Below are 49,652 nucleotides of genomic sequence, written 5' to 3'. Positions count from 1 at the left end.
CGGTCAGTTTTTGTTGGCTAGGAAAAGCAACGATAAGTCGAGAAGCCCCCACTTCAAGCCACCTGTAAGGGTGGTAAGTGGTGGGAGTAGTTCACTGGGCAATCCAGCATATGAACGATTTGCTTTGTGGCAGCTGAATGAAATGGAAAAACAGAACGTAACACTTCATCTATCGAAGAAAGAAATTTCCGAATTGCTCCAACAGCTGAAACAGTACGACCTCAGTCAGCAGCCTGAAAAACTGAACAGACGACCACTGTTGTTTTGGCATGGCAAAATGGATCAAGTAGTGCCATATGAGTCAGCCTATCATTTTTATCAGCAAAATAGGAAAAACTATGAAGGATCAGCGGAAAAGTTTGAATTTATTACCGATGAGCATGCAGGACACAATGTCACCAACGCTGGGGTCGAGGCTTCGGCAGAGTGGTTTGCTAAGCATCTCTAGACCTTCTGCTTTTATTAGGAATGAAACATTGTTATGATAGAAACAAGCAAAGTATTAATAAAGGAGTGTTCACCAATGGATGAAGAATTAAAAGATAGCATTATGGGTGCGCTTGAGATGGTCGTAGACCCTGAACTTGGTGTTGATATCGTGAATTTAGGGCTGGTATATGATGTCGACTTGAATGAAGAAGGACTTGCTACTGTAACAATGACCTTGACCTCCATGGGCTGTCCGCTAGCTGGTACAATCGTTGAGCAAGTAAAATTAGCCCTTGCCGACCTTCCGGAAATCAAAGATACCGAAGTAAACATTGTTTTCAATCCGCCATGGTCAAAAAATATGATGACGCGGTATGCAAAAATTGCCCTCGGTGTTAGGGATTAATAAAACTTCCAAAACAGCAGAAAATTCTCCTGCTGTTTTTTTTATAGAATTTAAAGCACAGGACACAAAAATGTCATAGAAAAAGCGCGTTTGGCGATGTTGTATGTGAGTTAGTTCACTTTAACATGTTGGAAACACTTATATACTTTTGATATGGAGAAGTACTTAAGGAGGTGCCAATATGTTGGAAAGAGATTTTAACCACGACCCATTCATTGTGATTTGGGAACTTACACGAGCTTGTCAGTTAAAGTGCCTGCACTGTCGCGCAGAGGCACAATATAGCAGAGATCCTCGTGAACTGTCATTCGAAGAGGGAAAAGCGCTAATTGACCAAATTTACGAAATGAATAATCCGATGCTTGTTTTTACAGGCGGAGATCCCTTAATGAGGGAGGACGTATTTGCGATCGCGGAATACGCAGTGAAAAAGGGTGTCCGCGTATCGATGACACCAAGTGCGACACCGAATGTAACGAAGGAAGCGATTGAAAAGGCGAAAGCAGTCGGCTTATCTCGATGGGCGTTCAGCATCGACGGTCCAACAGCTGAGATTCACGATCACTTCAGAGGTACAGCGGGGTCCTTTGACTTAACGATGGAAAGAATCAAGTATTTGCACGAGCTCGAAATTCCGATTCAGATCAATACCGTTATTTCACGATATAATATAGATTATTTAGAGGAAATGGCAAAAATGGTTGAGGGTCTGGATTGTGTCCTGTGGAGTGTGTTTTTCCTTGTCCCGACAGGACGCGGCCAGGAAAAGGATATGATCTCCCCGGTAGAGCATGAAAAAGTGTTCCAGTGGCTCTATGATGTGAGCAAACGAGTGAAGTTTGACATAAAAACAACGGCAGCTCAGCATTACCGTCGGGTTGTTATCCAGCAAAAAATGCGTGAGGCAAAGAATCATACGGATGAAATTGATTACTTGACGGCGCTGACAAGTGAAGGTTTGACGGGATCGATGGATGGTCTTGGCCGCGCTCCTAAAGGGGTCAACGATGGAAATGGGTTTGTATTCATATCCCATATTGGAGACGTATATCCGAGTGGATTGCTGCCTGTTAAAGCAGGGAATGTCCGGGAACAGCCCCTTGCTGAAATTTACAGGGAATCCCCTATATTCAAGTCACTGCGAAACCCAGATGAATACAAAGGAAAATGCGGTGTTTGCGAGTTTAGGTTTGTTTGCGGAGGTTCTCGTTCGCGCGCCTATGCCATGACGGGTGACTACTTGGAAAGCGAGCCGTTCTGCGTCTATATTCCAAAAGCGCTGAGAAAACAAAAACAGGAAAGCTAACAAGCGCAGGAGAGAATTTTGCAGCAAAAACGGCAGCTCACATCAAACGAGCTGCCGAAAACGTAAAAGCGAGTGAAGCTATCACTCGCTTTTCTTAAAAGTATAAAATTCACTTTGAGAATTGTCTAGCTCCTGCGCTTGTCGGGGCTGACCAAGGCGCTTGTGCTTTTCCTATCAATCAATCGAACAGAAAACTGCTGGACAATTTTCACAGCCAATTTCCTGGCGTAAGTACTCTAAATCATGTATCAGGATTTTCCCGTTTTTAATGGAGATGATTCCTTCCCGTTTTAACTCATTTAGAATCCTGTTTGTACTCTCGCGGGAAGTGCCGCAGAAATTGGCCAATTCCTGATTTGTTAAAGGAAGATCAATCAAAATGCCTGTTTCTCTTTGTTCACCGTAGCTATTCGTCATTCTGATCAATGTGGAGAACAGTGCACCTTTTTTCCCGTTAAGGACTAAATCACGGAATTTTGTCTGCGTTTTGCGGAAATGGTCGCTCATCCATTTCATAAATTCAAATGCGAGCGTTGGATTTTGGAAAATCTCCTTCTCAATCACATCTTTGCGAATTGCAGAAATGGTTGCATCCTCCAGAATCAATGCGCTAAGCAGATACTTTGGCGCTTCGGTAAATAGGGTTAATTCACCGCAAAGATCATTTTTCCCGCAAATTCGTAATGCGAGTTCACGGCCATCCTTGGTAATTTTGCTAATCTGCACCTTGCCGCCAAGAACCAAATAAAGCTCCTCTGCCTCCATGCCTTCTTGGAACAAGTACGTGCCCTTGGTAATCTTGAATGTTCGGTCTGCAAATTGGAGCAATTCTTTAATTTCAATTGAATGAGTTAGTTTCGTTGTGTTTGGCATGGTCATCACCCTTTTTCAATAGTTATCATCCGTGGCACTTTGTTCTGGTGATAATAATAACACCTAGATAGTGTTAACTAAATGACGTTTCAGTAAATGTCAAAATCTCGTCACAATCATCCGTTGATCCGTTCACATTTTTGCAACAAAGTCCTTTATGTATAGTATATCGATTAAAAAAGCCAACTGCTTCTGAGTTTGGCTGCAACTGTGTCAGTTCAATGAACAAAGTTACAGGGGAGGAAATAGCTTCGACTATGTGACCATGTCTTGCCTGCAATATGACAACATAATGACATTTCACCATAAAAACACTATCCGGGCTGTTTTTATGGTGTAATATAAACATAAGTGAAAATCAACAGTTTTAAATAAAGGACTTTTCATGTTACAGTGAGAATAGTAACAGTTACCGATATTTTTAGCTGGTAAAATGTCCATAATCATAACTTCTATAATTGGAGTTGACACAAATGGGAAAAACCATAATAAAAGACAAATTAAATAGACCGCTGCGTGATTTACGTATTTCTGTCATTGATCGTTGTAATTTCCGTTGCCAGTATTGCATGCCTGCTGAGATTTTTGGACCTGACTTTGCATTTTTGCCTAAGAGTGAGCTATTGTCCTATGAAGAAATCGAACGTTTGGCAAAATTGTTCATTGAGCTGGGAGTGGAAAAAATTCGGCTCACAGGCGGCGAACCTTTGATGCGCAAAGACTTGCCAATCCTTGTCAAGAAGCTTCATCAGTTAGAAGGACTGAAAGATATCGCGTTGACAACTAATGGTGTCATGCTCCCTAAATATGCCGAAGAGCTTTTTGAAGCAGGCTTAATGCGTGTGAATATTAGTTTGGATAGCTTAAAGGATGAATTATTCGGCAAAATAAATGGCCGAAATGTTGGGGTAGGACCAGTAATCAAGGGAATTGAAGCAGCGAAAAAGGCCGGATTAGGCGTAAAAATCAACATGGTTGTTAAGAAAGGCCTGAATGATTCCGAGATTCTTCCGATGGCAGAATTCTGCAAAAAGGAAGGACTGGAGCTCCGTTATATTGAGTACATGGACGTAGGCAGTACAAACGGCTGGAAGATGGATGACGTCATCACCAAAAAGCAAATTTATGACATGCTGAGTCAGCATCATGAACTAGAGCCGGTTGATCCCGATTACTATGGGGAGGTCGCCAAAAAATACCGTTACAAAGGAACTGCTATCAATGTTGGCTTCATCTCTTCCGTTTCAGAGTCGTTCTGCTCCAGCTGTACAAGATCCCGTTTATCGGCAAATGGCCAGATTTTCACCTGCCTTTTCAATGGCAATGGTCATGATATCCGTGACTTCATGCGTGCCGGTGCAACAGATGACGAACTCCGTGAACGAGTGACAGCAATTTGGAATCATCGCACCGATCGTTATTCAGATGAACGCACAGCTGAAACAGCAGGAAAAAGAAAAAAGAAGATTGAGATGTCCTATATAGGCGGCTAAAGACTCCATTTTGGAGTCTTTTTCTGCTTCAACGTATTTTTTTAGAATAAGAAAGTACAAATTTAACTTCGAGAGTTGTCAAGCTCCAGCGCCTAGCCCCTCGAGACATTTCGGTCCGCCCGATGAAGTCAAAGAGCGACTTCTTCGGGCGGACCTCCGAGGCACAGGACGTGCTAGACCCGCTAGCCACAGGACGTGGCGTTTTAGGCGGGCAACGCTTGTTGGGGCTGATCAAGGCGCTTGCGCTTTTCTTTGGGAATAAGCATTTTGGGCATACTATGTTTCCAACCGAAAGGGTTATGGGTATATAGGAATCTACAATAAATAAATGGTGGAGACTGCCGAATGCTAAAGAGAAGAATGGATTTTTTATTTGTAGTTATTTTAATAGTGTGCGTTTATATAGTCTTTTTTACTGGATACAGCCAGACAATGAAAATAATGGCGATTGTGGGATATTCTTTGATCCTGTTTATTAGTATCTTTTCGCTGATGCTGGAGAACCGGTCGGCACCACACACATTGATGTGGATGTATGTGCTGCTGGTATTTCCAGTCGCCGGGTATTTCTTTTATTTATTTTCTGGACAGCTGTATTTAAAAGGGTATTTATACAAAAGCAAGCGTATTAGAGACCGTGATCAATGGGAAAAGCTGATGAGGAGGGAAGAGTCAAGGGACCTTTCTTTCTTAACCGAAAATCAGCTTTGCTTTGCAAAATATGCAAAGAATGCAACTATGACCCCGATTACGACAGCATCAAGAGTGAAAATTCTTAAAAATGGGGACGAAACTTTTTCTGAATTGAAACAGAAATTACGTGAAGCGGAAAAATTTATTCATATGGAATACTATATTTTTCGTTCTGACCGGCTCGGAAAGGAAATCATCGACATCCTGATAACAAAAGCGAAGCACGGTGTTGAGGTGTTATTCCTGTTCGATGCTGCCGGCAGCATGAAAATTGACGCGGCTGACATTAAAAACATGCAGCATGCAGGCATTCAAGCTGCCCCGTTCTCTCCGTTAAAATACGGTTTTTTCAATCAGAAATTCAATTTCCGAAACCATCGGAAAATTGTTATCATTGATGGTGAAATTGGATTTGTTGGCGGTTTGAATGTAGGCGTAGAATACCTTGGTGAAGACGAGAAGATCGGTTTTTGGCGTGATACTCATATGATGCTGACCGGAGAGGCTGTCTATACTCTGCACAATGTCTTTCTGCTTGATTGGGAATATGTTAATCGTGAAAAGATTCTTGCGCACCAGGTTGCTGAGAAAAAGCTGCATGAAAGCGATGAACTGGATGGGGCAGTCCAGGTGGTTCCAAGCGGTCCGGACACACAGCAAGGCATCATGAGTGATTTTTACTATACGATGATGTCCTGTGCAACGAAGTCGATCTGGATTGCGACTCCCTATTTTGTTCCTGATGAAGCGATACGGACGGCATTAAGAGTCGCAGCAGCGAAAGGGATCGAAGTGAGGATCATAGTGCCAGAAATCAACGATAGCTTTCTGACTCAGTATGCCAGCCGTTCCTACTTCTCGGAACTGCTGCGGAATGGCGCTGAAATTTACTTGTATAAAAAGGGGTTCTTGCACCAGAAGGTCATCATTGTCGACGGAAATATTGCATCGATTGGAACGGCCAATATGGATATGAGGAGCTTCCATCTTAATTTTGAAGTAAATGTTTTCCTGTTTGGGTCAAGTTCGATCCGAGATCTGGTGGCACACTATGAACAGGACCTTGAAGATTCAGCGAAACTCAGCCCAGTCCAATACTATAAGCGGGGGCTAAGGGAAAGAACGAAGGAATCTTTCGCCAGGCTGTTTTCAGGGGTATTGTAGCTGGACAAATCCATAATATGGAAAATAGTATTGTGATTAAAGGGTTTTTCGTACACTTCACAAAAAGTCTACATATTTTTTGAAAGTTTTATGAGAAAATACGATGAGATTTGTTATCTATTCATTTTTCCATTACTCTTATACTCAAAAGAGTAATCTATCAAGTTAAGCGTGCAATAGGAGCTGATTATATGTTGGAACGAAGGAACCCTATCCCGATCGGAGAGGCAGTCAAAAGAGTCATGGAGCACAAGCAGAGTGGCTCAACTGAATATGTATCAATCAATGAAAGCTATGGACGGTATTTATCAGAGGATCTGAAAGCGACGAGTGACGTCCCACATTTTGACCGGGCGCCATACGATGGCTATGCAATCAGGTCAGTCGATTCAGAGGAAGCATCCCAAAATCAGCCAGTAGAATTTGAAGTGGTAGACCATATTGGGGCAGGAATGCTAACCGATAAGGAACTTGGACCCTTCCAGGCTGTTAGGATCATGACTGGGGCACAGATGCCAGTTGGCGCTGATGCGGTGGTCATGCTGGAACTATCGAAAGAAGTAGACCGAGACGGAAAAAAATATATGGAGACGAAACGAAAGCATCATAAAGGAGATAATGTTTCCTATCGTGGGGAAGATGCGCAGGAAGGGGAAGTGCTTGTCAAAAAAGGCACTTTCATCAATCCCGGAATCCAGGCGATGCTGGCAACGTTTGGCTACGCTCATGTCCCTGTTGCAAAAAAGCCGGTAATTGGCTTGTATGCAACCGGCACGGAACTGCTTGATGTCCATGAGCCGCTTGAACCGGGAAAAATCCGCAACAGCAATTCCTATATGATTTCCGCGCAGATCCTTAGGGCGGGAGCTGAAGTTAAATATTTTGGACAGCTGCCTGATGATTTTGACACCTGCTTTGATGCAGTAAGCAAAGCGATGGAGGAAGTGGATTTATTCATCACAACCGGGGGAGTTTCCGTTGGGGATTACGATTATCTGCCGGAGATTTATGCAAAACTTGGAGCAGAAGTCCTGTTCAATAAAGTAGCAATGCGTCCGGGCAGCGTGACCACCGTTGCTCAGCTGGATGGAAAGCTGCTGTTTGGCCTGTCTGGAAACCCTTCTGCTTGTTATGTTGGATTTGAGCTATTTGCGCGGCCAATTATTAGGACAATGCTGTTCACCGATAAGCCGCATCTAAGAAAGGAAAAGGCGATTCTAGATGCCAATTTCCCTAAGGCAAATCCGTTTACTAGGTTTGTCAGAAGCGCTCTGGCCATTGAAAACGGCAAGCTGTCCGTAACACCAAGTGGCCTTGATAAATCTAATATCATTATGAGTTTAGCGGGTGCGAATTCCCTGATGATTCTTCCAGGAGGATCAAGAGGTTTCGAAACGGGAACTGAAGTCGAAGTTCTGCTCCTTGAAGACCATGCTGGCAGTGACTGGCCTTGGTAAAACCAATGCTGTTCCAGATAGTAGGATATCAGAATAGCGGAAAGACGACCTTGAGCCTTACCCTTATAAAGCGATTAACAGCAGCCGGCCTGAAGGTTGCAACAGTGAAACACCATGGTCACGGAGGCAAGCCTGATATAGCAAAAGAAAAGGATTCCGAACGCCATATCGGCGCAGGAGCTGTTGTCTCAATTGTCGAAGGTGGGGGCAGGCTCGTTGTTCATGCGGAAAAAGAACAATGGTCACTGGCTGAAGAAATAAACGTAGTATCCAGTTTTCAGGCAGATGTCATCCTGATAGAGGGTTACAAAAGGGAGCCCTATCCAAAAGCTGTTATTCTTAGGAACGAAGCAGATATAGAGTTAGTAAAAGACCTTGCCAATATTCAAGTGGTTTTTTATCGTGACCCGATTGTGGTCAACTTATTGAAAGATTGTCCTTGTCCAGTTTTTCAAATGGAAGATGACAGAGGAATCGTTTGGGTTCTTGAGTACCTTCTCGATCAAGTTTAATCGGAACGACGATTTTGCGCGCAAAGATCCGATTCTTTTTTGACAATTCGGTGTCAGTTGGAATTGTCACTGCCAAAAATGTGATGTGTTTCACTTGTCGAATCTCCCGACTGGTTTAAAGTTAAGGTAGGAACCAAAAGGGAGTGTTCATTCATGAAATTATTTATACCGAAACAGCATGGAGCCTGGGCGATGTTGTTCATCCCTTTCTGGCTTGGAGCAGCGGCAAGTGAAATCGTCTGGCAGCATATCCCGTTTTTTATTGGCTGGCTGCTGCTATATTTGGGAACCTATCCGCTTTTATTGATGTTCAAAAAAAAGAAAATCCCGTTTTATCGCAAATGGGCCATGATTTATATTATTCCAGCTTTGATATTCTTAATGGTTCCGTTATTCACAACCCCATCGATCGTGTTCTTTGGGTTAGCAATGATTCCCTTCTTCACCCTTAACGCCTATTTCTCTGCTAAAAATAATGACAGGGCTTTATTGAATGATCTCAGTGCAATTATTGTTTTTTCCATCGCAGGCCTGGCTAGCAATTACCTGCCTAGTGCAGAAATGAATCCGCACGGGATTCTTGTGTTTGCGTCAAGTATTTTATTTTTTACAGGAAGTACTTTCTATGTGAAAACAATGTTCCGGGAAAAGAAAAACAGTTCGTACAAGTGGATTTCTTGGATTTATCATCTTCTCGTTCCGCTTTTATGGCTGGGAGTAGGAGAAGCAATTGTCGCTGTTGCGTCAGTACCAAGCCTGATCAGAGCCGTTGCACTTTACGGAAGACCGCTTAGCGCCATGAAGGTGGGAATTTACGAAATTGTAAATGCAGCAATGTTTGTCCTCATCATGCTTTTGGCAATTTCATAAAACAAGCAAAAGCCGCCAGAACTCTGGCGGCTTTTGTTATAATATCAGAATTTATCTGTTTAGCCTTTTTTGTAATTGCGGGAAAATTGGGCGTGGATCCCAATATTCTTAAACGAATCTTTTTTGTTGATAGACTCCGAAGGCGAAAAACGTCTCGAGGAGTTAGCGGCAAACAGCTTGCCTAAGCGTTGGGCTATGTGCAAATGCTGGACAAATTTATTTTGACAGGTTTGAGGGTATAGAGCGGAAAGTTGTCAAGAAACCCCCGTTATTTTGACAGGTTTGGGTGCTTTGAGCGAAAAGTTGTCAAGAAAACTCCGTTATTTTGACAGGTTTGGGTGTGTTGAGCGGAAAGTTGTCAAGAAACCCCTGTTATTTTGACAGGTTTGGCGTGAAATTACTTATTTGGATAGTGATTGGCTCGGTTGCGATCGGAATAGGTTTGAGCGGAGCGAGGGGAGGCTCGCCAGTCTCCTCGCGGAAATCGAGTGTCTGGAGTAGAAATCGATTATCAGCCAAACCAAAAAAGGACCGGGCGGTTTCTGCCCGGTTTTTCTTATTCAATATTGCATATTTCGCTTGGGCAGTTTTCGCAGTCAATTTCTCGTCTCAGCATATGGAGTTTGTGTACGGTTATAAATCCTTTGTCGATGGAGATGATTTCTTGTTTTCTAAGCTCACTCAGTAATCGGTTCACGACTTCCCGTGATGTACCGCAGAAGTTGGCTAATTCCTGGTTTGTCAAGGATACATCTATTTTCGTGCCGTCGGCTGTTTCCACACCATAGCTGTTCACCAAACGGATCAAGGTAGAATACAATGCACCTTTCTTTCCGTGTAGAACGAGATCCCTGAATCTTGTTTGCGATTTGCGATGTTGCAGCGACAGCCATTTCACGAGTTCCAGAGCCAATTTGCTATCCTTTGCAATTTCGTCCTCAAGCAGGTCCTTTGGAATGACCGCTACACTCCCGCTTTCGAAAGCCCTGGCATTTAAAATATGCTGCGATGTCGGACTGAATAACGTCAATTCTCCGACCAACTCACCCGCAGAGCACATTCTAATGGTCAGTTCACGTCCATCAGAAACCATCTTGCTAATTTGAAATTTTCCGCTCTGAATAATATACAGCTCGTTTGCAGTATTTCCCTCTTCAAAAAGAAGACTGCCTTTATTAATCTTTTTGATTCTATGAACTTTTTCAAACAAATTATTCATATTTGGTGACAAGATTGTAGCCGTCAACATAGCGATTCCCACCTTTTTAGAAATCTATACACCCGTCCGTATCTAATATTAATATTATTATATTGTAAAGCATATAAAATCATCAATGTAATTGTGAAAAGTTCACATATTGTTAATAATTTAGTTGCTTTTTTTTCGTTTCATTTTTATAATAAAAGGAACTTCACTAATAATTATAAGTTTAATTGATTATTTATGCATAAGTTGAAAGGAGGAAACCAATGAAGGCAGCTATTATTGGAACGTCAGGTTATGGTGGCGGAGAGCTGATTCGTATACTCAATAATCATCCATTTTTCAGCATTCATTCCGTACATACAGCAAGGGAGGAAAGGCCGATATCTTTCGAGTATCCCCATTTAACAAATATTTTTGAACAAGTCCTTACAAGCATCGATCCTGAAAAAATTGTCGCCGAATCAGATGTTGTCTTCCTGGCAACACCATCGAAGGTTTCCGGAGAACTTGTCGAAAGCTTTTTTCATAAAGATATAAAAGTCATCGATCTGTCCGGAGACTTGAGATTAAAAGAATCCGATTCTTATAGGAAATGGTATAAACATGAGCCAGTAGCTGAGTCAGTTCTGACCGAGGCAGTGTATGGACTTAGTGAATGGAACAGAGAGAAAATTGCCGATGCAAGCATTCTCGCTAATCCAGGCTGCTATCCAACTGCAGCGCTTCTCGGTCTCGCGCCGGTTATCAAGGAAAAAGTGATCGATCCCAAAAGTGTGATCATTGATGCTAAATCGGGCGTATCAGGGGCAGGAAGATCTCCATCATTAGGCACTTTGTATGCTGAGTTAAACGAAAATTTCAAAATTTACAAAGTAAATGAGCATCAACATACCCCGGAAATTGAACAGCAATTAAGTCTTTGGAATGGGGCAGAGATGAAGATAACCTTCAGCACCCATCTGATTCCAGTTACGAGAGGAATCATGACAACCATGTATGTCAACCTAAAAAAAGAGATCGATACGGTGAAATTGCTGGATTTATATGAGGAAACCTATTCCCGACACCCCTTTGTAAGAGTTAGGAAGAAAGGGATTTTTCCGGCGGTGAAAGAAGTAAAAGGCTCGAATTACTGTGATATTGGCTTGCATGCGGACAGCAGGACGGGGCGGCTGACAATTGTATCAGTCATTGATAATTTGATGAAAGGCGCGGCAGGGCAAGCCGTACAAAACGCCAATATTATGTTTGGATTAGATGAAACGGCGGGTCTTAATCTGATGCCGTTGTATCCATAAAGGAGGATTCACAATGTACCAAGCTACAACAGACAAGAAATGGATCAAAGATATACCGGACGGCGGGATTTTGACTCCAAAAGGATTCAAATGCAGCGGTGTCCATGCGGGATTACGCTATAACAAGCTGGATCTAGGGCTGATTGTTAGTGAGACACCAGCAAGCTGTGCTGCCGTCTACACTACAAGCCATTTTCAGGCGGCTCCTCTTGTCGTTACTCAAGAAAGCATTGCGCGCGAAGGAGTTCTCCAGGCAGTCATTGTCAACAGTGCATGTGCAAATGCCTGCACAGGTGATCAGGGATATCGTGATGCACTAAAAATGCGGGAGCTGACAGCGGCAAAGTTTGGGCTGCCAGAACATTATGTAGCCGTTGCCTCCACGGGAGTCATTGGTGAATTTTTGCAAATGGAAAAAATAGAAGCTGGAATCGCAAAGCTTGCTATCGGAAACGATCAAGAGGATGAAACAAACTTTCAAACGGCGATTCTGACAACTGATCTAGTCACGAAACACGCTTGTTATTCAGCTGAGATTGATGGTAGGACCGTGTCGGTCGGCGGGGTAGCAAAAGGGTCTGGTATGATTCATCCGAATATGGCGACGATGCTTGGATTTTTAACAACAGATGCCAATATATCAAGTGAAGCACTGGCCAATGCGCTAAAAGAAGTAACCAATACAACTTTTAACCAAATCACAGTCGACGGCGATACCTCAACAAACGATATGGTTCTTGTCATGGCAAATGGTGAGGCCGGGAATCGACCACTGCATCCTGAGCATCCGGAATGGCCAGTGTTTATTGAGCTTTTAACAGAAAGCTGTGCCAGCCTTGCAAAACAAATCGCCAGAGATGGAGAAGGAGCGACAAAGTTGATTGAAATTTCCGTATCCGGTGCATTGTCTGATGAAGAGGCTAGAATGATTGGCAAGCAAATAGCCGGGTCCAATCTTGTCAAGACAGCGATTTACGGAGCGGATGCTAACTGGGGTAGGATCATTGGCGCAATTGGCCAAAGTGAGGCAAGCGTAAACGCGAATAATGTAGATATTGCGTTTGGTGATATCACCATGCTGAAGAAAAGTACACCGATGGCTTTCGACGAAGAAAATGCAAGGGAGTACTTAATGAATGACAAAGTCGAAATCTTTGTGAATCTAAATCTTGGGGATGGCCAAGGAATGGCATGGGGTTGTGACCTTTCGTATGATTATGTGAAAATTAACGCTAGCTATCGGACTTAAAAAGGGGAGGATTCTTTGAAAACGATAGTCATGAAATGTGGCGGAAGTGTGCTGGAGGAACTTGATGACCCATTTTTTATCAGTCTTAAAGAGTTGATGAATGACGGATATTTTCCGGTCATCGTTCACGGGGGAGGCCCGGCGATCAATTCCATGCTTGAGTTTTATAACATGACTCAAAACTTCAAGAATGGGCTTAGGGTAACATGTGAAAAGACAATGGAAATCGTCGAAATGGTCCTGTCTGGCCAAACAAATAGGCAGCTGTGCGGCATATTGACGAAGCAGGGATTCAATGTTCTTGGCATGAATGGGAGCGACGGCTTGTGTCTGGAGGCCGATTATATCGATAAACATGAATTAGGTTTTGTAGGCAAGGTCACCAACGTAAATACGGACTTGATCATGATGGTAGTTGAGTCGGGTTATATTCCGGTAATTACTCCGATTGGAATTGCCGAGGATGGAAGCAAGCTGAATATCAATGGTGATTACGCCGCTGCATCGATCGCAAAAGCTTTGCATGCCGAGCGCTGTGCATTTGTGACCAATGTTGATGGCATCATAATTGACGGAAAACTTGTCTCGGAATTAACCGCTCTTGAAATAGAAAACTATCTATCTGATGGCAGCATCTATGGCGGAATGGTACCGAAGGTAAATTCTGCACTAGCAGCAACAGCTGCCGGGGTAGAAAAAGCGATGATTATTTCTGGCAAAAAGCCATTCTATAAAAATAACTGCTGGCATGGAACTGTAGTTGCCGCAAAGGAAGGGATGTTAAAATGAGTCATTTATTCCCCACTTACCAGAGATGGGAAATTGAGCCTGAGCATGCGAGTGGTTCCATTATTCATGGAAAGGATGGACGTTCATATTTGGATTTTACTTCTGGAATCGGTGTTTGTAATCTTGGGCATCGCCCAGAGGCTGTAGAACGTGCAATTAAAGAACAGCTCGGATTATTCTGGCATGTATCGAATCTGTTTCCGCAAAGTATTCAAGAGGAAGCGGCAGAGAAACTTGCGAAAGCTGCTGAATTGGATTATGTGTTTTTTGCTAACAGCGGTGCAGAGGCCAATGAAGCCGCTATAAAACTAGCGAGAAAAGCCACTGGCAAAAAGAAAATCATTACGTTCCTGCAATCCTTTCATGGACGTACATTTGCTGGCATGGCGGCGACTGGGCAGGAAAAAATCAAGCAGGGATACGGGAGGATGCTCGAAACCTTTGTTCACCTACCATTCAATGATCTAGAAGCGTTAAAAAATGAATTAGACGATGATACAGCAGCCGTAATGATTGAAATTGTTCAGGGGGAAGGCGGAATTCATGTCGTTCATAAAGAGTTTATCGAAAATACCGAAAAACTCTGCGCAGAAAATGGAGTACTGCTTATTGTCGATGAAATCCAAACGGGAATTGGGCGTACAGGAAAGCCGTTTGCCTTTCAGCATTTTGGGATATCGCCTGATATTATTACAGTTGCAAAAGGGCTTGGTAATGGATTGCCGATTGGGGCAGCCATCGGCAAAGCGCAACTTGCAGAACATTTTGGCCCGGGAAGCCATGGATCCACATTCGGCGGAAATCCGATTAGTACTGCTGCAGCTTGCGCTGTGATGGATATTATATTTAAGAGTGAATTTCTTGAAGAAGTAACTGCCAAAGGAGATGCTTTATTTCAGCTGCTTGATCAAGAGCTTGGCAGTTTGGAAGTGGTAAAAGAAATAAGGGGCATCGGCTTGATGGTAGGAATCGAATTGACTGTTGCAGCCCAGGACTATTTAACGAAGCTGAGGGAATCGGGATTGATTGCGCTGCCAGCTGGAGAAAAAGTGATCAGACTTCTTCCACCACTAAATGTAACGCACGAGGATCTGCAAAAAGCAGTATTTAAACTAAAGGAAATCTTGATAAATCAAACGATAACAGCGTAAGAGCTGTGTATTTTTTTAAAAATAAATGAATAAAAATTGATATTAATAAATAAAAATTCAACTGGAGAGGTGACAAATGGAAGGATATTTGCATCTGGCAGACGGAAAGAAATTTCAGGGATCCTTGCTTGGCTCGCTACCTGAGGATGGGATCGTCGGGGAAATCGTCTTTTTTACAGGAATGACAGGATACCAGGAGGTACTGACCGATCCATCCTATAAAAATCAAATTATTGTGTTCACTTATCCTTTGATTGGAAATTACGGGATAAATGATCAGGATTTCGAAAGCAAGAAGCCGCATGTAGCAGCGGTGATTGTCAGTGAAGCTGCGAAAGAAGCATATCATTATGAGGCACAGCACTCTTTTACCGAGTATCTTGAGAAATGGAATATTCCTATCCTGGAGCATATTGACACCCGTGAGCTTGTAAAAGGGATTCGACAGAATGGAACGATGCCGGCAGTTGTCACAGCCAGTCCGGAAAATGCAGTATGCTGCGACACAATCAGCAGTCTGAAAGTGAAAGAGGTTTCTGTCCCATCCCCTGTAACCATTGGCAGGGGGAGCAATCATATTGTTTTGGTTGATTATGGCTTTAAAAAGTCGATTGCCGAATATCTTGTTAACCAAAAATGCCTTGTTACAATCGTTCCCTACAATTATAGTGCATACCAAATTTCAGCACTAAAGCCTGATGGGGTGCTTTTATCCAATGGACCAGGAGACCCGAAAGAGTTAATGGATCAGCTGCCGGAGATCCGGAAGGTGGCTGAATATTATCCGGTGTTAGGAATTTGCCTCGGCCATCAGCTTGCTGCCCTCGCTTTTGGCGGGGATACGAAGAAAATGCTGTTTGGGCACCGCGGAGCAAACCAGCCTGTATTCGATGTCACTGGAAACCGAGTCTTCATGTCCTCACAAAATCACAGTTATGCGGTCGATCAAAATAGCATTGAGCATACTGGTTTAAAAATACGCTTCCTTAATAAAAATGACCAGTCCATCGAGGGGCTTTACCATGAGAAACTGCCGCTGATGACTGTTCAATTTCATCCAGAAGCAAGTCCTGGACCTGAAGACAGCATTTTCATATTCGAGGAATTCATCAATACAGTCCAATACAGAAAGCGGAGAGAAATTAGCTATGCCTAAGGATACAAGTATAAAATCCATATTGGTCATTGGATCGGGACCGATTATCATTGGTCAGGCTGCAGAATTTGATTACGCAGGGACGCAAGCTTGCATTGCCTTGAAAGAAGAAGGCTACCGCGTCATCCTTGTCAACAATAACCCAGCCACCGTCATGACGGATCATGTGTTTGCAGATGCAGTCTATTTTGAACCAATGACAGTGGAGAGTGTAGAAAATATCATCAAAAAAGAAAGGCCAGATGGCATTCTCGGGACACTTGGCGGCCAGGCAGGATTAAATCTGATATTCCAGCTGAGTGAAGAAGGAATCCTTGATGAATACTGTGTGAACGTACTTGGCACTTCCGTGTCGAGCATCAAACAAGGGGAGGACAGAGAAGCATTCCGAAGCTTGATGCATAAGCTTGGTGAACCCGTGCCAGAAAGCAAAATTGTTCAAAAGGTAGAAGATGCGGCTGATTTTGCAGAAAGAATCGGTTTTCCACTAATTGTCCGTCCAGCCTACACACTTGGCGGAACCGGAGGAGGAATTGCCAAAAACATGGCTGAATTGCTTTCGCTCGTGTCAGGTGGATTGAATGAAAGTCCGATCAATCAATGTCTGGTAGAAAGAAGCATTGCCGGCTTCAAGGAAATTGAATACGAAATGATGCGTGACTCTGCTGGAACTTGTATCGCCATTTGCAATATGGAAAATATCGATCCGGTCGGAATCCATACTGGTGACTCCATCGTTGTTGCACCTTCGCAAACACTGACGGACACGGAGTATCACATGCTCAGGACTTCCGCCATAAAAATTATTTCTGCTCTAGGAATTGTCGGCGGCTGTAATATCCAGTTTGCTCTTGATCCAGTAAGCAAGGGATACTTTTTGATTGAAGTGAATCCGAGGGTCAGCCGGTCTTCCGCACTCGCTTCAAAAGCAACGGGTTATCCGATTGCCAGAATGGCAGCAAAACTGGCAGTTGGATATAATTTGGCAGAGCTCAAAAATCCGGTAACGGGCAATACATTTGCCAGTTATGAGCCAGCGCTCGATTATGTAGTAGTAAAAATCCCGAAATGGCCGTTCGAGCAATTCCCGAAAATTGACCGCAGTCTAGGGACACAGATGAAAGCGACAGGCGAAGCGATGGCAATGGATAGAAGCTTCGAACGTGCATTCATCAAAGCCGTCCGCTCCCTTAACCTTAATACTCAGGACTTGAAGCTGCCTGTCCTCACGGATTATTCCGTTGAGGAGCTGTATAGCTTAGTCGACAATCAGACAGATCAACGGATTTTTGCATTGCTGGAACTGCTCCGCAACGGGGAGAAAATAGAATCTCTTCATGAAAAAACCAAAATCGATTTGTTCTTCCTGGCAAAGTTCCAATCATTAATGGAGCTGGAGAAGACAATTGCGATGTACGATATCGAAAGCATTCAGGCATCAGCCCTTCGGAATTTTAAAGAAAAAGGATTTAGCGATGCCTTTCTTGCAAAACAATGGAATGTATCGGAGTCACAGGTAAGAAAGCTCCGTAAACACCAAGGTATCATTCCAGCTTACAAGATGGTCGATACATGTGCTGCTGAATTTGAATCGACATCCAATTACTTTTACTCCAGCTACCTAGGAGAAAATGAAGCTGTGGTCTCGCGAGGAAAGCGCAAAGTACTCGTGATCGGAAGCGGACCGATCAGCATCGGCCAGGGAATTGAGTTTGACTATTGCTCCGTTCACGGCGTCTTCGCCCTAAAGGAAGAAGATGTTGTAACGATTATGATAAATAACAATCCGGAAACAGTCAGTACTGATTTTGCTATTTCCGACAGACTGTATTTCGAACCATTAACAATGGAAGATATTTTGAATGTAATAGAGCTAGAAGAAATAGAGGAAGTCATTGTCCAGCTAGGCGGGCAAACAGCTTTAAATCTAGCCAAGGGATTAGAAGAAGCGGGAATTCAGCTGCTGGGAACTACTTCCGAAACCATTGATGTGTTTGAAGACAGAGATGAATTCTACAAGCTGTTGAATAAGTTGGCGATTCCACATGTTAATGGGGAGACAGCTGCAAACGAACAAGAATTGCGAAAGGCAGCAGCACGCCTTGGATACCCTGTACTGATTAGACCATCGTATGTGATTGGCGGACTGAATATGGTCATTGTACGTAACAATCAGGAGTTAAGGGAAGTTCTCGAAGCGGGAACGATCCCATATCCAATCCTTGTTGATCAGTATATGGAAGCTAGAGAGGCAGAACTTGATCTCGTCGCAGATGGGGAGCATATCTTGATTCCAGCAATCATCGAACATATAGAGAAGACAGGTGTCCATTCAGGCGATAGTTTTTGCATGATTCCAGCCCAAAGCTTTTCCAAACAGACAAAGCAACGGATGGCAGATTATGCCAAGAGAATTGTGAGCAATTTGAAATACAAGGGATTAATGAACATCCAATTCATTGTTAAGGATGATGAAGTATATTTACTGGAAGTCAACCCGCGCTCAAGCAGAACGATGCCAATCGTTAGCAAGGTCGCTGGAGTGGATTTAGTGAACAAAGCGACAAAAATATTGCTCGGGAAATACTTTTTGTCGAAGGATGAACTCAAACTAGATACGGATGCACCATTCATCTGGGTGAAACATCCAGTATTCTCAAACTTTGCATTAAAAGGCTTGGATAGCAAAACGGGTCCGCAAATGATTTCGACGGGGGAAGGAATAAGTGTAGGAACCACATTCCAAGAAGCCATCAATAAAAGTTTTCATTCGCTTAATGGAAAAAGTGTTCATGGTGCGATTGCGATTGCCGATCAAAGCGTATTAGCCGAAATGGAAAAGGAGTTCCCTGCGATTCCGTTTGTAGGCACCGATCATTTGAAGGTAGATCCCTTTATTGCTGCCTTATATTGTCCTGGGAACAGCAAAGAAGATATTGATCTAAGGGAGTGGGCGGTAAAGAACAGGAAGATCATCTTGACACAAAAGGAAACATTGTATGCTTTACTAAAAAGCCTATCCGTGCAAACCTGGAATGTAAAATCACTGGGAGAATGGCTGGCTGAATATAAGGGAGTGGTGGCAAAATGACAATGGTACAACAGCATGATATCAATCTAAAAAGCCGGGATTTACTAACACTTGCACATCTAGAAAAGGATGAAATTTTGGGATTGCTGGACAAGGCGATTATCCGCAAAGAGAAGACGCTAAAAAAACAATTTGATCAGCCCTTAAAAGGGAAAATCCTTGGAATGATTTTTGATAAATCTTCGACTCGAACCAGGGTCTCTTTTGAAGTGGGTATGATCCAGCTTGGAGGAAGTGCACTGTATTTAAATGGCAAGGATCTTCAACTGGGCAGGGGCGAATCGCTAAGCGATACAGCCCAAGTACTATCGCAATACCTGGATGCCATCATGATCAGGACATTTTCTCATAAATCGGTGGAGGAGCTGGCATATCATGCCGATATACCGGTGATTAATGGGTTGACCGATTTAGATCACCCGTGTCAGGCGCTGGCCGATTTGATGACAATCTATGAAAAGAAAGGAAAGCTAGAAGGATTAAAGCTGGCATATATCGGCGATGGCAACAATGTTGCTCATTCTCTAATGATTGCCTGTACAAAAGTGGGTATCGACATATCGCTTGCATGTCCTTCTGGTTATTTTCCGGATTCGCAAATTACATCCCTTTGTGAAAACTTTGCAGAAAAGAGTGGTGCAAAACTTGTCCTAACAACATCACCAACAGAAGCTGTTGCTCAAGCAGATGCAATCTATACAGATGTATGGACCAGCATGGGACAGGAAGAAGAAAACGAAAAAAGAAAAAAAGATTTTCAAAATTTTCAGGTGAATGCTGAATTGCTGACATCAGCAAAAGAAGATTACCTGTTCCTCCATTGCCTTCCTGCACATCGAGGAGAAGAAGTAGCCGCAGAAGTCATCGACGGGAAACACTCCGTAGTCTTCGAACAGGCTGGAAATCGCCTTCATGCCCAAAAAGCTTTACTAGTTGAAATATTAAAGGACTAGATCAAAAGCGCAAGCCTTTAGATGGTAAAAAAAGGATAAAATAAACATTCATACTTCGGTTTTGGTAAGCAATAATATACAAGACAGAATACTAATGAAGGGGGATGGAAAATGGGACAGAGTCATCAGTTCCGTGCTGGACAAAAGGCACCCAATAATGGTATTTATATTGAAACCGGTGAAACAGGAAGCAATATTAACAACCCGCAAAAAATTAAGCTGAAAACCGGGGATCGTTTTCCGGAAAACTCAAACGATGATCGTCACTGGACATACTTGCCGAAATTTAAATAAGCTGCAGGAAAGCCATCCCTCGTGGATGGCTTTACTTTATGGGGAATTTTATTATAATGGAGTTAAAGGTCAAAAAAGGTCAAACGAGTGATGGAATAGAATGATGAAAAACGAACAGGGAAAAACCGCTAGTGAGATTCAAAAAAAGTTAGGGGGATTCAGACAGTGACTTCGACTTATGAAGTTTTAAAGAAATATGGGCGTGACCTTGTTGAGGAAGTACGTTCAGGCAAAGTGGACCCGGTAATCGGCCGGGATAGTGAAATACGCAATGTAATTCGTATCCTGTCCAGGAAAACCAAAAACAATCCAGTTCTGATCGGGGAACCTGGCGTCGGCAAGACTGCGATAGTAGAAGGACTGGCGCAAAGGATCGTCCGTAGAGATGTTCCTGAGGGCTTGAAGAATAAGACGATATTCGCATTGGATATGAGTGCGTTGATTGCTGGCGCGAAGTTCCGAGGCGAATTCGAAGAGAGATTGAAAGCCGTTTTGAATGAAGTGAAAAAGAGTGAAGGGAAAATCCTGCTGTTCATCGATGAACTTCATACAATCGTCGGTGCTGGGAAGACAGAAGGCGCAATGGATGCCGGAAATATGCTAAAGCCTATGCTGGCACGCGGCGAGCTTCACTGCATCGGTGCGACAACCCTCGATGAGCATCGTAAATACATTGAAAAAGATCCTGCATTGGAACGAAGATTCCAGCAGGTACTCGTAAAAGAACCGGACGTTGAGGATACGGTATCAATTTTACGGGGATTAAAGGAAAGATTTGAAATTCACCATGGTGTAAACATCCATGACCGTGCACTGGTTGCCGCTGCCACCTTATCCGATCGTTATATTACGGACAGATTCTTGCCGGACAAGGCACTTGACCTTGTTGATGAAGCATGCGCGCTAATTCGTACAGAAATTGATTCGATGCCTTCGGAGCTTGATGAGGTAACCAGAAGGGTCATGCAACTGGAAATTGAGGAAGCTGCATTAAACAAGGAAAAAGATGATGCCAGCCGGGCACGCCTTGAAATTCTTCGTAAGGAACTCGCAAACTTAAGGGAAAAAGCGAATGGAATGAAGGCAAGATGGCAGCAGGAAAAAGAGGAAATTCAAAACGGGAAAAACGTGAAATGCTTGAAAAACGGCGCCGTGAACTGGAAAAGGCGGAAAATGATTATGATTTGAACAAGGCGGCTGAATTAAGGCATGGCCGTATCCCTTCACTGGAAAAAGAGCTGAAAGAGCTTGAATTGGAAGTCAGCAAGAAAGGTGACAGGCTTCTCCGAGAGGAAGTAACCGAAGAAGAAATTGCTGATATCGTTTCACGATGGACGGGGATCCCCGTCATGAAACTCGTTGAGGGAGAACGGGAGAAGCTCCTTAAACTTGAAAGCATTCTGCATGAACGAGTTGTCGGGCAGGACGAAGCGGTATCTCTTGTTGCCGATGCAGTTCTACGGGCAAGAGCGGGCATCAAGGATCCAAACAGGCCTATTGGCTCTTTCATTTTCCTCGGACCTACCGGAGTTGGGAAAACGGAGTTGGCTAAGACGCTGGCACAGTCCTTGTTTGATAGTGAGGAGCATATGATTCGAATCGATATGTCCGAGTATATGGAAAAGTATTCTGTATCAAGGTTGATCGGCGCTCCACCAGGATATGTCGGGTATGAAGAGGGAGGACAGCTAACAGAGGCAGTAAGAAGGAATCCGTATTCTGTCATCCTTCTCGATGAAGTGGAAAAGGCGCATCCTGAAGTATTCAATATTCTTCTGCAAATGCTGGATGATGGCAGGGTAACTGATTCTCAGGGGAGAACAGTCGATTTTAAAAATACTGTCATCATCATGACATCGAATATTGGTTCTCAGAATTTGCTTGAGCGACAGGATGGAGCTGAAGACATCTCATTAGAAACAAGGGACCTCGTCATGTCCCAGTTGCGTAGCCATTTCCGTCCTGAATTCCTGAATCGCGTCGATGAAATCATTTTGTTCAAGCCACTAGCATTGAATGAAATCAAAATGATCGTCGAAAAATTGGTTTCGACGCTGCAAGAAAGGTTGGCAGATCAGCAAATCCAGCTAAATATCACCGAAGAAGCGAAAGCGTTTTTAGCTGAACATGGTTTCGATCCAGTATACGGTGCAAGACCATTAAAGCGATTCATCCAAAGAAGCGTGGAAACAAAGCTTGCGAAAGAAATAATTACAGGTACGATTAAAGAGAAAAGCCTGGTGGAGATTGGAATTAAAAACGGGGAAATTAACTTACAGATTGAATAAAAAAACGAAAAAAGTCATCCATTACGAAATGGATGACTTTTTAACAACGTTTTCTTTCCTTAATGACCATGTTTTTCTTCGGAATCTCCAGGAAGAACAGCAGGAATCACAAGGATGATAATGGTTGCCAAAATAGCCAGGATCGTGCTTTGAACCAGATCCAATCCAACGCCGATCATTGCTCCGGCTACATAATTGAGCATGAGAACAAGAAGGAATGTCCAGAATAAAGTCCAGAAATATTTCACGATTTTCACCTCTTACCTTAATTAAATCTTTTTTCATCTTACCACAAGCCATCTATATTATAACTAATATTTAAACAAAATGAAAAGCGTTTCCATGTAATCAATCGATTTTTCCGCCTGTAGCAATTATGATAGAGATGTGGTTGGAAAAAGTCAATGTGACAGTTCTTGGTTTAATGAGAAAAATGGGCAAACTCCCTTTCATTTCCTGATAAATAGCATACAGTAATATGAATAATCTTTTGGGAAGGGGTTGGTAGAGTGGAGAGCCGGAACTTTAAACTGGATACCGAATGGAATATGATCCATTATCCTGAAAGACCAAATGGTTTCGGTATCCTGGCAATTGGAGACGAAAGACATTTTGTGAATGGCGACAGCAGTTTTTGGACGCAGAATGAGGGCAAACGTTCCATGCTGAACATTTGGAAAAAGGAAGGATATACCGTTTTTTATTCCAATCTATACGGCAGGCATTGGGGAAGTGAGAAGGCAGCCGATTTGGCAATGAGGTTGTGCACCCATATAGTGCGCAGCGAAATTTTGAATCCTTCCTTCCATATAGTCGCTGAAGGAATGGGGGCATTAGTCGCCATGAAACTACTAGCCAACAGGGATCATAAGGTCAGGTCACTGGTGCTGATCAATCCTATTCTCTCGCTGACAGCCCATCTCGAACAAGAAAAAGAGAATAAGTTTTTTTATAAAAAATTGATTGCAGAACTGGAATTGGCGTATGAAACCGAGAGCGATAAGCTACTTCAGCACCTTCATGAACAGGAGGCTGATTCCGGAGGTTTCAATAAAGAAACACCCGTACAGATCATCCATGTTTTGTCTGGTAACAGAGCCTATAAACAATCGAATATCATTAAGGATTTATCCGCTGAATGGCAAAAGAACAGTTTTCCAATTGCAATAAGCTATATGCTGCCAGAAAAAAAATCGCAGATAGGATTCCAAATCATCCAATTTCTGTCCAAACATGAGCAGGTCCTATAGCCCTTGCAAATATTTTCAAGCCTTCCTTCATAGGATACAAAAGAGGGTGTTGCAAGGAGGGATTTCTATGGAAAGAGCTATGATTGTGGGGGTATACGATTTTATTGGCTATAGTCTTTGTCGTCATTTGCTTGATATGGGAATCGAAGTGACTGGAGTCCATCCGATCGGTGAACAAGACCATGATTATACAGAAGAAAAGCGTTTGGAAATCGGCAGGAATGCTAATTTTTCAGAAATCAGTCTAATAGAGTGGCAGGGAATAGAAGAGGTTGATTTCGTCTTTGTCACCTTGTTTGAACTTTTTCTGGAGCAAAATCGCACTGAAAAGGGGCTAGAGGAAGTTTTCGCGATACTCCAGTCTAAACATTGTACCAAACAGCGGACAGCTTTGCTCCTTCCCGCATTTTTCGCACAGGAAAATGCGAAACTTGAAACAACATCTGTTAAATTAGCTCAGTTTCTCGATAATGCAAAATCTTCTGTCCTGGTAATCTATTTACCGACTATTTATGGGCCATGGCAGCCTGAGAATTGTTTTTTTCAGAAAACGATGAATCATCCATCAAGGGAAAAAGAAGCTGTGCTCGGTATTGATCCTTTGGAATGGACCGAGGATTGTTTGTATATTGATGATACAGTGAATTGTATTAGAAAAATGGCTGAATCGGGCGAACAAGGACAGTTTATGCTGGCAAGCGGAGAACCGGATAAATGGCAAGAGTGTGCCAGGAAACTTCTAGGCAAGCACCCATCAATCCCTGTAACAAGAGGTGAATTAGTTAAAATAAGAAGGGGAATTAACGTCAAAAAACTAAAGAAAAATGAGGATGTCCACACAGGCTTGGATAAACAAAGAGAGCAATATTCGAGGATCCTGGCCAGCAGAGTCCGAAGCGATTTCCCATAAATTACTTTTCAAACGATACTCCACAGAGTAAAATGGTAAAAGATTCTTCCCCTCGTTTCCATTTCACGAAAGAAGCGAATACTGCTGATGGAATACAGTGCGCATACAGGAGGTGCATCGGATGTTGAAGCGTTTCGGGCTGATATGGTTAAGCCTTATTTTGCTAGGAGGATGCGGACAACCTCTTACAAAAGGAAAAGTGCAGAAAGTCGGTCTGCTGGTGCCTGAAACGATAGATGATCAGGTGTGGGGTACGAAGGGATATCGCGGCTTGCTGCAAATCCAGACACTTCTGGGGGTGGATGTTTTTTTCAAGGAAGACATGAATTCCCAAGATGCTGTAGAGGAAGCTGTTAGGGAATTTGACCGTAAAGGTGTGAACCTGGTCTATGGACACGGCGATGAGTACGCTACTTATTTCAATAAGCTTTCAGAAAGATACCCTGATATCCATTTCATCAGTTTCAATGGTGATGCCCGAAAGGAGAATACGACAAGCCTAAACTTTAAGGGTTATGCGATGGGTTTCTTTGGGGGTATGGTCGCGAGCCATATGTCGAAAACAGGAAAGGTTAGCATTATCGCGGCATATGAATGGCAGCCAGAAGTCGAAGGTTTTTATGATGGCGCCATTTTTGAAGAAAAGAATACGAAGGTTGACATCCGTTATGTTGGTCACTGGGATGATCAAAATAAAGCTTTGGATGTTCTTGATGAAGTGTTGAACGATGGCGCAGATGTCATTTATCCGGCCGGGGATGGGTACAATGTTCCCGTGATTGAAAAAGTAAAGGCTAGCGGCAATTATATTATTGGCTATATATCGGACCAGTCCGACTACGGGGAGTCGACTGTTCTGACAAGTACCGTTCAGCATATTGAAGACTTGTATGAGTTAACGGCGGAGAAATACAATAACGGCACCCTTAAATCCGGCAATTTATCATTCGATTTCCAGGACGGCGTGATTTCTCTTGGCAAATTCAGCCGCGACGTTGATTCAGACTACCGTAATAAGTTGAATGTATATATTAATACTTACAAAAACACAGGAAAATTACCTAACCAATGATTCCAGACTATAGGAGGCAAACAAGATGCAAAATAATGAGAAAACGATGGAATTCATGCAAATCGCGATGAAATACCTTCCCGAAGCACAGCAAAAACTGCAGGAAGCAGGTATTGAGCTGACAATGGACAATCTTCAGCCTTTTTTCACTCTGTTTACGGAAGTAATGAACGAAGCATATGAGCTGGGGAAAGCAGACGCAGCAGTCGAATTAAATAAAAAATAAAAGCGGTGGGATTCCTCCGCTTTTATTTTAGCAAATCTTTGAGAAGTGTCCAGCGCCTAGCCCCTCGAGACGTTTCTGTCCGCCCGATGAAGTCAAAGAGCGACTTCTTCGGTCGACCTCCGAGGCACAGGATGTGCTAGACCCGCCAGCCACAGGACGTGGCGTTTTAGGCAGGCCACGCTTGTTGGGACGCCGTTTTACTTTTTAATGATCTGGTCAAAAAATGGCTTAATTTTGCCGAAAAGTGGCTTGAGCTCCTTGGATGAAGTGATTAGTGTATCAACATGGTGCATCACTTCATCTAAATCAATATGATCAAGATACTTGCTGAAAGAGTATGTTGGCTCGGTCGGCTGGTCCTTGCTTACATCCGTGCTCTTCTTGCCACCAAACATGAAGCGATCGAAAAACTCGGATTTCTGACCAGGCTCCTCGCTGTATCCTTGTTCTTTTCTTTTAAGCTTGAAACCAAACGGGTCTCTAGCTTTCTCATCCTCCATTTTTATTCCCGCCTTTCTCTATCCTGGCATTTTTTCAGACGCGTGGTCTTCATTAGTAGCCTATGAGAAATAGGATTATATGGACTGGGCCAAGAAGGCAAATCTTATTTTTTAGTTGCAGTAGCAGAGGGTTATCTGCTAAAATTAGTACCAAGTCATAATAATTGATAATAATAAATTGCTCTAAATAAACAGAATCTAAGGAAATAAGGAGATGATCCCATGAATGCAGGGATAATTGGAGTTGGGCGATACTTGCCAGAAACGATAGTAACAAATTTGGATCTGGAAAAGAAAATGGATACCTCGGATGAGTGGATTCGCTCAAGGACGGGAATTGAAGAAAGAAGAATTGCCAAAGATGATATGGATACTTCCTATTTAGCCTATCAAGCTGCAGCAGAAGCGATCAAAAATGCTGGCATTGCAGCTGAAGAACTTGATCTCATCCTGGTGGCTACCGTAACGCCGGATCAGCCGTTCCCAACAGTGTCCTGTATGCTCCAGGATCAGCTTGGTGCAAAAAAGGCTGCAGCAATGGACATAAGTGCAGCCTGTGCCGGATTTATGTATGGGATGGTAACCGCAAAGCAATTTATCGAAACGGGCGATTATAAGTACGTGTTAATCGTAGGTGTTGAAAAGCTATCAAAGATCACGGACTGGAATGACCGGAACACCGCTGTCCTTTTTGGTGACGGTGCCGGAGCAGTGGTGATGGGTCCCGTTTCAGATGGCAAGGGAGTTCTTTCGTTTGAGCTTGGTTCTGATGGAACCGGCGGAAAGTACCTTTATCAAGACAAATATATTGTGATGCATGGCCGGGAAGTTTTCAAATTTGCGGTAAGGCAAATGGGCGAGAGCAGCATCAATGTACTTGAAAAAGCCGGCCTTTCCAAAGAAGACGTCGATTTCTTGATTCCTCATCAGGCAAATATCAGGATTATGGAAGCCGCCCGTCAGCGCCTTGATCTTCCTATCGAGAAAATGTCCAAAACAGTCCATAAGTACGGAAATACATCTTCCGCGTCCATTCCGATTTCGCTTTTTGAAGAAATTGAAGCTGGAAAAATCAAGGATGGCGATGTAGTGATAATGGTTGGCTTTGGCGGCGGCTTGACTTGGGGCGCGATTGCCATGCGGTGGGGTAAGTAATTCAGAACATTTCAGTCAAAATTAGTGATCAGGCAAAGGAGATGCAAAAAAAAGATGAAGAAACGCAGAGTCGTAGTTACTGGAATCGGGGCTGTCACACCGCTCGGAAATGATGCAGAAACTACTTGGAAACATATTTTGGAAGGTGTATCGGGCATAGGTCCCGTCACGAGGCTGAATGTCGAAGAATTCCCGGCAAAGGTCGCAGGGGAAGCAAAAGAATTCAATGTGGAAAACTTTATAGAACGAAAAGATGCCAGAAAGATGGACCGGTTCACTCATTATGCAGTCGCTGCGTCGATGATGGCTGTAAAAGATGCCGAGCTGGAAATTACCGAGGAGAATGCTCCGCGTGTTGGAGTATGGATCGGATCAGGAATCGGTGGAATGGAAACATTTGAGCAGCAGCATGAAACATTCCTAAATAGAGGATACCGCAGGGTCAGCCCTTTTTTCATACCAATGATGATTCCTGACATGGCAACAGGACAGGTATCGATCGCTTTAGGAGCAAGAGGCTTTAACTCCTGTACAGTTACCGCGTGTGCGACCGGAACAAATTCAATTGGAGATGCCTTCAAGGTCATCCAGCGTGGCGATGCTGATGTTATGGTAACCGGAGGGACAGAAGCACCAATAACAAAAATGGCCTTTGCAGGATTCTCTGCAAATACGGCCCTATCAACAAATCCTGATCCACAAAAAGCGAGCAGGCCATTCGATAAAAACCGTGACGGATTCGTCATGGGCGAAGGTGCGGGAATAGTTGTACTCGAGGAGTTAGACCATGCATTGGCTCGTGGAGCTAAAATCTATGCTGAAATTGTTGGCTACGGTGCCACAGGCGATGCCTACCATATCACTGCACCAGCCCCTGGAGGAGAAGGCGGGGCAAGAGCGATGAAAATGGCACTGGATGATGCAGGACTCACTCCTGAAGAAATCGGATATATCAACGCTCATGGAACAAGTACACAGTACAATGACAAGTACGAAACGATGGCGATTAAAACTGTCTTTGGCGAGCAAGCCTATAAGCTTGCCGTAAGTTCAACTAAATCAATGACCGGACACTTGCTCGGAGCAGCTGGAGGTATTGAAGCCATCTTCACCGTTCTCACCTTAAAGGAAGGAATACTGCCACCAACAATCAATCTGGAAACACCAGACCCAGAATGTGACCTTGACTATGTACCAAATAAGGCACGCACTCAGCAAGTAACTGCAGCAATCAGCAATTCGCTCGGTTTCGGCGGACATAACGCCACCATCGCATTTCGGAAGTATAATGGGTAAGAAATAACCTAAAATAATAAAAAGGAAAACTCTCCAAGTAACCTCACGACGAATTTTTGGACATGGGTCTGAAAATTTGAAAGTGATCAGTCTATTCTTGGTGAGTTTTTTTATTTGTAAACGAAACGAGGAGAATTAAGGTTAAAACTTATTTTAAAATAAAAAAAGTATTGCATTTGTAATTAAATTGTAATATTATCTTTTTAACTAGTAAAAGTTTTTAGAAAATTATAAACACACTAAAATATCAGAAATGAGTATTTTACAATATCAATCTTTCATAGGATGGCGGTGTATTACTGAGCATGACTGCATTATTGGAACTTAAAAATCTAAAAACTTATTTTAAGCGAAAAAAAATAGAGATACCTGCTGTTGATGGGGTAGATTTAGTCATAAATAAAGGGGAAACTGTAGCCCTTGTTGGCGAATCAGGATCTGGGAAGAGCATAACATCTCTTTCTATAATGAGATTGATCCCCAGCCCCCCTGGCCGAATTGTTGATGGACAAATCAATTTTAACGGGCAGGATCTGGCAAAGTTGACGGAGGATGAACTTTGCAAAATTCGTGGCAACGATATTTCGATGATTTTTCAGGAGCCGATGACATCACTTAATCCAGTACTAACAGTAGGGGAGCAAATAACAGAGGTTTTGACATACCATCAAGGCATGTCAAAAACAATGGCAAAGAAAAAAGCTATAGAGATGCTGGAATTGGTTGGATTCTCGCGCGCGAAGGAAATCGTGGATGATTATCCTCATCGCCTGTCTGGCGGTATGAGGCAGAGAGTTATGATCGCGATGGCGATGAGCTGCAATCCGAAACTTCTTATTGCAGACGAACCAACGACAGCACTAGATGTAACAATCCAAGCGCAGATTTTGGATTTAATGAAGGATCTTAGCAAAAAATTTGAAACTTCCATTTTGATCATCACTCATGATCTAGGGGTAGTATCAGAGATAGCTGACAGGGTTGTAGTGATGTATGCAGGTCAGGTGGTGGAAGAAGCACTGGTTGAAGATTTGTTTGAAAACCCTCTTCATCCATATACGGAAGGTCTGATGGGTTCTGTGCCTTCAATTGAAGAAGATCTTGACAGATTGAAGTCAATCGAAGGAAATGTCCCTGCTCCTGAAAACCTGCCAGCTGGATGTCGCTTTGCTCCTCGCTGTCCACACAAATTTGACCGTTGCACAGCCGAAATGCCGCAACTTTTGAAGATAAATGAAACTAGGGCGGCAAGGTGTTTTTTATATGACAGCAAGGAGGTGCCTCAATGATCACAACGAATGAATTAGAAGAAAGAAATGCAACTGTCGGTCACTCAGATACATTGCTGGAATTAAAAGATGTAAAGAAACACTTTCCAATAAAAACAGGATTTTTCCAAAAAAATGTAGGTCAAGTCAAAGCTGTGGACGGAATAAGTTTTTCGATAAAAAAGGGAGAAACACTAGGGATTGTTGGAGAGTCTGGCTGCGGAAAGTCAACTGCAGGAAGGACGCTCATTAGACTCTATGAACCTACCGATGGCAAAATAATTTTTAAAGGGAAGGATATTTCTCATCTTTCTGAGGCGGAACTACGAAAGGATGTTCGAAAAGACATTCAAATGATTTTCCAAGATCCATTTGCTTCTCTTAATCCAAGAAAAACCTTGCGATCGATCATACGGGAACCACTGGACACCCATAATCTTTACAAAGGAAAAGAACGGGATGAAAAGGTGGAAGAGCTTCTGGAGAAAGTTGGTTTGGATGCATCTTTCATCAACCGCTATCCTCATGAATTTTCTGGCGGGCAGCGTCAAAGAATTGGGATTGCAAGGGCGCTTGCACTCCATCCTGAGATGATTATTGCAGATGAGGCGGTCTCAGCACTTGATGTATCGATACAAGCCCAAATTATAAATTTAATGGAAGACCTTCAGGAAGAATTCGGCTTGACATATATGTTTATCTCCCACGATTTGAGCGTTGTGAGGCATATCAGTGACCGAGTGGGAGTAATGTACCTTGGCAAAATGATGGAGCTTGCCGCCAAAAAAGAAATTTATTCTAATCCTCTCCACCCCTATACACAAGCACTTCTTTCGGCTGTTCCTGTGCCAAGGAAGAAAGGTGTTGCAAAAAGGGAACGGATCATTTTGAAAGGCGAATTGCCTAGTCCAGCGAATCCGCCAGCAGGCTGTGTATTCCATACCAGATGTCCTGCTGCATTCGATCTTTGCAGACAAGTGGTACCTGACTTCCAGGAAGTCAAAGATAACCATTTTGTTGCCTGTCACTTGTATAAATAGCAGGCGTATAATTTTATCTTCGAAAGGAGGAGATAGCATACATACGGTCTAAGGTTTTTTAAGAAAGAAAAAACGATAACGAGGGGGAAATAACGTGAAATTAAGAAAAACTTCATGGCTGGTTATAAGTCTTACACTGATCCTTTCTTTATTCCTTACTGCTTGCGCTGGGAATACACCTGAGAAGACAACTGGGACTACGGATAAAGACGGAACGAAGAATGAGGAAGCAGCTGGAGAGCCGCAAAAAGGCGGAGATTTAATCATTGGATCAACTGGATCACCTACACTTTTCAACTCTCTATATTCTACCGATACTGCGAGTTCAGATATTGAAAGTTTCATTTATGATGGACTAGTAACGTCTGACACCGAATTTAATCCTACATTTAGTATGGCTGAGGACATTAAAGCTTCTGAAGATGGCCTGACTTACACAGCAAAATTAAAAAAAGGGATTAAATGGCATGATGGTGAGGAGTTCACCGCAGACGACGTAGTTTTTACATTCATGATTCCCAAAAACCCAGATTATGTCGGCGAACGAGGATCGAACTTTGAGTCACTGGAGAAGGTAACGAAAATCGATGACTATACTGTGGAATTCAAATTGAGCAAGAGGGACGCTTCCTTCTACCCGGTAACATTGAGCTATTTCATTTTACCTGAGCATATTCTAAAAGATGTACCCGTTGCCGAACTTGGTGAGCATGAGTTCAATACGAAGAGCCCAATTGGTACCGGTCCATTTAAATTTGTTGAGTGGAAAGATGGCGAGTATGTAAAAGTTGAAGCATTCGATGATTATTTCAAAGGCCGTCCGAACCTTGATTCATTAACATACAAAATCGTTCCAGATATGGATGCAATGATTGCGCAAATTCAGGCTGGCGACATTGATTTTGCAGCTGGTGTTCCAGGAACTGACATTGAAACAGTCAAATCATTCCCTGGAGTGAAGGTAGAGTCAGGACTTGCTCTTTCTTACACTTATTTAGGATACAACCAGAAGAATGATCTGTTTAAAGATAAAAAAGTCCGCCAGGCACTTACACATGCGATTGACAGGGAAGCAATTGTAAATTCCGTCATGAACGGGGATGGAAAAGTCGCTGATGTTCCTGAAAGTCCACTTTCCTTCGCCTACAATGACGATGTTCCAAAATTCGGTTATGACGTCGAGAAGGCCAAATCATTACTTGCTGAAGCAGGCTGGAAAGACACCGATGGGGATGGTATTCTCGATAAGGACGGTAAAAAATTCTCTTTCACGGTAAAAACAAACCAGGGTAACAAAGTAAGGGAAGACATTGTTGTCGTTCTACAAGAGCAGCTGAAGAATGTCGGTATTGAAGCGAAGCCAGAAATTGTTGAATGGAGCGCATTTATTGAACAAATTTCAGCTCCAAATTGGAATTACGATGCACTTGTGCTTGGATGGAGCCTGTCAACCTTCCCGGATCAGTACGATATTTTCCACTCAAGCCAAATGAAGGAAGGCTTAAACTTCGTATGGTATTCCAATCCTGAGGCTGATAAGCTAATGGAGGAAGCAAAACAAATTCTTGACCAGGATGAATATAAGAAGGCTTATGCTGATATTTACAAGATGATCGCCGAAGATCAGCCTTATACTTTCCTGTACTATCCAAACGTACACAGGGTAATGCCTGAGAACCTACAAGGATATGTATTCCATGCGAAAGATGACTACTATGAGATTTATAAATGGTGGTTAAAAAAATAATGTGAGGTAAGACCCATATCTTTAACTTGGAAAAGGGAAGGGGGGTATTCCTTCCCTTTTTCAATAGTAACTATTGAATATTGGACTTTTTTTAGTCTTGAGCATAAAGATCGTTCACTAGAAAAGGAGCATTGCCATGTTATCTTATATTATTCGCCGAACATTAATGGCCATCCCCTTGTTATTAGGAATTACAGTTGTCTCCTTTGCCATTATGAAATTTGCTCCTGGTGATCCTACAAGCTTGATGATGGATCCAACCATAAGTCAGGCGGACAAAGCAAAGTTTATGGAAAGATATGGGCTGAATGACCCTGTTTATATCCAGTATTTTAAATGGCTTGGTGCCATGCTTCAAGGAGACTTTGGCACATCTTTGATCAGAAAAGGTGTTCCAGTAATGGAAATGATCATGAACAGGATGCCAAACACCATTCTATTAATGGTGGTTTCTACGGTGCTTGCCGTGGTGATTTCTATTCCTTTTGGAGTAATCTCTGCTACCAAAGCTTATTCCAAGCTTGATTATTCTGTAACGATTACCTCATTTCTCGGAGTAGCAACACCTAACTTCTTTCTAGGTCTCATCTTAATTATGGTTTTTGCCGTCCAGTTGAACTGGTTCCCAACTGGAGGGGTTTCTACCCTTAATGAACCATTTAGCATCTGGGACAGGATCCATCACTTATTCCTGCCCGCCTTTGTATTAGCAGCAGCAGATATGGCTGGTTTAACGAGGTATACGAGATCGAGCATGATGGAGGTAATCAAGCAGGACTATATTAGGACAGCAAGAGCAAAAGGTTTTAAAGAGCAAAAGGTAATCTATAAACATGGACTCCGCAACGGCTTAATCCCAGTAATTACTATTTTCGGCTTGATGATTCCATCATTTATTGGCGGTGCAGTAATCGTGGAGAAAATCTTTACCTGGCCTGGGATTGGCTTGTTATTCGTTGATTCCGCCTTCCAGCGTGATTATCCGGTGATTATGGGCCTAACGGTCATATCAGCTGTCTTTGTCGTAATAGGTAATCTGGTCGCAGATATTCTGTACGCAATTTTTGATCCGAGGATCGAGTATTAATAGGAGGTAAACATGGCAAAAATAAACCTGGCTGAAAACCCATCTCCTAGCCTTGAATTGCATGGGATTAAAACTACACGCGATACAATGCTTCAAATCGTTGCACGAAAGTTTTTCAGAAATAAACTAGCGGTGATCGGAGGAATATTCCTTATCGTCATTATCTCAGCAGCCCTGCTGGCACCGGTAATTGCACCATATTCTCCTGAGAAGCAAAAACTGCTTGAAAAATTGTCTGTTCCAAGCAGAGAACATCTCCTTGGGACAGACCGTTTTGGCAGAGATATATTTTCAAGACTTTTATATGGCGCACGAATTTCGCTTCTTGTGGGCTTTGCATCTGTATTGGGTTCTATTACAATAGGAACTTTTCTTGGCGCAATTGCAGGTTATGTTGGCGGAATCGTGGATGCATTAATCATGAGGTTTGTTGATATCATCTTGTCCATTCCATCGATCTTTTTACTTATAACTCTAGTAACAATTTTTAAGCCAGGCGTAGATAAATTGATTTTAATTTTCGCATTGCTTGGCTGGACTACAACGGCTCGTCTAGTCCGTGGCGAATTTCTATCATTAAGATCCAGGGAATTTGTTCTTGCATCCAAAACGATTGGCACTAAAACGCATAAGATCATTTTTTCTCATATTTTGCCGAATGCAATGGGCCCGATAATTGTATCTGCGACATTGTCAATCGGATATGTCATTCTCGCTGAATCAGGATTAAGCTATTTAGGTCTTGGAATTCAACCGCCAGTAGCAAGCTGGGGAAATATGCTACAGGATGCACAGAATTTCACGATTTTGTTAAATTCGTGGTGGTATCCTTTAGGTCCTGGCTTAATGATCCTGTTGACAGTGGTTTGTTTTAACTTTGTTGGAGATGGATTAAGGGATGCGCTTGATCCAAAAATAAATGAGTAAAGCCAGGGAAAACCTGGCTTTTTCTCATTGTTTGGGAAATTAAACTATTTTAAAATGCTGCTGACTGCTTTTATTATGAAGGTTTGATAACAAGCCTTAGCAATTTAATACATATATTCTAGAAACCTAAATACTGGCGAAAATTTGTAATCAGCATTTTTAGCTATAACGGTGGAGTGTTATTTTTTGTAGCAGGGGAAATTGCTTTTCCTAATAAGGAATATTTTTACTTAGTGCTGCCCATACTGATGGACAAACAGTTTCTTGAAGTGAGGGATTATAAATCATGTTGTATCTTCATGATGTCTGGGTAAACTGGTTCGAAGGGGAAGAAAACGGCTATAATGTCTGCCACTTTCACGAGTGGCGCAAGGACGATGGAGTCGAGTTGCTTGACCAAGTGCCGCTGCTGAAAATTGACCACTTATTATTTCATTACATTGAGAACGATTTATCTGAGTTGCCTCAACAGCTTCTCGATGACATTTACCGCAAGGCATACTTAAGGAAAAATCATGAACGCACACAGCTTGATTACTGTTTTGTCGTTACGGATGGGACTGGAATTTTGGCTGTTGATACGATCGGCTATAACATTCCGATCCGAAAGAGCCGGCTTATCCCTCGACAGGAACAGCTTGTTTACGAAATGATCGAAAATCAGGATACAATCCACTACAGCTTCAACGATCAAAGATCCTTAAAGAATTTCCATATTCTATCACCTTCTCCTGATTTAATGAGGGGATTGACCCGAAAGGAAAGACAATTAAAGCAATTGTTGTTCATGGCGATGGACCAGCTACACTCGTCGAAAAATGTAGCTGAGGTGCGTTATTGGTTCACGGAGTGGAAACCTGAACAATATGAAGAAATACAGTGTCTCCCATTTGAGGAAGTATGGGAGCAATTATATGAAGAAACAAAATTCGGCTGGACTCCTAGACACGAAAAATTTTGTGAAAATATTATCAAGGGGCAAGCGTTTTTTGAAAAACTATGGGAAATGGAGCACGGCCCGAAAGTTAATTGACAAAAAGGAAGCAGACGAAAAGTTGAGGCTACGGAAAAACCTTGCCTTTTTTCAAAAGGAAATAAAAAAGATGACTCCGAAATTCAAAAAAATTGAATTTCGAGTCATCTTTTTTGATCCCCCATTAAGTTTAAAGGATACCAGCCTATATTATGTGACGATAAAACAGGCAATCTCAAGTGTAAGGGCACTTCTCGAATCTCCATATTTTATGCAAAGATTTGACCAAACATTATAAGAGCCAGGTTTCCCTGGCTCCCTAACTATTTTATAAACGCCTTCTCGACTCCCGGAGGCATCCATCTCGGCAATGACTGATAAGCTTGTCCATTGATATAAAAGAGTACTTGACAGGTCCGGCCGACTTGATCCTTCCCGGAAAGCTTTCTAATTTTCCTGCCTTCTTACTTTTCGTCGGACAAGTAAACGCCGAACAGCCCGCGGTTAATCAGTTTGTGAAATTTCCGGTGTGGCAATCGAGCAGTTATCGGCGGGCAACGCTTGTCGGGGCTGAACAAGGCACTTTCGCTTTTCTTGCTTGAAATGCTCAGCTCCAGTACCTGTTACCACCACTAGCGTTTTCGTCCTAAGCCCATTGCATTTTCCATCTTTTTGAGCATTTTGTTGGCGGCGAGGTTTGCCTTTTTAGCGCCGCGATCCAAGATTTCATCTAGTTCTGTGGAATCGATCAGCTCATAGTATTTTTTCTGAATGGGCTCGATGACTTCAACAACAACCTTGGCAAGATCTCCTTTGAAGTCTCCGTATCCTTTCCCTTCATAATCCTTTTCAATTTCATCAATTGCTTTGCCAGTTAAAATAGAATAGATGGACAACAGGTTGGAGATACCCGGTTTATTTTCTTTATCATACTTTACGATGCCTTCAGAGTCGGTTACCGCACTCTTGATTTTTTTTTCGATTTGCTTTGGTTCATCCAGCATGGAGATAAAAGCTTTGTTGTTCGGATCTGATTTGCTCATTTTCTTCATTGGATCCTGTAAAGACATAACTCTTGCGCCGACTTTGGCAATGCGCACTTCCGGAATCGTGAAAATGTCATTGTATTTCTTATTAAAACGCTCGGCTAAATCTCTCGTCAATTCTAAATGCTGCTTTTGGTCTTCGCCAACTGGTACAAGATTGGTACCATAAAGAAGGATGTCGGCAGCCATTAGCGGGGGATAGGTTAAAAGGCCGGCTGAGACCGCTTCTTTCCCAGTGGATTTATCCTTGAATTGCGTCATTCTCTCCAGCTCACCTATATAGGTAACGCATTGCATCATCCATCCTGCCTGAGCATGTGCCGGTACTTCTGACTGAATGAATAAAGTAACTTTTTCAGGATCAATACCAGAGGCAATATACAAAGCGGCGAGGCTCCTGATGTTATGGCGAAGCTGCAAGCGATCTTGCGGTACCGTAATCGCGTGCTGGTCAACGATGCAGAAATAACAACTATATTCGTTTTGAAGTTCTGTAAATTGCTTCATCGCACCAATATAATTGCCTAAGGTAATCGTGCCGCTCGGCTGGATACCAGAAAAAATTGTTTCCATAAATCATTCCTCCTAAGATTTTTACAGGAGTTCTTCTCCTGCAATTTGACTCACAGACGAAAAAGCGTGCACAAAAAAAGACCACTCGCCCCTATTTGATAGGGACGAATGGTCCGTGTTGCCACCCTAATTACTCACGAATGAGTCACTTTGCCCATGTCATTTTGCAGCATGGATTCCTTTAACGCTGGATCACGTCTGGAGCTACTCTAAGTTCGAACCAGAAGCTCAAAAGTCCATTCCATTTGCCAGGCTGTTTGTTTCCACCGATCACAAACTCTCTGAAAGCCTTAAACAGATGTACTACTCTTCATCATTGCTCTTTTTCATTTTCATTTATAAAAAAGATTATAATAAAATATCCAATGATTAGCAAGGTATTATAGATAATATACGTACAATGCACTTAGCATCAGCAAGAAGTCGAACAATCCTACCAAAAACAATGGATTTGCATTGATGGTTATCAGTTCTGATAAGGGAGTTATATCATTTCTGGAATGGTTCTTCTCTTCCTTGCCAGCAAAAACAGTCCGGAAAGAATAGGAAATGGCGTCAAAGAACCCGGAATGAACTGTAAAGACAACCATCGAAGTGAAGATCAGGATACTTGCAATATAAAAAGAGATATTTATATAACTTAGCAAGGTTATCGTCTGTTGATCTAGGAGTGAAAGGATCAAAACAATGAATTGTGAAAGGGAAAAGCCTATAAAAATTTTCCTGAATCTAGTACGCATTCAACAATTCCTCCTTTATATTGTTATTCCATAAAAGTTTTTAGCTGATTAAATGAACAAAAAAGATGAAATATTACAAAAAAAAACACAGCATTTTTGCTTCATGAACGTTGGTAAGACACCATTATACCATAATTTATTAAGGAAATTTATTACTATTGTTTCAATAATGTAAATTTTTCTCGCAAAAAGATTGAACATTTAATTCAATCTATGTATAATAGGAAATGTAAGAAGTTTTCAGAAAACAATGAAAGAGGGGGCATATTTTTGAAAAAGTCAAAATTTTCACTTCTGTTGCTTTTGACTCTAGTATTCTCGTTAGTTCTGTCTGCGTGTAGCGGCAGCAATAATGCTGGAGATCCAAAGCCAGAAGATAACGGAGGCACAACAGGCGACACAGCTGCCGTGCCACAAGAATTAAGAATGTTGGATTCCTCTGAGATTCCTACAATGGACAGTGTCCTTGCTGAAGGTTCGACCAGTTTCACTTACATAAACAACGTAGGTGAAGGTCTTTACCGCCTTGATCAAAACCACAAGCCAGTTCCTGCACTTGCAGATGGCGAGCCGAAAATCAGTGATGACTACCTAGTCTACACTTTCAATCTAATCGATTCAAAATGGTCGAACGGTGACCCTGTAACTGCACAAGACTTTGTATTTGCATGGCAGCGCGCTATCGATCCTAAAACAGCTTCTCCATATGGTCCATACATGATGGGCGGCAAGATCAAAGGAGCAGCAGAAATAACAGAAGCTGGTTCTAAGGGAGAGCCTTATGATCTGAACACACTTGGTGTGAAAGCCATTGACGAAAAGACATTAGAAGTAACGCTAGACAAGCCTATCGCTTACTGGGAAGATCTGTTCGCCTTCCCAACCTTCTATCCGCAAAACCAAAAGTTTGTGGAAGAGAAAGGCGATGCTTTCGCAAGCAGTGCTGAAAACTTACTTTACAACGGTCCTTACGTAATGGAAACTTGGGAAGGTACTGATGCTTCTGAATGGGTACTGACTAAAAACCCGGATTACCACAGTGCTGATCAAGTCAAACTTGAAAAAATCACTGTAAACGTCGTGAAAGATTCAAACTCAGCTGTGAACGCATTTGAAGCTGGCGAAACAGACATGACTGGATTGCTATCTTCTGACATCGTTCCTTCTTATCAAGGCGACGAGCGTATGCTTAGCTGGATGGAGCCAACAGTATTCTGGATCAAGTTGAACCAGAAGAATGAAGCACTAGCTAACAAAAACATTCGTAAGGCAATTGCAATGGGCTTCAACAAAGAAGACCTTGCTAAGAGCATTCTGAACAATGGTTCAGTAGCTGCAAACTACTTTGTACCAAAAGATTTCGTAACGCTTGATGGACAAGATTTCCGTGAAAAGTACGGTGACCTTGTAACTTTCAATGCTGAGGAAGCTAAAAAGGCATGGGAAGCTGGACTTAAGGAACTTGGTGTAGATAAACTTGAACTTCGTTACCTTGGTGGAGACACTGAATCTGCTAAGAAAACAGATGCTTACATCAAGAATCAGTTAGAAACAAATCTTCCTGGATTGACAGTCAAGCTGGAAAGCGTTCCTTTCGCAGTCCGTCTAGAGCGTGACAACTCTATGGACTATGATCTTCAATTCGCTGGATGGGGACCAGACTACGGGAATGCATTGTCATTCACCGACCTTTGGATCACCGATGGCGGAAGCAACAGAATGGGCTACTCTAACCCAGAATACGATAAGCTGATCAAAGCAGCTCAAGGCGAACTTGCTACTGACGAAAAAGCGCAGTGGGAAGCACAACAAGATGCAGAAAAAATCATGCTTGCTGAAGATTATGGTTTAGCGCCTGTTTACCAGCGTGCAGCCAACATCCTTCTTAACCCGAATGTAAAAGGACTTGCAATCTATAACTACGGTCCTGATTACTCGTTCCAATGGATAACCATCGAGGGCGAATAATAATAAAGCATATTTCTTATTTCAGAGTGTAATAATTCTGAGGATAGAAAGAGAGTATATCTAGATATACTCTCTTTTTCCCTGTAAACAATTTGTCGAACAATAAGGAAAATTGAAATTATACAGGAGGTGCACCCAAATGGCAAAATACCTGTTAAAAAGGGTACTTTATATGTTTTTGACTCTTTTCATCATTGCGTCCCTAACATTTTTCTTAATGAAAATCATTCCTGGAACGCCTTTTGCAAGTGCGAATAAATTGGGTCCTGCACAAATGGAAATCATGAAGGCAAAGTATGGTCTCGATCAGCCAGTACCTGTCCAGTATGCTAAATATATTGGCAATTTGCTGCGAGGAGATTTAGGTATTTCTTTCCAGTTTAATAATACTCCAGTTACCGACCTGATGCTTAAACGTTTAGGCCCTTCCATGCAGTTAGGTGCCCAAGCGATGTTGCTTGGTACAATTGTGGGTATTGTACTAGGTATTTTTGCTGCAATCAGACAAAATACGTGGGTTGATTACAGTTCCACTTTTATCGCAGTATTGGGTAAGTCGATACCGAACTTCGTCTTTGCAGGGTTGCTGCAATATTTTGTTGGGGTAAAATTAGGCTGGTTTCCGGTATTATTCTGGCGAGGTTTCGAATATACCATCATGCCAACTATTGCTCTTTCTATGCTCCCAATCGCAATTGCTGCCCGATTTATGCGTACAGAAATGATTGAAGTATTAGGTTCAGACTATATCATGCTGGCAAAAGCTAAAGGTGCGAGTTTCTTTGAGATTGCGTTCAAGCATGCTTTAAGAAACGCGCTGATCCCGCTCGTAACGGTTCTTGGACCTTTGGCTATCTCTTTAATGACTGGTTCACTAGTAGTGGAAAAGATTTTTGCGATCCCTGGCCTTGGAGAACAATTTGTAAAATCGATTACAGTTAATGATTACCCTGTTATTATGGGTACAACCATTTTATTTGCAGCTTTGTTTGTAGTGATCATCCTAGTGGTGGATATTCTTTATGGAATCATCGATCCTCGGATCAGGCTGTCTGGAGGTAGTAAGTAATGGCTGACTTTGAAGCAAAAATTCTTAATGATCGTTTCAGGCCGGCGGGAGTCGATTCTACAAAGAGTGAGGAAATAAATAAACCGAGCTTAACCTTTTGGCAAGACGCATGGATGCGCGTTCGTAAAAACAAAGGGGCGGTAGTAAGCTTAATAGTTTTGGCTTTGTTAATCATTATGGCGTTTACTGGTCCATTGATAAGTGGGAAAGAATTTGACACGCAAAATGTAAGTCATAACAATTTGTCGCCAAAAATTCAGGGGCTGGAAAACATCAGTTGGCTTCCGTTCGATGGAATCAAAACGAACAAAGCAGGCAAGGAAATCGACACGTATGAAATAAATAATGTGAATGAATATTACTGGTTCGGCACAGACGCATTAGGGCGAGACCTGTTCACACGTGTTTGGAAAGGGACTCAAATCTCTTTATATATTGCTTTTTTGGCAGCTGTCATTGATATGATCATCGGTGTTGCATATGGCTCGATATCTGGTTACTACGGTGGCAGGCTGGACAATGTGATGCAGCGGATTACAGAAATCCTTGTTGGTATTCCAACAATGATCGTTGTTATCTTGATGATTCTTGTATTGCAGCCAGGTATTATTTCGATAACGGTTGCCTTGACGATTACAGGCTGGGTAGGTATGGCCCGTGTAGTACGTGCTCAGACGCTTAAACTTAAGGAGCAGGAATTTGTCCTTGCTTCTAAAACACTTGGAAACAGCGATGGCAAGATCATCTCGAAGCATTTATTGCCCAACCTTGCCGGTGTCATAATTATCAATACAATGTTTACGATTCCGAATGCGGTTTTCTTTGAGGCGTTCCTAAGCTTTATCGGACTTGGTCTACAGGATCCTTATGCATCACTGGGTACATTAATTGATGAAGGATTTAAAGTGCTAAGGTTGCACCCGCATGAGATGATAATTCCAGCTGTTATCATCAGTATTATCATGATTACGTTCAATATGCTGGCAGACGGATTGCGCGATGCGCTTGATCCGAAAATGCGCGATTAAGGGGCAGGTGAATGTATTATGGAAAATATTTTGGAAGTTAAGGATTTAAATATATCCTTCCATACATTCGCGGGCGAAGTGAAAGCAATCCGCGGTGTGAACTTTGAGTTAAAAAAAGGGGAAACTCTTGCAATTGTTGGTGAGTCTGGATCTGGTAAATCGGTAACGACTAAGGCGATCATGAGATTATTGCCTCCTGGAAATTCCCAAATCAAGCAAGGGGAAATCCTGTTTGAGGGAAAAGACTTAACAAAATTATCCGATAGACAAATGCAAAAAATCCGTGGCCAGGATATTTCGATGATCTTCCAAGATCCAATGACGTCTTTGAATCCAACAATGACAGTTGGCAAACAGATCATGGAACCCTTGATTAAGCATCAAAATATGAGTAAATCAGCTGCTAGAGAACGTGCTGTACAGCTCTTGAAGCTGGTTGGAATTCCAAAACCAGAATTGCGCGTAAAACAATATCCGCACCAATTCTCAGGCGGGATGAGACAAAGGGTCGTAATCGCAATTGCTTTGGCATGCAATCCGAAGGTGTTAATTGCAGATGAACCAACGACTGCTTTGGATGTTACGATTCAGGCACAAATTTTGGAACTGATGAAAGATTTGCAGCAAAAAATTGATACTTCCATCATTTTCATTACTCATGACCTAGGAGTAGTTGCAAACGTCGCGGACCGGGTAGCAGTTATGTATGGTGGGAAAATAGTTGAAATTGGGACTGTTGATGAAGTTTTTTACAATCCGCAACATCCATACACTTGGGGATTGATCAGTTCCATGCCAAGTTTGGATGCAAAAGATGGGGAACTATATGCAATCCCTGGGACACCACCAGACTTATTGCATCCGCCAAAAGGTGATGCATTTGCTCCGCGAAATGAATATGCAATGCAAATCGATTTAGAGGAACAGCCTCCGATGTTTAAAGTGTCTGATACACATTATGCTGCCACCTGGCTGTTGCATCCCGATGCTCCTAAGGTAGAACCGCCGGAAGCAGTGAAGAGCAGAATGCGCAAATTCATGGGCATGAAATAACTGAAGGAGGAGGACTGGCTGATGGAGAATCGAGAAAAGCTTCTTGAAATAAAAAATTTGAAGCAATACTTCAATATGGGACAACAGAATGAAGTGAGAGCGATTGATGGAATCACTTTTGATATTTATAAGGGAGAAACTCTTGGGTTGGTTGGAGAATCAGGCTGTGGGAAGTCCACAACTGGACGAACAATCATCAGGCTATACGAAGCGACAGATGGAGAGGTCCTTTATAAGGGAGAAAATGTACATGGCAAGAAAAACAAAAAGGATTTAAAAAAATTCAACAGAAGCATGCAAATGATTTTCCAAGATCCTTACGCTTCCTTGAACCCAAGGATGAAGGTATCTGATGTGATTGCCGAGGGCATTGATATTCATGGACTGGCAAAAACAAAGCAAGAAAGAATGGAAATGGTATATGAACTCCTTGAAACAGTGGGCTTAAATAGAGAACATGCCAATCGATACCCACATGAATTTTCAGGTGGGCAAAGACAGCGTATCGGAATTGCGCGTGCACTTGCCGTACAGCCTGAATTTATAATTGCAGACGAACCAATTTCCGCTTTAGATGTTTCTATTCAGGCACAGGTCGTGAACCTGTTGAAGAAACTGCAGCGTGAAAAAGGGTTAACATACTTGTTTATCGCACACGATCTTTCAATGGTTAAATATATCAGTGATCGAATTGGGGTCATGTATTTTGGTAAGCTAGTGGAATTAACGACTGCTGAAGAATTGTACAAACATCCACTGCATCCTTATACTCAATCATTGCTGTCAGCGATCCCGCTGCCAGACCCTGAATCAGAGCGAACACGGAGACGTAAAACTTATGATTCGAATATCCATCAGTATGCAGATGGAGAAGAAGTAAAAATGCGTGAGGTAGTGCCGGGGCATTATGTTTATTGCTCTGAAAAAGAACTAAACCAATATCAACAGCAATACGTCAAGTAGTCGGAGTATAACAGATGCCTGCAACAATCGAATAGCACCCCTTAAACGAATAAAAAGCCTGGTTGGATTGGTAAAATCCTGCCAGGCTTTTCATATTATTCGATTTTCTTCATAATAATAAGTTATAATAATAGAGAATATGGATTACTTCTTGCTGCCGCCAACATTTTTCCAGCCGTTTTGTAGCCTGGTTGATTGATTGACGAATTCATTTCTTTTATTCCCACTAAAGAACCTGGTGCCGATTCCATTCGTAATGACGCCAATTGTTGCGGTAATACCCACGATCAGCAAAGCAATGATAGTTAAATCCATAATGTAACCGCCCATGATAAACCTCCACCTTTTTTTCACATACTTGAGTTAATTCATGATCTGTATATCTTTAGTTTAAAAGAATTGTAAGCGTATGAAAAGAACTTTATTAAGAAAAAATAATATCAACATTATGATCATGAGTATATAGGAAAAGCTGGAAGCTTATCGGGTGAAATAAACTGTAAAGGAGATAAGCAATGCATTGGTATGAAAAATTGAATCAGTATTTCCCGATTGAGGAGATGAAATCAAAGGAGCACATGGAAACTTTATTACAGGAGCGCCCTGAAATTTATCAAAAAAATGAAGGACCGGGGCATGTTCTTATGTATGTTGAAACCGATGATTTCGTATTCATTGATTATTTATTTGTCTCAAAGGATACTCGAGGTCAAGGGCTTGGTCATAAACTGATTGAAAAGCTCAAAGAGAAAGAGAAGCCGATCATTCTGGAAGTCGAGCCAGTGAATTATGAAGACACAGATTCAGAAAAACGTCTTCGCTTCTATAAAAGGGAAGGGTTTGAACATGCCCGGACAATTGGGTACAGACGCAGATCACTGGCAACAAATGAAATCAATGAAATGGAAATTTTATATTGGTCACCAAATAAAGCTTCAGAAGAAATGGTGTATGAAGCAATGAAAAAAACCTATAACATGGTTCATACTTATAAGGATCAGGCGTTTTACGGGGAGTCCTACCAGCCGGTGGAAGAAGTACTTACGCTTGAAAATAAACGGGATGACTTATTGCAAGATTTATAATCATAAACGCAATCAGGAGGAAAGACCTGATTGCGTTTTCATTATAACGACCTTAAATGAGAATAAAAAAAGCGAGAAAAAATGTTTAAGCAGATCAAAAACGGGTATATTTAAGTAAATTGCGAATTTTGTATACTGACGGTCAAAATCACTAAAGATTTTTCGTATATTTATATGGACGGACAGCAAAGGAGATGAAAAATATTCATTAATAATGAAACTTTTCTCCATTTCATTCGTTATATATAAAGAAGACAGAAATTTTACATAGTACTGTGTAATTTTTAGAAAAAGGATACCTTTTCGAGTCTTTATGGTGTATAATAAACATTATAAAATTAAACTTATTATTATTTAATAAATGCCAGTCATTTGAAACAAATAATAGATAAGTAAATCTTAAGGAGTGTGAATTACCAATGGTCACTTTATACACTTCACCAAGTTGTACTTCATGCAGAAAAGCAAAAATATGGCTTGAAGATCATGAAATTCCCTACACGGAAAGAAACATTTTTTCAGAACCTTTGTCCATTGATGAAATAAAGGAAATACTTCGAATGACTGAGGATGGAACGGATGAAATCATTTCCACTCGTTCAAAGACATTTCAAAAATTAGATGTAAATCTTGAGGCTATGCCATTACAGGAATTGTTTGGAATCATCAAAGAAAATCCAGGCTTGCTACGCCGCCCAATCATTATCGATGAAAAGCGCCTGCAGGTTGGTTACAATGAAGATGAAATCAGGCGCTTTCTGCCTCGTAAAGTACGTACATTCCAATTGCGCGAAGCTCAACGTCTAGTAAATTAAATGATAAAGCTCCCGATTTTTGGGAGCTTTTTGTTGTTATAATGGAAATGCTAAAAGCATAATGTACATTAGGTCATCAAAAGTCAGCCAGACAAATTGAAAATAAGCAAGCTTTCTGTTAAAATAAAAAGAATACTTCCATTTTGCAATTGTTTGGTTGTCATTATATTTTTCTCTGAACGATTATCAGTGAGAGGCGCATTTTAGGCACTAAACGATAAAAAAAAGCTTTTTGCAAAAATGGGTAGATTTTTTATTTCCAAAATGGCGGTTTATAACATAAAATGAATGTACAAGATTATTCAATTTACCTTCCTTTAATGATAACAAGTTGCTATTAAGGGTAATAGATATGGACCAACTGCTTTTTGGGGGTATTAGTCCCTTCAAATCTTTGCCTGGAAGGGAGAGAAAGCGAATGGAAATCGAACGTATTAATGAGAATACAGTAAAGTTCTACATTTCATATATGGACATCGAGGAACGCGGCTTTGACCGGGAGGAAATCTGGTATAATCGGGATCGCAGTGAAGAACTTTTCTGGGAGATGATGGATGAGGTCCATACGGAAGAAGATTTTATGGTTGAAGGTCCATTATGGATCCAGGTCCAGGCCCTGGAGAAAGGTCTGGAGATACTGGTAACAAAAGCTCAATTGTCTAAAAGTGGATCGAACTTTGAACTGCCGCTCCCGAACGATAAATTGGGTGATATACCAGTTGATGAGCGAATCGAAGAGCTTCTTGACCATCAATTTAATCCAAAAGGATTGGATGAGGAAGAAAATTCCTTGGAAGATGAGCTTGAATTCTTGATGTATTTTAAGGACTTTGAGGATATCATTTCTCTATCAAAGCGGCCAGGAATTGATAAACTCAAAACAAGCTTGTACAGTTATTCTGAGAAATATTTTTTATACATTGAATTTCCCGAAGAAGAATTTGAAGATGAAGAGGAAATCGATAATATTCTAAGTGTTCTGCTTGAATATGGGCAAGAGTCAGGCTTAACGATTCATCGTCTCCATGAATATGGAAACAGGATTATCGAAAACGATGTCTTTCAAGTCATAAGAAAGTATTTTTCTTGATTGCATGGCCGATTTCAGAAATGAAATCGGCCTTTTTACAGTGAGCATACTACAATTTCACAATGGTGCTCTTTTGAATAATGTTGTATGAATCCTATCGTAAAATAGAAACGTATACATACAGTGGTTTGGAAAAATCAGAAGCTGGAAAACAGGTGGTTATCGTGAAGAATACAGTTAGGATTTTAACGTTTTTAGTCATTTTAGCAGGTGTCTATTATTTGTTTTATGAGAAGCTTGATACTGTATATCTTGGATACATAAGTATTTTCATGACATTGACAGTAGTTTTTATCAGCTTTGTGATCTTCCTCGAGAATCGTCATCCTGCCCAGACTTTAACGTGGATAGTTGTTCTCGGTGGTTTTCCGGTTGTTGGTTTCGTCTTTTATTTATTATTTGGCCGGAACCATCGGAAGGAAAAAATGTATCGCCGCAAATACTTTCTAGATAAACAAACTTTTACACGAATCGAAGGAGATAGTGATAGGGCGAACAAATCAAGGATGCTTGAAATGGAAGAAGATCACCGGCGGTTGTTCCACCTTGCCCAGAAGCTTGGGAACAGCCCAATATCCTTTGCAACTTCTACAAAAGTGTTGACTAACGGGCATGAAACCTTTAGCCATATTCTCGCCGAATTGAAAAAGGCAGCCCACCATATACATATGGAATATTATATTGTGCGGGATGACGGAATTGGCCATGAGATTAAGAATATTTTAATAGAAAAAGCCGAAAAAGGCGTGAAGGTAAGATTCCTATATGATTCGGTTGGATCATGGAAGCTTTCCAAAAAGTTTCTTGCGGATTTGATTGGCGCTGGTGTAGAGGTGGTCGAATTTGGTCCTGTTCGCCTGCCGTTTCTGAACAGCAAGTTCAATTTCCGGAACCATAGAAAAATCATTGTAATTGATGGGACAGTCGGGTTTGTAGGAGGATTGAATATTGGAGATGAGTATCTAGGGAGAAAGAAGGAATTTGGTTTTTGGCGGGACACGCATTTAATGGCAAAAGGAGAGGCTGTGCGCAGCCTGCAGCTGATTTTCTTGCAGGATTGGTATTATATGACGAATGATAGCTTGCTGACGGCGGAATATTTATCGCCTGTACTGGAAGATAACACTCATGGTGGAGTCCAAATGATTGCTGGTGGCCCAGATAATGAGTGGAGTGTGATTAAAAATATTTTTTTCTCGATGATTTCGTCGGCGGATAAATCAGTCTGGATTGCCTCTCCATATTTTATTCCGGATGAAGATATTTTTAGTGCGATCAAAGTAGCTGCTCTAAGCGGCCTTGATGTTAGGCTGCTAGTCCCAAAAAGGCCGGATAAACGAATTGTCTTCTTCGCTTCGAGGTCATATTTTCCAGAGCTTCTTGATGCGGGTGTCAAAATTTATGAATACGAAAAAGGGTTTATGCACAGCAAAATTGTCATTGTTGACGGCCAGCTTGCTTCTATCGGCACGTCCAATATGGATATGAGAAGCTTCCACCTGAACTTCGAGGTCAATGCGTTCCTCTATAAAACAAACAGCACCTGGAAACTAGTCGAGGAGTTCCAAAAGGATATTCAGATTTCAAAGGAAATTGACTTAGATGATTTCAATAAACGCAATATTGGGTACAGGCTTCTCGAATCCACCTCAAGGCTTCTGTCTCCCATGCTTTAACAGTCCGATTTATTTTATACTGTTTTTTTGTGAACATTTTGTTAATTTTTATAAGGAAGAAAGGAATCATTCCTTTATCCCCGAATTATATAAGGGAAAGGAGGTTCCTTTATGTTAGTGGCAAATAAGCGCAATGGGGAAGTGTTTTCCCTTGCAAATGGTAAGACCAAACAAGAATTGGTGGAGCTCAAATCTCGGGAAAAGTTTTACTGTCCCGATTGCGGAGAGGAGGTAATCATGAAGCTTGGCAGCAAAAAAATTTGGCATTTCTCCCATACCGTAAGCACAAGCTGTCAGTTTGAATACGATCGAGAATCAGAGTACCACCTAGCTGGCAAGCTAAAACTGTATAATTGGCTGAGAAGTCAGGGAATCGATGCTGAGCTTGAAAAATTCGACCAGGAGATGAAGCAGAA

Annotated in this window: 46 protein-coding genes, 1 pseudogene and 1 other annotated feature (1 of these 48 only partly in view); of the genes and pseudogenes, 39 read left to right on the top strand and 8 right to left on the bottom strand. The window is 42.0% G+C overall.

Annotation, left to right across the window (positions count from 1 at the left end; translation table 11 throughout):
* From J2S25_RS09100 to J2S25_RS09090, 3 genes are all read left to right on the top strand, one after another.
* The coding region (locus J2S25_RS09100; RefSeq protein ID WP_307191737.1) for a prolyl oligopeptidase family serine peptidase at window positions 1–448 on the top strand (448 nt) is incomplete at its 5' end.
* 75 nt (window positions 449–523) lie between these two features.
* Window positions 524–835, top strand: a complete 312-nt coding sequence (locus J2S25_RS09095) for a metal-sulfur cluster assembly factor (RefSeq protein WP_044395498.1) — start codon at window positions 524–526, stop codon at window positions 833–835.
* A 181-nt stretch (window positions 836–1,016) separates the two neighbouring features.
* Complete coding sequence (locus J2S25_RS09090) at window positions 1,017–2,141, top strand: TIGR04053 family radical SAM/SPASM domain-containing protein (protein ID WP_307191736.1); 1,125 nt, start codon at window positions 1,017–1,019, stop codon at window positions 2,139–2,141.
* Between the two features lie 174 nt (window positions 2,142–2,315).
* On the opposite strand, the gene J2S25_RS09085 is transcribed toward J2S25_RS09090, so the two are convergent.
* Window positions 2,316–3,014, bottom strand: a complete 699-nt coding sequence (locus J2S25_RS09085) for a Crp/Fnr family transcriptional regulator (RefSeq protein WP_307191735.1) — start codon at window positions 3,012–3,014, stop codon at window positions 2,316–2,318.
* A 473-nt stretch (window positions 3,015–3,487) separates the two neighbouring features.
* Between J2S25_RS09085 and moaA the strand changes: the two genes are divergently transcribed.
* From moaA to J2S25_RS09060, 5 genes are all read left to right on the top strand, one after another.
* Window positions 3,488–4,507 carry a GTP 3',8-cyclase MoaA gene (gene moaA / locus J2S25_RS09080; RefSeq protein ID WP_044395505.1) on the top strand — a complete coding sequence of 340 codons (1,020 nt, stop codon included), beginning with the start codon at window positions 3,488–3,490 and terminating at the stop codon, window positions 4,505–4,507.
* 345 nt (window positions 4,508–4,852) lie between these two features.
* On the top strand, window positions 4,853–6,364 hold the full coding sequence (gene cls / locus J2S25_RS09075) for a cardiolipin synthase (protein ID WP_307191734.1): 1,512 nt from the start codon (window positions 4,853–4,855) through the stop codon (window positions 6,362–6,364).
* A 191-nt stretch (window positions 6,365–6,555) separates the two neighbouring features.
* Complete coding sequence (locus J2S25_RS09070) at window positions 6,556–7,821, top strand: molybdopterin molybdotransferase MoeA (protein WP_044395509.1); 1,266 nt, start codon at window positions 6,556–6,558, stop codon at window positions 7,819–7,821.
* Window positions 7,815–8,333 (top strand): molybdopterin-guanine dinucleotide biosynthesis protein B, encoded by a 519-nt coding sequence (gene mobB / locus J2S25_RS09065; protein WP_307191733.1) that lies wholly within the window; start codon window positions 7,815–7,817, stop codon window positions 8,331–8,333. The genes J2S25_RS09070 and mobB overlap by 7 nt, the downstream gene beginning before the upstream one ends.
* Before the next feature lie 153 nt (window positions 8,334–8,486).
* Window positions 8,487–9,203: a YwiC-like family protein gene (locus J2S25_RS09060; protein ID WP_307191732.1), complete on the top strand. Its 717-nt coding sequence runs from the start codon at window positions 8,487–8,489 to the stop codon at window positions 9,201–9,203.
* A 556-nt stretch (window positions 9,204–9,759) separates the two neighbouring features.
* Here J2S25_RS09060 and J2S25_RS09055 read toward each other — a convergent pair.
* Complete coding sequence (locus J2S25_RS09055; RefSeq protein ID WP_044391954.1) at window positions 9,760–10,422, bottom strand: Crp/Fnr family transcriptional regulator; 663 nt, start codon at window positions 10,420–10,422, stop codon at window positions 9,760–9,762.
* 251 nt (window positions 10,423–10,673) lie between these two features.
* On the opposite strand from J2S25_RS09055, the gene argC reads away from it, so the two are divergent.
* The 9 genes and pseudogenes from argC to J2S25_RS09010 all read left to right on the top strand — a co-directional run.
* On the top strand, window positions 10,674–11,708 hold the full coding sequence (gene argC / locus J2S25_RS09050; protein WP_044391951.1) for an N-acetyl-gamma-glutamyl-phosphate reductase: 1,035 nt from the start codon (window positions 10,674–10,676) through the stop codon (window positions 11,706–11,708).
* A 13-nt stretch (window positions 11,709–11,721) separates the two neighbouring features.
* Window positions 11,722–12,957, top strand: a complete 1,236-nt coding sequence (argJ, locus tag J2S25_RS09045; protein ID WP_044391950.1) for a bifunctional ornithine acetyltransferase/N-acetylglutamate synthase — start codon at window positions 11,722–11,724, stop codon at window positions 12,955–12,957.
* 15 nt (window positions 12,958–12,972) lie between these two features.
* Entirely contained in the window at window positions 12,973–13,746 is a 774-nt protein-coding gene (gene argB / locus J2S25_RS09040; RefSeq protein WP_307191731.1) for an acetylglutamate kinase, read from the top strand.
* Complete coding sequence (gene argD, locus J2S25_RS09035; protein WP_307191730.1) at window positions 13,743–14,897, top strand: acetylornithine transaminase; 1,155 nt, start codon at window positions 13,743–13,745, stop codon at window positions 14,895–14,897. Before argB ends, argD begins: the two co-directional genes overlap by 4 nt.
* 76 nt (window positions 14,898–14,973) lie before the next feature.
* Entirely contained in the window at window positions 14,974–16,053 is a 1,080-nt protein-coding gene (locus J2S25_RS09030) for a carbamoyl phosphate synthase small subunit (RefSeq protein ID WP_307191729.1), read from the top strand.
* Window positions 16,046–19,144: a carbamoyl-phosphate synthase (glutamine-hydrolyzing) large subunit gene (carB, locus tag J2S25_RS09025; RefSeq protein WP_044391943.1), complete on the top strand. Its 3,099-nt coding sequence runs from the start codon at window positions 16,046–16,048 to the stop codon at window positions 19,142–19,144. The genes J2S25_RS09030 and carB overlap by 8 nt, the downstream gene beginning before the upstream one ends.
* The gene (gene argF / locus J2S25_RS09020; protein ID WP_044391942.1) at window positions 19,141–20,097 is read left to right on the top strand and encodes an ornithine carbamoyltransferase; all 957 of its coding nucleotides are present in this window, start codon (window positions 19,141–19,143) and stop codon (window positions 20,095–20,097) included. Before carB ends, argF begins: the two co-directional genes overlap by 4 nt.
* Before the next feature lie 111 nt (window positions 20,098–20,208).
* Window positions 20,209–20,391, top strand: a complete 183-nt coding sequence (locus tag J2S25_RS09015; RefSeq protein ID WP_044391941.1) for a YjzC family protein — start codon at window positions 20,209–20,211, stop codon at window positions 20,389–20,391.
* Between the two features lie 177 nt (window positions 20,392–20,568).
* Window positions 20,569–22,679: pseudogene (locus J2S25_RS09010) on the top strand (ATP-dependent Clp protease ATP-binding subunit); the annotation flags it as partial.
* 59 nt (window positions 22,680–22,738) lie between these two features.
* Here the strand turns inward: J2S25_RS09010 and J2S25_RS09005 are convergent.
* The gene (locus J2S25_RS09005; protein WP_044391940.1) at window positions 22,739–22,927 is read right to left on the bottom strand and encodes a YjzD family protein; all 189 of its coding nucleotides are present in this window, start codon (window positions 22,925–22,927) and stop codon (window positions 22,739–22,741) included.
* A gap of 261 nt (window positions 22,928–23,188) precedes the next feature.
* On the opposite strand from J2S25_RS09005, the gene J2S25_RS09000 reads away from it, so the two are divergent.
* From J2S25_RS09000 to J2S25_RS08985, 4 genes are all read left to right on the top strand, one after another.
* On the top strand, window positions 23,189–23,929 hold the full coding sequence (locus tag J2S25_RS09000) for an alpha/beta fold hydrolase (protein ID WP_044391939.1): 741 nt from the start codon (window positions 23,189–23,191) through the stop codon (window positions 23,927–23,929).
* 67 nt (window positions 23,930–23,996) lie between these two features.
* Window positions 23,997–24,839 (top strand): NAD-dependent epimerase/dehydratase family protein, encoded by an 843-nt coding sequence (locus J2S25_RS08995; protein WP_307191728.1) that lies wholly within the window; start codon window positions 23,997–23,999, stop codon window positions 24,837–24,839.
* A gap of 121 nt (window positions 24,840–24,960) precedes the next feature.
* Window positions 24,961–25,911 (top strand): BMP family ABC transporter substrate-binding protein, encoded by a 951-nt coding sequence (locus J2S25_RS08990; protein WP_044391937.1) that lies wholly within the window; start codon window positions 24,961–24,963, stop codon window positions 25,909–25,911.
* Between the two features lie 25 nt (window positions 25,912–25,936).
* Window positions 25,937–26,137, top strand: coding sequence for a ComZ family protein (locus J2S25_RS08985; RefSeq protein WP_044391935.1), 201 nt, complete (start codon window positions 25,937–25,939; stop codon window positions 26,135–26,137).
* Window positions 26,138–26,334: 197 nt separating this feature from the next.
* On the opposite strand, the gene J2S25_RS08980 is transcribed toward J2S25_RS08985, so the two are convergent.
* A complete protein-coding gene (locus J2S25_RS08980; RefSeq protein WP_307191727.1) occupies window positions 26,335–26,637 on the bottom strand; it encodes a hypothetical protein in 303 nt (100 codons plus the stop codon).
* Between the two features lie 222 nt (window positions 26,638–26,859).
* On the opposite strand from J2S25_RS08980, the gene J2S25_RS08975 reads away from it, so the two are divergent.
* The 8 genes from J2S25_RS08975 to J2S25_RS08940 all read left to right on the top strand — a co-directional run bounded on the left by J2S25_RS08975 (window position 26,860) and on the right by J2S25_RS08940 (window position 36,190).
* On the top strand, window positions 26,860–27,792 hold the full coding sequence (locus J2S25_RS08975) for a beta-ketoacyl-ACP synthase III (protein WP_307191726.1): 933 nt from the start codon (window positions 26,860–26,862) through the stop codon (window positions 27,790–27,792).
* Window positions 27,793–27,846: 54 nt separating this feature from the next.
* Window positions 27,847–29,088, top strand: coding sequence for a beta-ketoacyl-ACP synthase II (gene fabF / locus J2S25_RS08970; RefSeq protein ID WP_307191725.1), 1,242 nt, complete (start codon window positions 27,847–27,849; stop codon window positions 29,086–29,088).
* 305 nt (window positions 29,089–29,393) lie between these two features.
* A complete protein-coding gene (locus tag J2S25_RS08965) occupies window positions 29,394–30,377 on the top strand; it encodes an ABC transporter ATP-binding protein (RefSeq protein ID WP_044391927.1) in 984 nt (327 codons plus the stop codon).
* The gene (locus J2S25_RS08960; RefSeq protein WP_307191724.1) at window positions 30,374–31,396 is read left to right on the top strand and encodes an ABC transporter ATP-binding protein; all 1,023 of its coding nucleotides are present in this window, start codon (window positions 30,374–30,376) and stop codon (window positions 31,394–31,396) included. The genes J2S25_RS08965 and J2S25_RS08960 overlap by 4 nt, the downstream gene beginning before the upstream one ends.
* 94 nt (window positions 31,397–31,490) lie before the next feature.
* Window positions 31,491–33,143 (top strand): peptide-binding protein, encoded by a 1,653-nt coding sequence (locus tag J2S25_RS08955; RefSeq protein ID WP_044391923.1) that lies wholly within the window; start codon window positions 31,491–31,493, stop codon window positions 33,141–33,143.
* A 136-nt stretch (window positions 33,144–33,279) separates the two neighbouring features.
* On the top strand, window positions 33,280–34,230 hold the full coding sequence (locus tag J2S25_RS08950) for an ABC transporter permease (RefSeq protein ID WP_307191723.1): 951 nt from the start codon (window positions 33,280–33,282) through the stop codon (window positions 34,228–34,230).
* Window positions 34,231–34,242: 12 nt separating this feature from the next.
* A complete protein-coding gene (gene opp4C, locus J2S25_RS08945; protein WP_044391920.1) occupies window positions 34,243–35,157 on the top strand; it encodes an oligopeptide ABC transporter permease in 915 nt (304 codons plus the stop codon).
* A gap of 286 nt (window positions 35,158–35,443) precedes the next feature.
* Window positions 35,444–36,190: a YjbA family protein gene (locus tag J2S25_RS08940; RefSeq protein ID WP_044391918.1), complete on the top strand. Its 747-nt coding sequence runs from the start codon at window positions 35,444–35,446 to the stop codon at window positions 36,188–36,190.
* Between the two features lie 404 nt (window positions 36,191–36,594).
* Here the strand turns inward: J2S25_RS08940 and J2S25_RS08935 are convergent, their stop codons facing one another.
* The 3 genes from J2S25_RS08935 to J2S25_RS08925 all read right to left on the bottom strand — a co-directional run bounded on the left by J2S25_RS08935 (window position 36,595) and on the right by J2S25_RS08925 (window position 38,489).
* Entirely contained in the window at window positions 36,595–36,666 is a 72-nt protein-coding gene (locus J2S25_RS08935; RefSeq protein WP_241768429.1) for a hypothetical protein, read from the bottom strand.
* A 96-nt stretch (window positions 36,667–36,762) separates the two neighbouring features.
* A complete protein-coding gene (trpS, locus tag J2S25_RS08930; protein ID WP_044391913.1) occupies window positions 36,763–37,749 on the bottom strand; it encodes a tryptophan--tRNA ligase in 987 nt (328 codons plus the stop codon).
* A gap of 97 nt (window positions 37,750–37,846) precedes the next feature.
* Window positions 37,847–38,075, bottom strand: a binding site (T-box leader).
* Between the two features lie 54 nt (window positions 38,076–38,129).
* Window positions 38,130–38,489 carry a DUF3899 domain-containing protein gene (locus J2S25_RS08925; protein WP_044391911.1) on the bottom strand — a complete coding sequence of 120 codons (360 nt, stop codon included), beginning with the start codon at window positions 38,487–38,489 and terminating at the stop codon, window positions 38,130–38,132.
* Between the two features lie 270 nt (window positions 38,490–38,759).
* Between J2S25_RS08925 and J2S25_RS08920 the strand changes: the two genes are divergently transcribed.
* The 5 genes from J2S25_RS08920 (at window position 38,760) to J2S25_RS08900 (ending at window position 44,570) form a co-directional block, all read left to right on the top strand.
* Window positions 38,760–40,457, top strand: a complete 1,698-nt coding sequence (locus J2S25_RS08920) for a peptide ABC transporter substrate-binding protein (protein WP_307191722.1) — start codon at window positions 38,760–38,762, stop codon at window positions 40,455–40,457.
* 139 nt (window positions 40,458–40,596) lie between these two features.
* Window positions 40,597–41,526, top strand: coding sequence for an oligopeptide ABC transporter permease (gene opp3b, locus J2S25_RS08915; protein ID WP_044396490.1), 930 nt, complete (start codon window positions 40,597–40,599; stop codon window positions 41,524–41,526).
* Window positions 41,526–42,554, top strand: coding sequence for an oligopeptide ABC transporter permease (gene opp3C / locus J2S25_RS08910; protein ID WP_307191721.1), 1,029 nt, complete (start codon window positions 41,526–41,528; stop codon window positions 42,552–42,554). Before opp3b ends, opp3C begins: the two co-directional genes overlap by 1 nt.
* An 18-nt stretch (window positions 42,555–42,572) precedes the next feature.
* Complete coding sequence (locus tag J2S25_RS08905; protein WP_044396492.1) at window positions 42,573–43,607, top strand: ABC transporter ATP-binding protein; 1,035 nt, start codon at window positions 42,573–42,575, stop codon at window positions 43,605–43,607.
* A gap of 21 nt (window positions 43,608–43,628) precedes the next feature.
* Window positions 43,629–44,570, top strand: a complete 942-nt coding sequence (locus tag J2S25_RS08900) for an ABC transporter ATP-binding protein (RefSeq protein ID WP_044396494.1) — start codon at window positions 43,629–43,631, stop codon at window positions 44,568–44,570.
* A gap of 144 nt (window positions 44,571–44,714) precedes the next feature.
* On the opposite strand, the gene J2S25_RS08895 is transcribed toward J2S25_RS08900, so the two are convergent.
* Entirely contained in the window at window positions 44,715–44,900 is a 186-nt protein-coding gene (locus tag J2S25_RS08895) for a hypothetical protein (RefSeq protein ID WP_044396495.1), read from the bottom strand.
* A gap of 185 nt (window positions 44,901–45,085) precedes the next feature.
* Between J2S25_RS08895 and J2S25_RS08890 the strand changes: the two genes are divergently transcribed.
* From J2S25_RS08890 to J2S25_RS08870, 5 genes are all read left to right on the top strand, one after another.
* Entirely contained in the window at window positions 45,086–45,655 is a 570-nt protein-coding gene (locus tag J2S25_RS08890) for a GNAT family N-acetyltransferase (protein ID WP_044396496.1), read from the top strand.
* Window positions 45,656–46,074: 419 nt separating this feature from the next.
* Complete coding sequence (gene spxA, locus J2S25_RS08885) at window positions 46,075–46,470, top strand: transcriptional regulator SpxA (protein ID WP_044396497.1); 396 nt, start codon at window positions 46,075–46,077, stop codon at window positions 46,468–46,470.
* A gap of 418 nt (window positions 46,471–46,888) precedes the next feature.
* Window positions 46,889–47,560 (top strand): adaptor protein MecA, encoded by a 672-nt coding sequence (mecA, locus tag J2S25_RS08880; protein ID WP_307191720.1) that lies wholly within the window; start codon window positions 46,889–46,891, stop codon window positions 47,558–47,560.
* 164 nt (window positions 47,561–47,724) lie between these two features.
* Entirely contained in the window at window positions 47,725–49,236 is a 1,512-nt protein-coding gene (gene cls, locus J2S25_RS08875) for a cardiolipin synthase (protein ID WP_044396521.1), read from the top strand.
* 111 nt (window positions 49,237–49,347) lie between these two features.
* A protein-coding gene (locus J2S25_RS08870) for a competence protein CoiA (protein WP_052807106.1) crosses the window boundary here: on the top strand, window positions 49,348–49,652 show its 5' portion. The gene runs 928 nt beyond the window's last position; 305 of the gene's 1,233 nt are visible here — the first part of the coding sequence; the start codon lies at window positions 49,348–49,350; its stop codon lies beyond the right edge, outside the window.

Origin of the sequence: Mesobacillus stamsii (genome assembly GCF_030814065.1) — a bacterium.
Lineage (GTDB): Bacteria > Bacillota > Bacilli > Bacillales > Cytobacillaceae > Mesobacillus > Mesobacillus stamsii.
The sequence above is the reverse complement of the archived record's forward strand: the minus strand, read 5'-3'. Positions and strand labels throughout refer to the sequence as shown.

Excerpts from the sequence above, each read along its gene's own strand:
- J2S25_RS09060 (WP_307191732.1), top strand. The coding sequence starts at position 8,487 with ATGAAATTATTTATACCGAAACAGCATGGAGCCTGGGCGATGTTGTTC.
- argC (WP_044391951.1), top strand. The coding sequence starts at position 10,674 with ATGAAGGCAGCTATTATTGGAACGTCAGGTTATGGTGGCGGAGAGCTG.
- fabF (WP_307191725.1), top strand. The coding sequence starts at position 27,847 with ATGAAGAAACGCAGAGTCGTAGTTACTGGAATCGGGGCTGTCACACCG.
- argD (WP_307191730.1), top strand. The coding sequence starts at position 13,743 with ATGAGTCATTTATTCCCCACTTACCAGAGATGGGAAATTGAGCCTGAG.
- argJ (WP_044391950.1), top strand. The coding sequence starts at position 11,722 with ATGTACCAAGCTACAACAGACAAGAAATGGATCAAAGATATACCGGAC.
- opp4C (WP_044391920.1), top strand. The coding sequence starts at position 34,243 with ATGGCAAAAATAAACCTGGCTGAAAACCCATCTCCTAGCCTTGAATTG.
- J2S25_RS08905 (WP_044396492.1), top strand. The coding sequence starts at position 42,573 with ATGGAAAATATTTTGGAAGTTAAGGATTTAAATATATCCTTCCATACA.
- J2S25_RS09085 (WP_307191735.1), bottom strand. The coding sequence starts at position 3,014 with ATGCCAAACACAACGAAACTAACTCATTCAATTGAAATTAAAGAATTG.
- mecA (WP_307191720.1), top strand. The coding sequence starts at position 46,889 with ATGGAAATCGAACGTATTAATGAGAATACAGTAAAGTTCTACATTTCA.
- J2S25_RS08940 (WP_044391918.1), top strand. The coding sequence starts at position 35,444 with ATGTTGTATCTTCATGATGTCTGGGTAAACTGGTTCGAAGGGGAAGAA.
- cls (WP_307191734.1), top strand. The coding sequence starts at position 4,853 with ATGCTAAAGAGAAGAATGGATTTTTTATTTGTAGTTATTTTAATAGTG.
- moaA (WP_044395505.1), top strand. The coding sequence starts at position 3,488 with ATGGGAAAAACCATAATAAAAGACAAATTAAATAGACCGCTGCGTGAT.
- J2S25_RS08965 (WP_044391927.1), top strand. The coding sequence starts at position 29,394 with ATGACTGCATTATTGGAACTTAAAAATCTAAAAACTTATTTTAAGCGA.
- opp3b (WP_044396490.1), top strand. The coding sequence starts at position 40,597 with ATGGCAAAATACCTGTTAAAAAGGGTACTTTATATGTTTTTGACTCTT.
- J2S25_RS09055 (WP_044391954.1), bottom strand. The coding sequence starts at position 10,422 with ATGAATAATTTGTTTGAAAAAGTTCATAGAATCAAAAAGATTAATAAA.
- J2S25_RS09030 (WP_307191729.1), top strand. The coding sequence starts at position 14,974 with ATGGAAGGATATTTGCATCTGGCAGACGGAAAGAAATTTCAGGGATCC.
- J2S25_RS08890 (WP_044396496.1), top strand. The coding sequence starts at position 45,086 with ATGCATTGGTATGAAAAATTGAATCAGTATTTCCCGATTGAGGAGATG.
- opp3C (WP_307191721.1), top strand. The coding sequence starts at position 41,526 with ATGGCTGACTTTGAAGCAAAAATTCTTAATGATCGTTTCAGGCCGGCG.
- carB (WP_044391943.1), top strand. The coding sequence starts at position 16,046 with ATGCCTAAGGATACAAGTATAAAATCCATATTGGTCATTGGATCGGGA.
- J2S25_RS09015 (WP_044391941.1), top strand. The coding sequence starts at position 20,209 with ATGGGACAGAGTCATCAGTTCCGTGCTGGACAAAAGGCACCCAATAAT.
- J2S25_RS08960 (WP_307191724.1), top strand. The coding sequence starts at position 30,374 with ATGATCACAACGAATGAATTAGAAGAAAGAAATGCAACTGTCGGTCAC.
- J2S25_RS08925 (WP_044391911.1), bottom strand. The coding sequence starts at position 38,489 with ATGCGTACTAGATTCAGGAAAATTTTTATAGGCTTTTCCCTTTCACAA.
- trpS (WP_044391913.1), bottom strand. The coding sequence starts at position 37,749 with ATGGAAACAATTTTTTCTGGTATCCAGCCGAGCGGCACGATTACCTTA.
- J2S25_RS09090 (WP_307191736.1), top strand. The coding sequence starts at position 1,017 with ATGTTGGAAAGAGATTTTAACCACGACCCATTCATTGTGATTTGGGAA.
- spxA (WP_044396497.1), top strand. The coding sequence starts at position 46,075 with ATGGTCACTTTATACACTTCACCAAGTTGTACTTCATGCAGAAAAGCA.
- J2S25_RS08995 (WP_307191728.1), top strand. The coding sequence starts at position 23,997 with ATGGAAAGAGCTATGATTGTGGGGGTATACGATTTTATTGGCTATAGT.
- J2S25_RS08895 (WP_044396495.1), bottom strand. The coding sequence starts at position 44,900 with ATGGGCGGTTACATTATGGATTTAACTATCATTGCTTTGCTGATCGTG.
- J2S25_RS08975 (WP_307191726.1), top strand. The coding sequence starts at position 26,860 with ATGAATGCAGGGATAATTGGAGTTGGGCGATACTTGCCAGAAACGATA.
- J2S25_RS08980 (WP_307191727.1), bottom strand. The coding sequence starts at position 26,637 with ATGGAGGATGAGAAAGCTAGAGACCCGTTTGGTTTCAAGCTTAAAAGA.
- J2S25_RS09095 (WP_044395498.1), top strand. The coding sequence starts at position 524 with ATGGATGAAGAATTAAAAGATAGCATTATGGGTGCGCTTGAGATGGTC.
- J2S25_RS08990 (WP_044391937.1), top strand. The coding sequence starts at position 24,961 with ATGTTGAAGCGTTTCGGGCTGATATGGTTAAGCCTTATTTTGCTAGGA.
- J2S25_RS08950 (WP_307191723.1), top strand. The coding sequence starts at position 33,280 with ATGTTATCTTATATTATTCGCCGAACATTAATGGCCATCCCCTTGTTA.
- J2S25_RS08900 (WP_044396494.1), top strand. The coding sequence starts at position 43,629 with ATGGAGAATCGAGAAAAGCTTCTTGAAATAAAAAATTTGAAGCAATAC.
- J2S25_RS09070 (WP_044395509.1), top strand. The coding sequence starts at position 6,556 with ATGTTGGAACGAAGGAACCCTATCCCGATCGGAGAGGCAGTCAAAAGA.
- argF (WP_044391942.1), top strand. The coding sequence starts at position 19,141 with ATGACAATGGTACAACAGCATGATATCAATCTAAAAAGCCGGGATTTA.
- J2S25_RS08985 (WP_044391935.1), top strand. The coding sequence starts at position 25,937 with ATGCAAAATAATGAGAAAACGATGGAATTCATGCAAATCGCGATGAAA.